The sequence below is a fragment of the Luteolibacter algae genome (genome assembly GCF_042683045.1).
In the GTDB taxonomy this organism is placed as follows: Bacteria; Verrucomicrobiota; Verrucomicrobiia; order Verrucomicrobiales; family Akkermansiaceae; genus Luteolibacter; species Luteolibacter algae.
The window spans coordinates 181,610-234,327 of sequence record NZ_JBHUIT010000008.1 but is presented as its reverse complement, the minus strand read 5'-3'; the positions used below and the strand labels follow the sequence as shown (position 1 = coordinate 234,327).

Below are 52,718 nucleotides of genomic sequence, written 5' to 3'. Positions count from 1 at the left end.
CGGGGCTTGAACATCGGCGGGGCCAGCCTGACAGGTTGGCAGGCGTTTTTCAACAGGCTGCTAGCGTTCGATTCCTGGATTTTCCACAAATTTGACTTCTTCCGTATCTTCGGAGATTGCTGCCCTAATTGGAAAATCGAAGCCTTCGAAACGATTGCCTTCGATCGTGATATCTTCGCAATAGTTCAAATCGATCGCAGGCAATTCCGACCATTTCGGATAGAGCGAATCCTTTGTTACTATATTTCCGGTAATTTCCAAACCTTCCACAGAAAGACCGTGGACGAGCAGTCCGTTGAAACTCTTGAGACGATTGTTTCTAAAGCGGATGTTCCGGTGATATTTTTCATCACCCAGTCTCTGTTCTTCCCGGAGCAGTGGGGATATATAGAGCGGATAGCCCGAGCCTTTTCCGTAACCGATGTTCTCGAAGACATTGTTCTGAATCGTGATGTCCCGGACGCCACCTGACTCATACCAGCTATTGTTGTCCCCTTCGATCAGGATGCCATGCATTTGTGAAGAGAAGACATTATCCTCCACCAAAACTTTGCCTTTGGTGGATATAAGCGCACTGCGGGCGCGGTTATCCCGTATGACATTGTTCTTGAACACAAGGTCAGGATACCAGCTGAGGTTTTCCATGGATAACAAGCCTGCCGGCAAATCGTCGGGCACCTCCGCAACCGTTATCGACAGAAGGCTCTCATCGTGGATTTCCACCTTCTCAACTGTCGTCTCATAGATTGGTAGCACGGTTTCGCGCGATGTGATCGCTACTTTATCACCAGCTTCCGCAAAAATTAGGCCTAGCTGCTGACGGTGGTTGATCTCACACAGAAATGTTCTATTTCCCTTGTATTCGTTGATTTTAATATAGACACCATGGACGTTGATCCCGTCATCCGCCATGTGCTCAAACCTACAATTCCGGACATCCACCAGTCCTTTGCACCTAAGAAAATGGGTTGCATCTGCCCGCGTTGCCAAAGTCCTCTCATCGGTGGAGGTGACGATGACTTTGTCCAATTCGATATTCTCGGAACGCTCCGCAATCAGCGCCATTCCACCGGCGGCGTAGACTGTGACGTTTTCTATTCTGGTGTTTTTGGTGCGGTCCAGATGAATTGCCTGGGCCAGCCGATTGGTAGGGGCATTGCCGTAGGTGCAGATCACGGCTCCCACCGGAGGCGGGACCTTTGTAGCATTTTTCAAGCTCACCGTATTCTCGCCAAGTTTGGTTGCTTTCGCTTGCTTTCCTCTGAGCTGATAAAGCTGTGTGTCCCACAAAGGAGCATTTGTTTTAGGATCAAACGCAACATTCTGCCCGATCTCATCCTGCCAATCATAGTGATTGAAGAACAATTTCTGATCTTTGATTTCAAAACCATATTTCATCGGGCTGATCTCGGCTACGAAACTGTTATCAGCTTCGTTGCGCTCCAACACTTTCAACTCATGGTGAAACGGGGTTTCCCAATCGATGGAAAAATTTTGCAAGATCACCCCGCTGGAGCCTTCCACTACGATCGGCGACATCCTGCCATGAAACATAAAGGTCGATCCACTTCCTTCCAATGTAAAATCTTCATACCCGAAAACCGGGAAGGCGATCCGTTTCGGCCCGTTGTCGTGATTGGTCACCGCGCGATAGATTTCGACCGCGTTTTCCGGATAGAATTCATAGGTTCCTTTCGGAAAAACCAAGGTGATATCTGCCTTTCCTTTCAGCGAAGCGAGAAGTTCATTAACTTTCTGGGAGACATCCGTTCCCGGCAATATGCCATGATCCGCTACGTTGATTGTCTCCGCTTGTGCGCTCTGAAACGCCAATATGAATGCTGTAAGGAAAAGTTTTTTCATAGATGTCCGTTCAGAATACGCTTGCCGGGCCCGAACTGGGACAATTCCACCGATGAAACCCATGTGGAAGAATGGCTCTCAGAACCTTTGTCCAATGATTATCGTAGCCACGATCAATGCCGTGGCGGAGGCGATCAGCACGGCACCTGCAGCCATATCTTTTGCCCGACGTATACGCTCCCGCCGCTCTTCCGATACCTCGTCCGCCAGTTCCTCCAATGCGGTATTCATCGCTTCTGCAGATAGCACCAGCCCAATACACAAGCTCACAGCCATCCACTCGCTGCTTGAAAATCGAAGCAACACTCCCGCGATCAAGACGATTGCAGCCGCAGCCAATTGCAGCTTTGCATTGGCTCCCAGCAACAGCATTTCCCTCACGCCGCGCAATGCATGGGAAACGGATCTGATACGGCCTTTCAAAATGGTAAAAATCATGCGACGGGGCTGATACGATCACCATTTATGGCACATTTTCCAACTCTTTCCAAAGTTGAAGAAAGGCATCCTTTACACGACGCTCTACTACTTTCCCGGTAGGAGGGAAATTTCCTGCAGATTTTTTGACAACATTCCTCAAAATCATCGGTATCATTCTTAAGCCACTGATAATCAAGGGCAACGCTCCATAGAAAATCAGTCTTTCACCCAGACAGAATCATCATGAACACACGAAGAACTTTCCTGCAACAGATGGGAATGGTAGGTGCATCACTCGCGGGCAGCACCAAATGGCTCAAAGCGGCTGAGGAAGCAGGCATCGAACTCCCTTTTGAAAACGGATCAAGGGTTCTAAAGGCTTTTCCGGGTAAGCGCCCGCTAATCGTTTTGACATCCCGCCCGCCCCAGCTCGAAACCCCATTCGAAGTTTTCAATGGTGATATCCTGACGCCGAATGACGCATTTTACGTGCGTTATCACCTCGCCGGCATCCCTCTCTCGGTGGATACGGAAAGCTTCCGGCTGAAGGTCAAAGGTTCTGTAAAAAACGAGTTGTCACTTTCCTTGAAGAATTTGAAAGAGGACTTCGAACAAGTGGAAACCGTAGCCGTGGCCCAATGCTCCGGCAACAGCCGTGGATTCATGCAGCCCAGGGTCGGGGGCGGCCAGCTTGCGAACGGCGCGATGGGAAATGCGCGATGGCAGGGAGTCCGTCTGAAAGACCTTTTGGAAAAAGCCGGAATTTCTCCAGAATCGCAGCAAGTGTCCTTCGATGGAATGGATCAGGCAATTATCGAGCAAACTCCGGATTTTGTTAAATCCCTTGGGATCGAGCAAATAATGGACGGCGAAGTGATGGTCGCTCACACCATGAACGGAGAAGATTTGCCGATGCTCAATGGTTTTCCTCTGCGCTTGGTCGTGCCCGGTTATTATGCGACGTATTGGATCAAACACCTCCATGAGATTACAGTCCTGGAAGATGAATTCGAAGGTTTTTGGATGAAATCCGCCTATCGCATCCCTGAAACTCCAAACGCCTGCCTGCCACCCGGCCAGAGTCCTGCCTCCACAGTCCCGATCAATCGGATGAATGTCCGTTCTTTCATTACCAGCCATCTCGACGGCGCCACGGTGAAAAAGGGAGAAAAGCTTACGATTCGCGGTATCGCATTTGATGGCGGTGAAGGAATCAAAGAAGTCCAGTTTTCCCCGGACGGGGGGAGAAGCTGGAGAACCACAATGCTGGGTGAGGATCTGGGAAGATACTCTTTCAGGGAATGGACTGTCTCCTATAGCCCGGAGATGAAAGGCGTGTCGGAATGGAAAGTCCGCGCCATCAACCGTGTGGGAGAAAGCCAACCCTTCGATCCATTGTATAATCCTTCCGGGTATATGCGGAACGTTGTGGAAACCACGAAAATCAAAACCGCTTGAGATGATGAAACGCTTTTTATCCCTTACGTTGCTCTTCCTTTGCTCGGCTCTTTCCCATGCCGGGGAAAAGTCCATCACCCTCCCTATGGAAACTGCAAAATTGAAGCCTGGAAAAGGAGCCGACCTCACCACGGCCTACTGCATGATCTGTCACTCGGTGGAATACATTACCACCCAGCCAAAGATGCCGCGCAAATTCTGGGAGGCCGAAGTGCTTAAGATGAAAGAAAAATTCGGAGCGCCAGTTCCGGAAGCCTCGGTGCGGGAACTCGTCGACTATCTCACCCAAGCTTACGGCAGCAAGTAGATCGGAGCGGTTTCAAGATTCCGGCAGGCGCTTCCCTTGGCCCGCTTTCGTTTTCATTTGTGCCAACTTGAAAAACGGGCATAACGTGGAGTCATTGCTTCATGAATTCACACCCAAACGATCCACTTCACGGTTACACATTGGAAACCATCGTTACCCGTTTGGCGGAGGAATATGGCTGGGACGAGCTTGCCGACAGGATCCGGATCCGTTGTTTTGCCAATGATCCCTCGGTAAAATCCACTCTGAAGTTTCTCCGCAAGACGCCATGGGCGCGCAAGAAAGTGGAAATTCTCTTTGCGGAAATGGTAGATCGCCAAGAGCGGGAACTGTGAATCCAGCGGCCCGCTTCGAATTACGGTGGGTTATCCATAAACCGCTTTCCATACCGGGCAGGAGGCATGATCCACCTCGCCTCCGTTACGGTATTTTTCCAGGCGCTTTCTTGATTCCCTTGCAAGCATTTGGCGCACCTCCCGCCGCTCGCCCTTGATTCTGGCAATGTGCATATTGTCGTATGCCGTGGTCTGATGCCTGAGCCAAGCGATCGTTGCCGCCTCGGCACGTTTTTCAATCGGGATTCGTTTCGTTCTTGCAACGGTGCCGCTGCCCACCGGAGTCGCATGAGCGGCAATAAGGCCGGAAAGCTTTTCTGCAATTTCATCAAAACAATAATGGAAATTGAGGAAATTCTTCACCGATCCCACGAAGTCTTCCACGTAAGCCTCCTCCGCCTTCGCTCTCCGTTTGCGGCCGGCCTCCAGCTTTTTTTCATAGGCGGGATCTTGCCGCTCTTTCTCCAGCTCTGTCCGGAGTGCCGCCAACCTCGCTGCCGGTGCCCAAATGCCGCGCGAAGTGAGCCGTTTTTTATACATCTCCTTCACCGTCCAGCTCGGCCCGTCCTTCTTTATTCTACGGCTCATCGCTGCATCCCCCGGCGGCAAAAGCGCCCAGTCCGCAGGAATCTTCAGCTCTCTGCCCGATTGGGACAATACGTATCCAGGCTTCTTGCATGGGCGAACTTCTAGGGTCTCGTGCGACATGCCGGAACCCTACGCCCCCCTAGATTTCCCGGAAAAGCCTAGAAAGTCTTAAATATAAAAATTCCCCTCTTCGAAGCTGTAAGTGACTGATTTCCTGAACTTGGCATTGCTTCTCACAAAACCGGCGCCAATCCAATTGAATGTTCAGGAAAATTTTTACCCTTTCAAGATTGACAACGCTCTCTTGTTGTTGAGACTCAGTCGCAACAGCGGCTTCGATGAATTTCGCCGCTTTCAATTTTCCAAAAATGAAAATGCAACATTCTTCACCTGACACCGACGCAAAGCCGAGCACTGCTCCAAAAAATTTGAGAAACGATCACGGCAAAGATTTCTTTGTCATGACAGGCACCCTTCTCGCGCTGAGTCAACTGGGAGCCAATGCCGCGCCCGCTGCCCCGGAAGGCGAAGCCAACTCCGCCGAGGACAATGCTGAGGTTCTTCCAGAGCTGGTGATCCAGGCGGATGGTAGCAAGACCCTCTATAAACCTGAGAAACTCACCACCGGGAAATACACGGTGCCTCTTGTCGATGTTCCGCAGACGGTCAACGTCGTTTCAAAGGAAGTCATCAAGGAACAGGGAGCAACCAGTCTCCGCGAAGTCCTCAAAAACGTCCCCAGCATCAGTATCCAGGCGGGCGAAGGCGGCGTCCCACCGGGTGACAACCTTTCCATCCGCGGATTCAACGCCCGGACCGATCTTTTTGTCGATGGAGTGCGTGACTTCGGGGGTTACAGCCGCGATCCGTTCAACATTGAGCAGGTCGAGGTCGCAAAGGGTCCATCTTCCACCAATGCGGGACGTGGATCAACAGGCGGTTCTGTAAACCTTTCGTCGAAGACTCCGCACCTCGGCAACGCCTACGGCCTGCTGCTTGGCGGTGGATCCGATAGCTACGGCCGGGCCACTCTCGATGTGAACCAGGAAATCAAGGGGCTGGACAACGCGGCCTTCCGTCTGAATGCGATGTTACACAGCCAGGACACACCGGATCGCGACCATGTTTCGCAAGAGCGCTGGGGTATCGCTCCTTCGATCAGCTTCGGCCTGGAAACAGATACCAGACTGACACTCAGCTACTTCCATTTGGAACAAAACAACGTCCCTGACTATGGTTTGCCGTGGGTAAGCTCATCCGTCCCCGGTCTTTCCCCGGGCTTGGCTCCGGTCCGCGACAGCAATTGGTATGGATTGGTGGATCGTGACTTCGAGGACACAAAGACAGATATCTTCACCGCCATTTTCGAGCATGATTTCAATGAAAATCTGAGACTTAGCAACGTATCGCGTTACGGTCGCAATGAAATCGATCTCAGCGTCACCGCGCCACGCTTTGTCAGCGGCTCCACCGATATCCGCCGCAGTGACTGGAAAAACCGCGACCAGACTGATACGATCCTCTCCAATCAGACTGATCTCCGTTACGATTTCCAAACGGGAACGGTGAAGCACGAGCTCATCGCCTCTATGGAATTTTCCCACGAGGAATCGGAAAACCGGATCCGGGAGGATCTGAACTCCGCCTCACTTCCCGATGCGGATCTTTATAACCCGAACCCCTTTGGCTACACACCAAATCTGGCCTATACTGGTGAGATTCGCGACTCGGAGGCAGATACCATCGCTTTCTCCCTCTTCGATACGGTGAAATTGAATGAAAAATGGATTCTCTCCGGTGGCTTGCGCTGGGAATCATTCGATGTCGATTATGATCAGCGTGCGGCAAACAGCGCCGGCGGTGGCACAACCAGTCTGAGCCGCTCCGATGAGATGCTGAGCTACCGTGCTGCGGTCACTTATAAACCCCGTGAAAACGGCAGTGTCTATCTTGGCTACGGCACCTCATTCAACCCTTCCGCGGAAGGTCTCACTTTGAGTGATTCCGCCACATCCAGCGCAAATATCAATACCGATCCCGAAGAAAACCGCACCATTGAGCTCGGCACCAAATGGGACCTTCTCGATGAGCGCCTGCTCGTCAACGCGGCAGTCTTCCGCACAGATAAGACCAACGCCCGGACCCAGGACCCCGCCGATCCATCGGATTTCATCACACTCGACGGAGAGCAACGTGTGCAGGGCTTCGAGTTTGGCTTCACTGGCCTGATTACCGACGAGTGGCGTGTGCTCGGTGGATACACCTATCTTGATAGCGAAGTCAGATCTTCAGCCGACCCGAACGAGGTGGGTCTGGAACTCAGCAACACTCCAAGACATTCATTCAATCTCTGGAGCGTTTACGATCTACCGAAAGGCTTCCAGGTCGGGCTCGGTGCCAACTATGTGGATAGCCGGACGAACTCCACTACCCTGAGCCGCCTTCAAACCGCGCCTAGTTATGTGACCTTTGATGCGCTTGTCGGCTACCAGCTCAATGAGAACGTTAGCTTCCGCCTCAATGTCTACAACCTTGCGGACAAGGACTATGTCGATCGTGTGGGTGGCGGCCACTACATCCCGGGCGCCGGCCGTTCTGCGACTCTCACTGCGGAAATCTCCTTCTAATAGAATCGCCTTTATGCTCGTTAAAATTCCTAACGTTCTTACCCCTGAACAAGTCGCTGAGGCGCGCAAGACGCTTGATGAAGCGGACTGGGTGGACGGCAAAGTAACTGCCGGTCACCAATCGGCAAAAGCGAAGGATAACATGCAGCTGCCGGAAGGCTCGGATGCGGCGAAAAAGCTGGGAGCAATGATTCTTGCCGCCTTGGGCAAAAATCCACAGTTTCTCTCCGCGGCGCTTCCGCTGTATGTCTTCCCGCCGCTTTTCAATCGGTATGCCGGCGGTCAATCCTTCGGAACCCATGTCGATAATGCCATCCGGCAGAATATGACCACCGGTCAGCGCATCCGCACGGATCTCTCAGCCACTTTGTTTTTTGCAGAACCTGAAGAATACGATGGCGGCGTGCTTTGTATCGAGGATACCTACGGCACCCAGGAAGTGAAGCTCGCCGCCGGTGATATGGTTCTTTACCCATCCACCAGCCTGCACCATGTCACCCCGGTGACACGCGGGGCAAGGGTCAGCTCTTTTTTCTGGCTTCAAAGCATGATCCGTAGCGATGAGCAACGCACCCTGCTCTACGATTTGGATCTGGCGACGCAACGTCTGGCAGCTGAATGCGCCGGTATTGAGGCGGCGGAAAAGAGCACTGTCCAGCTCACTGGAGTCTACCACAATCTGCTCCGCCAATGGGCGGAAATGTAAGATGAAAATCATCCGCAAAAGTATCTTCTGGCTGCATCTTGTTGTTGGGCTGCTCGCTGGCGTGTTGGTGCTGGTCATGGCTGTGACCGGCATCACACTCGCCTACGAGCGGCAGCTCACCGTGCTCGCAGACAACTTCGGGATCGACGCACCGGAGGATGCACAGCAACTGGGCATCGAGGAAATACTGGCCTCCCACACGTCCAAACCACCGTCCTCGATCACCGTGGAGAGCGATCTCTCACAGCCGGTTGCCCTGCAATATGGACGGGAGAAAACAGAATTCATTCATCCTTACACCGGAGCATCTCTGGGTGAAGGGAACACAGTGGTCCGCTCTTTCTTCAAAACGATGCTGACATGGCATCGTTGGCTCGGCCGGGAGGGAGCGCAGCGCGATATGGGCAAGGCACTCATCGGCGCGGGGAATCTGATGTTCCTCTTTCTGGTCGTTTCCGGCATCTACCTTTGGTTTCCCAAAAAGTGGTCGGTTAAGGGATTGAAGGCCGTGACGCTTTTGCAGAAACGTCTCAAGGGACGGGCCCGGGACTGGAGTTGGCACAATGTTTTCGGCTTTTGGGCAGCTCTTCCACTGCTGATCGTTGTATCCTGCGGGACCGTCATTTCCTACCCGTGGGCCACGGCCCTGGTGTTCAGTATTGCCGGAGAAAAGATGCCCCAGCGGAAACGTCACGGTGGTGGCGATCATGGGGAAAACAAGCCTCTCAGCACCGCTGGACTCGATGCCGCCCTCGCGTCGGTCAAAAATGCAAATCCTGATTGGGAAACGATCCAGCTTCAGCTCCCGGCAGGGAAAGCAGCCAAGTTCACGGTGTCCGATTCCCATCGGGGCAGACCGGACAAACGCCGCGAAGTCATGGTCGAAATGCCTACCGCCGAAATTCTCAAGACCGAGGGTTTCGAGTCGTTCGGCACCGGCAGAAAGGCCCGCACCTGGATCCGCTGGATCCATACGGGAGAAGCCGGCGGCCTACCGGGGCAAACCATCGCGGGACTCGCCGCCGCCTCCAGCATCATTCTGGTCTGGACCGGTTTCGCCCTGGCGTGGCGCAGGTTCACCAAACGTAAGAGCAGGAAAACGGATACACCTGCGACCGCATGATCTCCATGGTAGATTCCAGTGAGCTTGTGCGTGCTGGTATTGCTCACCTTGAGGACGGGCAATGGCATGCTGCCATTCGTTGTTTCGATGAAGCGATCATTCTCCGCCAGGCAACCGATTGGAAGAGCAACCCTGCCGATGCCTGGGGACTGGCAGCCGCTTGGATCAACCGCAGCGATGCAATGCGCGCGATCGGTTACCTCCCGGACGCGATTGAGTCCCTGCTGAATGCGATTCGCGCGATGGATTTTGTGCCGCTTCCGGATCATCCAGCCTATCCGGAGCGGTTGATCCTTGCTTGGACGAACCTTGCCGCATGCCACGCGGACAGCCTACAGTTCCAACCGGCCTATCGTGCTTTTTCCCATGCGGAAGAACTGCTGAACACATGGGGCAGGGATCTCACACCTACCCGGCGATTTCTCGGAGCGATGGTTCATACGAACCGCGCTAGACTCCTACTCAGCGAAGGTAACCATATTGCCGCATGGCAGGATGCCAGCCTAGCGGTCGAGACGCTCAGGGATCTGGAGACAGAGCCAGAAGCCATCCCGGCAGCGATCCAGGCCCGAGGGGTTCTCTGCACCGCCTTGGCACAGCTACTTGAGGACCCGCGCTCCGCGGAACTGGAGCAAGACTGGATCGCGCGTGCTACCGATTCCGCCGAGGAGGCCCTTATCCTGGCAAGATCCGTGGAGTATCAGGGAGAATGGCTCACCGGGTTAGTCCGCTACTGCGCAAAAATCTACCGGATCTGCCAGCCGCACTTTTTAGCTGAGTTCATTCTGGAAACTTGTGCGCCTCCGCTTTTTCCAGACATGTCCAGCTCCCTGAAAAATGATCTTCTCAGCGAGCTGGCACTGGCAAAGTCAGATCTGATCTTGCGTATTTCCGGAAGCTCCCACGAGACTGATTTTATGCAAACCCAGCTCAAAATCCTACGTTCGCTGCAATTTGCCGAAAGTGAACTTGCCAAGTGATCTGAGAACGCGAAGTTCGGGGGAAATGACACAGAAAGCATCATCCCCCACCCCGGCCATTGGCATCATCGGAGGCAGCGGACTCTATGAAATCGAATCTCTGGAATCGATCGTCCGCCACCGGATTGAAACTCCCTTTGGCGAGCCCTCGGATGAAATCATCGAAGGGCGGCTATCAGGTCGGCGGGTTTGTTTTCTACCCCGTCATGGCCGTGGCCATCGCTTGCTGGCGCATGAGATCAATCATCGTGCGAACATTTGGGCGCTGCGCTCACTTGATGTCCGTTGGGTGGTTTCCGTCACTGCCGTCGGCAGCCTTCGCGAAGAACTTGCGCCTCGCGATGTGGTGGTTCCGGATCAATTGATGGACCGCACGGGTAAAGGAGACCAGCACACTTTTTTCGGGAACGGAATCGCGGCCCACGTTGGCTTTGCGGATCCATATAGTGGGGAAATGAGGAAACAACTGCTCGCGGCCGCCGCCCAACACACAGGAAAACTCCATGACGGAGGCACCTATGTCTCGATGAACGGTCCTGCATTTTCCACCAGAGCAGAGTCCAACATGCATCGCGCGCTTGGCTTCGATCTTATCGGAATGACAAATGCCGGCGAAGCCCGGCTTTGCCGCGAAGCGGAGATCGCGATGGCTACGATGTGTCTGGTAACTGATTATGACTGTTGGAAAACCGATGAAGCGGCTGTGGATGTCTCCGCGGTGATTGCCAATCTTCATGCAAACTCGGCACTCGCGAAAGAAATTATCAGCAGCATTATCCCGTTGATTCCGGAGCAGGCGGATTGGCAGGAACATACCGCGCTCGATACCGCCATCCTCACACAGCCTGAAAATTGGCCCGCGGAAACAATCGGGAATCTCAGCCCGATCTTGCAACGTTTCCTCTAAGCGGGGCCTCGAAAAGTATTTCCGCCGGGAGATTTAATGGAATTAACCGGAATTGGAAATCTCTCAGACCTATGAAAAAGCTACTTCTCCTATTTTTCGCTATCACTTTGACGGGGCTCGGCGCGGCGTTCGACCATACGCACTCCGACTTCACAGCCGTCCTGAAAAAGAGGGTCAAAAACGAGGAGGTTGATTACCATGAGCTCAAAGCCTCGCCCGGCAAGCTTGGAGCCTACCTTGTTGCGCTTTCGGAGGTTACTGAAAAGGAATTCGAAAGCTGGAACGATGACCGCCAAAAAGCGTTTCTCATCAATTTGTATAATGCGGCAACGCTCAAACTGGTCATCGACCATTATCCGGTAAAAAGCATCAAGGATATCCGCAGCCCATGGAAACAGAAGCGTGTCAAAATTTTCGGCAGAGCCGTAAGCCTCGACCACGTGGAGCATGAGATGCTTCGCAAAAACTACGATGATCCACGTATCCACTTCGGCGTAAACTGTGCTTCCGGCGGGTGCCCTGCCCTGCGTGGAGAGGCCTTTCAGGCCGCCAAGCTAGACTCCCAGCTTGATGAACAAGCCCGGAAATTTCTGGCAGATGGCAATAAAAACCGTATCGATTCCGGAAAAGGTATTTTATATCTCTCCCCCATTTTTGATTGGTTTGAAGGCGACTTTGTCGGGAAATCAGGTTCGGTGGAAAAATTTATCGCTCCGTTTCTATCCAGTGCCGGTCGCAAATCCGTCGAAGCAGGGAGTTTGAAAATCAAATACACGGATTACGATTGGTCGCTCAACGGGCGGTAACCTTCAGTGAAAATCCCCCAATCTTGAAAGACAGAGCCGCTCACGTCCTGGTCATGACCCGCTTACCGCGTGAGGGTCGCAATAAAACGCGCCTGATTCCGGCTCTGGGATCTGCTGGTGCTTCAAGATTTCACGATCGGCTCGCCCGTCACTCGATTGCCCGCGCTTCTGCCTACTGCCAGATTGCAGGTGCTCACCTCACAGTTTTACTCGAAGGAGGAGGACCATTCGACGGGCGGGAATGGCTGGGCGATTGGGACTTGGACTGTCGCGGACAATGCGAGGGCGACCTTGGTCGGCGGATGCATACAGCCATTAGCAACGCATTTGCAGAAGGCGCCGGATGCGCGATTCTGATTGGCACGGATTGCCCTTCCATTGATGAGGAGATTTTCTCGGAAATCGCCCGATTGCTTACGAAGAACGATCTCGTCTACGTTCCAGCGGAAGATGGCGGATATTGCCTGATCGCGATGAATCAGCCATATTCCTGCGTTTTCCACGATATCCCGTGGGGAAGTGGAACCGTATTGGAAAATTCTCTCAGAGCAGCGAAAATCGCGGGTATCAAAACAGCGCTGAGTGATCCGCTTTCCGATGTGGACCTTCCGGAAGACCTTCTCCATGCGAGAACAAGCCTGGAAAGAGGCGCTAGCATCTCGGTGGTTATCCCGACTTTCAACGAGGCAGAAACCATCGCACCACTTATCAAATCGCTCGCGCATCCCCAAATCGACGAAATTATCGTCGCCGACGGTGGCAGCACCGATAACACACGGGCAATTGCCATTAGAGCGGGCGCAAAAGTGATTTCGACGGATAAATCCCGGGCGAAGCAAATGAACCAAGGTGCTATGTTGGCTCAAAGCGAGTTCGTTTGCTTTCTACATGCGGACAGCATCCCTCCAAAGGAGTTTGCTGCTGAAATTTTATCAATATTGAATACCCCGGGCGTAGCGGCCGGCGCGTTCCGTTTCCAATTAGGCGGAGAGAAAATCGCCATCGCAGCAATCATGGAACTATTTGTAGACTTGCGATGTCGTATCTTTCATACGCCATACGGAGACCAGGGAATATTCGTCCGGTGCTCCATATTCAATCACCTCGGAGGCTTTCCCGATCTACCGATTCTCGAGGATCTCTATCTGATCAAGAAACTATCAAAGATCGGAAAAATCCAGATTTCCAGAGCTTCCATGGTGACTTCTTCCCGGCGATGGGAAAACGGAGGGATTCTTCAGACATTTCTCCGCCATCAGCTCATCTTGCTGCTGGATCGGTTTGGCTTTTCTCCCGGAATCCTGGCAAAGCTCCGTTGATAAATGGTCATTGATCTTCCAGCGGCTGCAGACTCACAGATTCTACTTTCTCGATAACATCCACGGCCGTCTCTGTTGCCTCGCTCGGCCCGCCATCGCCAATTTCCAACGCTTCACCGTCTTGATTAAGAAATTTCTGTGAGCAATTCACGGTCAGAAGTAGATCAAACTCTTTTCCACCCTTCGCCTTTACCGCGATTTGATACGGAGCCACCCTGGCTCCACCCATTTCAGTCCAGTGCCTCCCGAGCCGGACTGCGGATCCCGCAGCATCGAAATCGAGCGTTGCGCTCAAATATTTCCATAAAGATTCATTCTTCTTCAAGAGCTCTATAATTTGCCCCCTGTCCACGGAGCCACCCGCAAACGCTGGAACGATCAGCATCCAACAAAGAAATCCAAGACAGAGTTTTTTCATAAATATGAAATATCCCTCTTTTCATCGGTCCGTCAATCCCGCTCAAAGCGCTCAAAATCACTTTTCTTCGTGACCCATCACCGCAGCCAGCTTAGAAGGCGTGCACAGCAATGGCAGGCAAGCTCACATATCAGCAGGCAGGAGTGGACACGCGTAAAGCCGCGGCACTCGTCGGAGACATCAAAAGTCACGTCAAACGCACTCAGACACAGCGCAAACTCCTAGGAGCTTTCGGCCTTTTCGCCGCATGCTACGATCTTAGCGAATACGACCAACCCGTGATCGTGACGGGTTGTGACGGCGTTGGGACCAAGCTTGAGCTCCTTTTGGAAAAAGACATGCTGGAGACTGCCGGCAAAGACCTCGTCGCAATGTCGGTAAATGATATTTTGACCACAGGCGGGGATCCTCTTCTCTTTCTGGACTACATCGGCATTGCCGCCCTTGATGAAGAAAAAATCACCCGTGTCATCGGTGGCATGGCAGATTACCTGGAGGCTTGTAACTGTATTCTCGCAGGTGGCGAAACTGCGGAGATGCCGGGTATCGTCCCCACCGACGTTCTTGAGCTTTCCGGCTTTTGCATTGGCTGTGCTGAAAAGAAAGATCTGATTGATCCCACGACTTTGGAAATCGGCGATGTGCTCATCGGCTATGAGTCAAACAGCATCCATGCAAACGGATGGTCGCTTGTCCGTCGCGCACTTAAGGAAATGGGTCCGGGCGTTGTTACCGAGGAAGAGCTCGCCGCATGGCTGGAGCCAACCCGCCTCTACGATGATGTCGTTAATGATCTCAAGAAATCCGGTGTCAAACCGAAGGCAATGTCGCACATCACCGGCGGTGGACTCCCGGAGAACCTCGAGCGCCTCTTCGTTGGAATGGGTGCGGATCTTACCATCCCGAAATGGAACCTTCCCGGAATCGAAAAACTGCTCGATCAGGTCGATGCGGAAGATCGTTTCCACACTTTCAACATGGGGATTGGCTGGGTTGCAATCGTGGCGGAAGCGGACGTTGAAAAAGCACTCGCTGCCGGGCCCGGCGGACATGTTCTGGGCAAAATGAATGCCACCGAGGGCGTGCGGGTTACCGTCGCCTCCTGATCTCCGTTTGACCGTTTCAAGACCACCCCTTGCAGTTTCACGTTTTAGACTTAGTCTTCTGACAACCGAATGAGCGACTTCCTTACCCACGAATGCGGCATCGCCGCTGTCCGCCTCCGCAAGCCTCTCGCTTACTATTATGACCGCTATGGCACCTGCCTATGGGGTATGAACAAGCTTTTCCTCCTCATGGAGAAACAGCACAACCGCGGCCAGGACGGCACCGGGATTGGCTGTGTGAAGCTTAACATGCCGATCGGTAAGCCATACGTCCACCGCCGTCGTGGAATCGAATCCGACGCCTTGGCGCAGATTTTCCGGAAAGAGGTGAAATCCTTTTTTAAAATGGATCGCAAGGGCAAGCTGGATAAAACCAGCCCGGAAAGCGTAAAGGAGAACTTCGATTTCGGTGGTGAAATTTTGGTTGGGCACCTGCGTTATGGAACCAGTGGCGATTTTGATGAGGGTTCATGCCACCCCTATCTCCGCCGCAGTAACTGGCCTACGCGGACTCTGATGGTCATGGGTAATTTCAACATGACCAATACGGGGGATCTGAATCATGCCCTGATCAACCGCGGTCAGCACCCGGTCTTCGGCACTGATACACAGACGGTTCTTGAGGAGATTGGCTATCATCTGGATGAGGCCCACACAAATCTCTATCACGAGCTACGTGACAAAGGCGTCCCGGGTGCGGAAATCCCGGATCACATTTCCGAGGCTCTCGATGTCCCGGGCCTCATCGCCCAGTCGGCGGAGCCCTGGGATGGTGGCTATGCTATCTGCGGAGCTATCGGCAACGGAGATATGTTTGTCATGCGGGATCCCCGCGGAATCCGGCCTTGCCATATGCTCATCACCGATGAGGTCATCGCGTTCGCATCCGAGCGGGTGCCCCTGATGACGGTCTTCGAAGCAGAAGCGGATCAAGTCAGAGCGCTGGATCCCGGCTCTGTGATCACCATCAAGGCGGATGGCACTATCAGCGACACCCAGTTCCACACACCGCAGCAGTATACCCCTTGTTCGTTCGAAAAAATTTACTTCTCACGTGGTAATGATCCAACAATCTACCGTGAGCGTAAGGCAATGGGCTCGGCGCTTGTCGACCAAGTCATCGGATCCATCGGCGATAACTTCGATAAAACGGTATTCTCCTTCATCCCCAATACTGCGGAAACCGCCTACCACGGCATGATGGACGGATTGCGGCTCTATCGTCGCCAACAGGTCCGCATGCAGATCCTTGACGGAGCTAAAGACGGAACACTCAGCGCCGAAAAAGTCGATGACCTGATCCTCCGCAATTGGCCCCGTGGTGAAAAAATTGCCCACAAGGATATCAAGATGCGGACTTTCATCTCCCAGGAGAAAGGGCGCGATCAACTCGTATCCCACGTTTACGATATCACATACGGGGCGGTGAAACCGGGTGACAATCTGGTTGTTTTGGACGATTCCATTGTCCGCGGCACCACTCTCAAGAAATCGATTCTCAAGATCCTTGCCCGCACAAAACCCTCGAAGATCGTCATTTGCTCCACGGCGCCACAGATTCGCTATCCCGATTGCTATGGCATCGATATGTCGGAGCTTGGTAAATTCATCGCATTCAATGCCACGGTCGCTCTCCATCGCAGGGCGGGACGACAACATGTGCTGGATCGAGTTTACGAGGAATGCCGTGAAGAGCTCAAGAAGCCATCCAACGAGCGAAAAAACCGCGTTCAGCAAGTCTATGAAGCATTCAGCGCAGACGAGATTTCAGCCGAAATCAGCCGAATGGTTTACCCGGAAGACATCGATTGGAGCGGCGAGGTAGAGGTGATTTATCAAACCATTGAGAATCTTCATGCATCCATCAAAGGACCTTGTGGAGACTGGTATTTCACAGGAAATTATCCAACTCCCGGTGGTTACTCCATGGTCAACCAAGCTTACATCCGTTGGTATGAAGGCTTGGGCGGGCGCAGTTATGATCTGCTCTGACATGGAGATCCAATTCTGATTCCAAATGGGCTGTGCGGATATAGTAAGACTCGCACAGCCCTTTTTTTAAGTCTGATCCTATACTTTTGAGTTTCTGAGTCTCAATGCATTTCCAATCACTGAGACCGAACTCAAACTCATCGCGGCTCCCGCTATGATCGGGCTCAGTAACCATCCAAAGACCGGATACAACAATCCTGCGGCAAGAAGAATTTCCAATACATTGTAGAAAAATGAGAAAATAGGTTTTGCCGGATATTCTTCATTGTCGCGCGGCTTAATCTGATTGCTTTTACAATTCCCCGCAGATCACCTCGGACCAGAGTGATTCCAGAGCTCTCCATGGCGACATCTGTCCCCGTTCCCATCGCGATTCCTACATCTGCCTGACTCAGGGCGGGGAGCGTCATTAATGTCATCTCCTGCCATGGCCACGATCTCACCTCTCTCCTGGGCACTTCTGACATAGCGGGCTTTGTCCGATGGCTCCATCCCAGCCTCTACTGTATCGATTCTGAGCTCCTTTGCCACTACATCTGCAGTAAACTGGCTATCTCCTGTAAGCATGGTAATCGAAAGTCCGAGAGCGTGCAGCTGCCGGACTGCTTCCGCAGAAGTCGATTTGACCGGATCGGCAACAGCCAAGAGACCAGCTGGCGCTCCATTCACAGCTACTAAAACCACCGTATTACCACGACTCTGTAGGTTTTGCGCCTTTTCAAGCAGTGGTGACAAATTTTCAATTTTCTCATTCTGGAGAAAGGCAGCCTTCCCAATCAGAATCTTCCGCCCAGAGACCTCGCCGATCACCCCACCTGCTGTGACCGACCGGAAATTCTTGGGTTCTTGGAGATGTATTCGCCGCTCCATTGCCTCACGAACAATAGCCTCGGCAATAGGATGCTCGCTGTTCTGTTCCAGCGAGGCGGCAAGCCGGAGAAGCTCGGCCTTTTCAAAACCCTTCTCTGTCGCAACTTCAACAAGCTTTGCTTTTCCTTCAGTCAACGTTCCGGTTTTATCAACTACCAAGGTGGTAATTTTTTCCAATCGTTCGAGAGCCTCGGCATTCTTTATCAAGACCCCTTCTTGAGCTCCTCTACCGACTCCGACCATGATGGACATGGGAGTCGTCAGACCCAGTGCGCACGGGCATGCGATGGTCAATACTGCCACGGCATTGATCATCGCCCACACGCTCGGCAATCATCACAAAGCTGCCGTTCCCGTTTACCGTCCCACCACTGACCTTTGCGCCCTTGGTTTTCTCAACCGGTAAGGGTTCACCTGTCAGCATTGACTCCTCGACACTGGATCTTCCCTCAATCAACTCACCGTCCACGGGAATCTTTTCACCCGGAACTACACGTGATCTGTCCCCCACCACGATCTCATCCAATGGGACTTGTTCATCGCCTTCACCCGTAACACTGCGGGCACTCGCTGGAGCTAAATCAAGCAATGCCCGGATTGCGGCACCGGTCCGTTCCCGGGCACTGAGCTCCATCATTTGTCCTAGTAAAATCAATACGACGATCATCGCCGCCGCCTCGAAATAGATCGGTATCATTCCCCGCTCTCGCATGCTTTCGGGAAAAGTCCCCGGGGCAAGCATTGCAATTACGCTGAAGGCATAGGCGGCGCCGACGCCAATCGCGATGAGTGTGAACATATCAAAATGCCGGGAGACCAGCGATTTCCAGCCTTTCCGGAAAAACGGTAATGCCGCCCACAGCACTACCGGAGAACAGCAGTTCCCGGGTGGTGCCGAGCCTTTCTTCTCAAAATTTTTGTTCATATTCATTCACTTTCGGAATCTACCGTCGTCCCGTGAACAAAATCCGCGATCGGGCAGCCGATGGCTTTGCCCTTTCCATCGCACTGCCGCACCAATCTGGACAGTGTTGCTTCCATGTCGCTAAACGGTGGATCTCAGAGCTCGCTCAATGGCTTCTTCATATACTGCTCGTCCCGTAGTTTCCTCAGATATTCCAGGTATTTTCTCTGGGCTTCCAGGCTCTCGCCGTCTTTCACCGGCGCAGGATTGGGCCCATAGCTGGCAACCTGCGCAGGAGCAGTCGTGCCATATTTCTTCCAAGGGCCGTATGGGACCTGCCCGTCTTCGACAAAACGCCAGTGGACCTTTGTGCCGGATTTCACACCAAGATAGTCCCGGATCGAAGGCGAGAGATCGATCCCCGCAGCTCCGTTCTGGGTCGCCTTCGGCTTATTCTTTCCAAACACGTATTGCCAATCATCCGTCACCCACGGACCACAATCCTCCCATTGCGCATAGCAACTACGATTGTTGTAAAAAATCTGGACCCATCTTCCTTTCAAGACCGTTTTCCCCGGTGCTGGGCGCATCCGGTTAAACCACGGAATAACCTTGGAGGCTTCCGGCTTATGCTTGCTCCAGCCCTGCACATCATTGTATGGGAGAGCTATATAAAAAGGATTTAACTTGGGTATGAAATTCTTTGGGCGAAATTCACCCGTGGTATGATTTGCAATACGGTTTTTCGGATCGGGATCATCATATCCGCCGAAGTTCTCCGCCCATGCTGTATCCCAGGATGACTTGCAGTTCGGAGTGGGATTTCGCTCGGTGGGCTGCTCGCCGCACCAGAAAATTGTAGCGGTTACATAGGTTTTCCAAGGATAGAGAATCCGCGAAGACGGGGCAACCGGACGGGATGGAGAATAGGAGCGGCTGCCTGTGGGGATCACCACACGAGGTGCTCCACTGCCCTGGCTCTGGGCGGAAACAGGCAGTTGAATCGACATTCCAATAGCGAGGACAAGTATTAAATATTTTCTTGGAAAAACAGACATTTATTAAAATCAAGCTTCGCTCTTGGGGTGTTTTTATCCTATGAAACGCCGCGATTCAAGCGAAAGGCACTTCGCAGGCCTCTGCAAGCCCCACGATTTGAATAAGCTCTGGAAAATTCCGTCAAAATCACATCCTACAAAAATTTATGTTCCGTTCACTGACAATATTATCCCTAGGGCTTGTTATGACTCTGAATGCCGGTGTAACCCGCACTTGGAGCAATACCGACGGCACAAAAAGCTTTTCCGCAGAATTCATCAGCCGGCAGAACAATACCGTCACCCTCAAGCGCGAAGGTAGCAGCGAACCTCTGACCTTTGATATCTCCAAACTCAACGCGGAAGATCAACGTTGGTTGAATTTGAACTATCCCCTCGGGGAAAATGGGAAAGGTGAAGCGATGCCGGACGCCAGCGCCGTCTTTGATACTCTGAAATTTGGCGATACACGTGAGACTGTTACCAATAAGCTCATGGCCAGCAAGATGGTAGACAGCAAGGTCCAGGGGATTTTTGTGGGCCGGACAGGTTTGAATGGTATCTACCACACTCGCCAAAAAGTCGGAGGTCTATACTGCTTCTTGTTTTTTGATTGGACTACCGATGGAGAGCTAACCGAAATCACCCTCCAAACAGAGACTAAAAGCGATGCGGAGTATGACACAGTCCTGCAGCCGTGCTGGGAAGAGATGGCAGAGCTGATTGGCCAGATTCACGGGAAGCCGCACCAGCATATGAATATCCCCGGAGCTGACCTTTTGACAGAAGGCTCGATGTTAGCCAGTCACCTGTGGCCCTTGGAACAGGGAGGCACGGTCATGCTGGGAACCTCCAAGATCAACAACGGTTATCAAGTTGTGGTTCGCTTCACCAAGGAAGTGATCAATGCCAAGGTCATTCCCTGATGACACATCTACTTTCCGGAAATTCTGACTGTCTCGTCGACCAATTCGAGGAAGTCATAACGATCCGGGACCAGGCTGTCACCAGCCACCTCGCGGGCTAATCCAAGCATCAGCGACTCATCAAGCATTCCGCTCTTTTCGCCGCGCAACCAGAGTCCGTAGCTGCAGATCAATGCGGCAAATCTGGCGTCATCCGATGGCTCTTTGTCGGCATGGAAATCCAGTGGAATCTCTGGCGCGGGAGCATCATCTACTGTCCAGGTAAGTTTCCCCAATTCCGTGTCGTTCGTTTCCACGATGATGCCCAGATAAGTATCCGCGCCTGCGGACAAGCTCGACACCTTGGCTCCGGAGAAGGTAGCGGCTGAGCCATTTGCATAACCCAGCAGACGATATGCGGTTACCGATTTCTCATCCGGGATGTAATTCACGGAAATCTTCACTTCACGCTCGCGAGAGCCCTTTACGCTCACGAAGATCAGCTTGCTGGAAGGTTTCCAGGGGCACGGCATTATTTCCGCACCGAGTGAACAATGCTTCCACAAAGCTACAGCCTCTTTGGCACGAAGCGGAAACGCATTGAGCAATTCCTCGATTCTAACATCTTCCGGAGCCGGCATTTCCCGCTTCTCCCGGACCGTTTGCGTGATGAGAGATAGACTGCGTTTTCCCGCTTCCAAAGGGAGATTCATAATCGCCCCATCGTTTTCCGTTTGACGATAATTGACGCCATTTTCCCGGGATTCCAAGGAATCAACCGATCTAGTGGCCACCTGCCTGGTGCCCCGCCCGCCACCGGTGGAAGGAATCAACGTCAGAATAAAGATCCCTACAGCGATGATTGCCGCAGCTGCCAAAGGCATCATCCAATTTGTCTTTTTACTCTGATGGGATTTCAACGGAGTGATCTTTCCGTTTCGCGATGCTTCCCGAGCCGCCTTGAGGACCGCATTTTTTTGTCGCGGCAATAGCACCTCATTTTCGTTTCCAAAAAGCTCGAAAAGTTCCTTTTGGGTGCGTTCCGCTTCCTTGAGGACCAAGCCAAGCGCCGGCTCAGCTGCCACCGCATGCTCGACCGCCAGCGTTTCTTCCGGGCTCAATTCACCCAATAGATACGCAGTGATTCTAGGATCGTCCTGTTGCAGTTTCATGTTAAATTTTTACTTTTTCCGGCATCCACTCACGCATGCGTTTCAGGCCCGAGTGTATGAGAAACCCAATGTTTCCCTCGCTCAATCCGGTGATCTTGTGAATTTCCTTATAGCTCATGCCTTGTTGGAACTTCAGCAGAATGACCTCCCGCTGATTCTTGGGCAAACGCTCCATGTATTGTAAGACCTTCGAGAGAGTTTCCTCTTTCTCCGCTTGATCGTCGGGTGAGGATTCCACTCCAGCGACCTTCTTCCAGCGGATCTCATCGAGCGGCTCGATGCGTTTATCCTTGCGTAGAATATCGAGACAGCGGTTTCGACACACCGTGAAAAGCCAGGTTTTGAGGTATTCCTCCACCTTTTCCGGATCCTGTTTGCACAGCCGGATAAACGTGTCTTGCACCACATCCCGCGCGCGATCGAGATCGTATAAATAGGTTCTAGCATAGCCGATAAGTGCGGATTCGTGATCCGTCACTGCCTGCTCGATGAACGCCTCAAAGTCTTGTGGTTTCATCGTATCGGCGGCTTCTGATTCACTTCCACCAGCGACAACGTGTGAGGTTCCAATTTCCTTAGAATTTTTTTGCTCCCGTCCTGTCATCTAATGAAATAACCCAGATGTTCCAGCTCCAGCGCCAAATCGACATTGTTTACCGTCACGTCCGCGGGAACTTCCAGCATGATCGGAGAAAAGTTAAGAATCCCTTGGATCCCGGAGGCGACCAGACGGTTGACCACTTCCTGGGCGAAGCCAATCGGAACGCACAAGATCGCCAATTTCACATCATTATTGAAAATGAAATTTTCCAATTCCGTCACGTCATGCACCGGAATATTGAGTGTCCGGGCCCGGGCTTCATCTGGCCGTGCATCGAAGGCCGCAATCACTTCGAAACCTTCTTTCTGGAAGCCGTGATAGCGCAGAAGCGCGGAGCCAAGGTTACCCGCGCCAACGAGGATGACCGGTTGTAAGTGCTCGCGCCCAAGGGCCTCACGGATGGTGGCGATCAATCCATCCACAGGATAACCCAGACCCCGCGTGCCGAATTGACCGAAGTATCCGATATCCCGCCTGAGCTGTGCCGGTTTTACCCCGGCGGCTTTTGCAAGAGTCGTCGAGCTAACAGTATCCTGCCCGTTGTCTTTTAGTTTCTGGAGACAACGGTGATAAATCGAGAGACGGTAGATAGCCTTTTTGGGAATATCCAGCCTCTCTGGCTTTTCAGATTCCTCATCCACAATAGGTTTCACTAGAGACTCTCAGGCTGTTGCAGCAAGGCCGCAACTCGATTTAACAACATTCCCGCGCCTCCTCCATCGACGACCCGGTGATCAAAAGTCAAAATAAGTTCGGCTTCCGTGGCTGGAATAAACGTTTCCACTTGCTCGCTCCAAACCGGTTTTTTCTTTCCAGCTCCTATCCCGAGAATGAGCGTCTCGTTTGGCAGCGGAATCGGAGTGCCAGTGGTGAGACCAAAGGTCCCGAAATTTGTCACCGTAGCAATACCACCGCTGGAATCTTCCTCGGTGAGACGGCGGCGGCGAGCGCGATCTACCAGATCGTCATATTCGGCGATGAGATCGGAAATCGATTTCTGATCCACCTTTCTTACGGTGGGGACGACCACGCCGTCCTCGACCTGCACTGCCACCCCGATATCAAATGAACGTGGATGGACGACTTTTTCACCAATAAGGTATCCGGCGGTCATCGGCTGCTCCTTGAGAGCAACGGCAAGTGCACGCAGCAGATAGAGTGTTAGGCCCGGCTTGGGATCCTGCTGACGGCGGTGATCCAAGACGCGATCGAGCAACACAGGGAGCCCTACTGTCGCCAGCGGTCGTGTCCAACTACGTCTCATCGCATCCGCAACCGCCATACGCATCGGGGAAGCGGCCGCGCTTGGCCACGCATCCAGATAGTCAAGGAAACGCTCCAGATCCTCCACCGTGACACGCCCACCTGCTCCGGTGCCGACGATGGCTGAAATATCAGCTTCCCGCAGCCCCAGATCATCCATACGGGCACGCATTCTCGGAGAGATATAGTGGGCACCCATCACACCTGTCGGCACCGGCAGGCCCTTTACGCTGGGAATGATACTCGGGTCTTCCTCATAAGAGTCTCCGTCCAGGGCGAAATGCAAATTTTCTTCATCGTTGGAGCTAGGCTCCGGCTGTGTCTGATTCCTTGCCTCCAGACTCTCCACGGTATCAACTCCGGTGCGGGCGACTTCATCTTCCGTGACTTCCAAAAAGCCCAGCAGAGACCCCACGGAATAGGACACTCCTTCCACCGCGCGTAGCTCGGACACCACGCCATCGCAAAGGGTCGTGACTCCCATCACGGCTTTGTTTGTCTCTACTTCGATGATTTCCTGATCCGTTTTAACATTATCTCCCACGGACACATCAAGTCGTATCACCGTAGCCTCGGCGATGGATTCCCCAAGTTGCGGCATCAGAATAGGAACAGTAGGCATATGATTATTTCAAACTAGAATGATAACAGCTTTCGTAAAGCGTCGCAGATGGATTCAGGCGTCGGCCGATGAGCCGCCCAGAGCTTGGGATGATACGGGACGGGAGTATCTCTGGCATTCAGCCTTTGAGGAGGCGCATCCAGCAGGTGAAATCCCTCCTCGGTCACTTTTGCCACGATCTCCGCAGTAACACCACCCCAGGGGAAAGCTTCGCCGAGCGCCAGAAGCCGCCCCGTGCGGGCCACGGAAGCTAATACCGTATCGAGATCCAGCGGCTTCACCGAGCGTAGATCAACCACCTCGATCTCCCAGCCATCAGCCTGTAGGCGATCTGCGGCGCGCACCGCTTCATGAACCATTGCACTGTAGGTTACTACTGTCGCGTGCTTCCCGGGGCGGGCTATCCGCGCCTGGCCGATCGGAAGATGCTCACCTTTGATGGATTTCGCCTTCAGCCAACGATACAGAAATTTATGTTCACAATAGAGCACCGGATCGTCGAGTTTCACCGAGTCGATCAGCATGTGGTAAGCATCCGAGACAGTCGCCGGAGTCACCACCACCAAGCCGGGATACTGCGCATAGATCCCTTCCATGCTCTGGCTGTGGAAAGGACCGGATCCCGGAGTGCCGCCGGAAGGTAAACGCACGGTAATTGGGATCGGCATCCCTGTCCGGTAGAAGTGGGTCGCCGCCTGATTGACTATCTGGTTGAAAGCAATCGAAGAAAAATCCGCAAACTGCATTTCCACAATCGGTCTCATCCCTTCAATTGCCGAGCCAACCGCCAGGCCTATCATCGCATCCTCCGAGATCGGGCAGTCAAATACCCGGTTCGGAAAAGCTTCTGCCAAGCCCTTGGTGGCCTTGAATGCACCGCCAAAGCTCGCAATATCCTGGCCATATAAAAACACGCGTTCGTCCTCACGGAGTAGTTTCTCCTGAGCTTCTCTGATGGCATCAATATAAGTTACGCTCACAATGGGTTGGTAGGAAATTTGGTTGAAAGCGCAGTCCAGTCCTCCCGATACGGATCCGGCACGGCTTCTTGTTGTGCCTGAGCGACAGCCCGTTGCACCTCCTCGGCGGTTTCATCCTGCCACGCTAGAATATCATCGACAGTCGCATGGCCACCATCAATCAGCTGACGGATTCCAACTTCGATACAGTCTCTACCATAGTGGCCGTTTTTCGCAGCTTCCGGCACATAGGAGCCATCATCATGCTCGCCGTGCCCGCCAAGCCGTAACAAATGCGCTACGATCATCTGTGGTCCGCCGCCGGAGCGCGCGAGCTTCACCGCCTCATTCACCACCGAAGCACACGCAAGGAGATCCGTTCCATCCACGGAAAAACCGCCGATCCCATAGCCGCGCGCTCTTTCCACGAGGTCCGCACAAGCGAATTGGCGCGTATTCGGCGTTGAGTAGGCAAACTGATTGTTCGCAACTACCACAACCATAGGAAGTTTTTCCACGGCGGCAAGGTTCAGGCCTTCATGGAATGCTCCGGTAGAAGTCGCGCCATCTCCCACTGATGTCGCGCCAACACAACCGTCCAAAGTTCCTTTCAAGCGTTTGGCAAAGAGCATCCCCGCAATCAGAGGAACCTGAGCCCCAAGGTGCGAAATCATTGCCGGCATCCCCATCTCGGGCCGACCCCGGTGGATATTGCCATCCCGGCCTTTCATAGGTCCTTCCACGGAGCCAAGGTAAGTTCTTGTGCAATCGATCAACGGCTCTCCAAATGCGGTTCTTCCCGCCTGATCCCTGATCAGAGGCGCAAAGCAGTCCTTCCCCTGAACCAGAGCAGTGCCAAGCGTTCCACTGATCGCTTCCTGCCCCCTTCCAAGGTAGACTCCACCTACAATTTTCCCCGCCTTATAAAGACTGGAGAGTTTGTTTTCCAAGATTCTGGCTCTCAACATAGAGCGAAAAGCCGAACGCAAAAAATCACCGTCTACAGACATATTCATTCCAAAGGGTTTCTCTTCCGCACCAAGCACGTGCGAAGCTAAAACATTGCCGCCCCCCCCTGCAACCGGATTCCTCAGAAGTGTGGAAAATGACCGGACACGCTAGTCGGCGCTCTAGCGCTCTAAAATCGCATACGCTCCAGCGACATTTTTCGCTGGAAAATACCAGCCTGTTAGGGGCGTATGGAATTCAGATAGCCAGCCCAACCACCAAATTCGCTCAAATCCCGTGCTCCGATGGTAGCTCTGGGCTCCGCGATGAAGCCACATTTCTCTCTTCCATCGGCAAGAAGCACCTTGCCGACTCCCAATGGCGCCGGAATTTTGCTCACAAAATCCCCGAATTGCTTGATGCCCAATGACCAGACTTCAACAGCTATCTGCACGCCGTCCTCATTTACCCGGATCAATGCCGGTCTTTCGGGGAGCCTATTACCTTCCGGAATGAGATACATCCTATAGCAATCCGCAGTTCTGCCTTTCGAGACAAGGCGTCCGCCGCGTTCGGTCAATTGCCAGTTGAGAGACATCCCTTCCAAATGGGCTCCGCAAACCACGATTTCTATTGCGTCGAAATTCACATCCGAAATTTCAGGAACCTCCCGCCCTATGCGGCGTTCATACCTTGCGCCTAGTTCCAGTAGCGCCCTATCTGCGGCAGGTTCGGCAAATAATGTGACGCCCCATGGCAATTTTTGCTGATATCTTCCCGCAGGCAAAGCCAATGCAGAATAGTCCAACAAATTCATAAAATTCGTATAAGTTCCAAGAACCGAATTCAGCTTCACCGGCTCTTCCGAAACCTCCTCAAGCGTGAAATTCCGCGGAACGGTCGGCAGCATTACGAAATCCAAACCAGCCATCTCCCGATCCGCCAACCGTTTGCACTCGGCAAGCTTGTATTTTGCCTCGAAAAGCTCGCTAGCCTTGGGAAATTCTCCTTTTTCGATAATTTCACGCGTCACCGGAAAAACGGAATCCGGATTTGTTGCCAGAAAATCTTTGATTCCCACATACCGCTCGGCAACCCAGGGACCTTCATAGAGGAGACGCGCCGCGGCGAGAAATGGCTGGATATCAACCTCAACCGCTTCTCCGCCAAGTTCCACAAACGCTTGTTTGGCGGCTTCGAAAAGTTTCCCGGCATCGTCCCATCCGAAGTATTGCAGATCCTTTGGGCGCGGGATTCCAAATCTGAAGCCCTCTCCGAAGCGTTTCCATTGATGCGGTGGCGTGCGGCTCCATGCCTCTTCGCAATCCAGCTTCGCGGTAACCCCGAGCACCGCATCGGCGTCCGCGCACGAATTGGCGAAGACCGATATACAATCCAGCGATTTGCAGGCATCTACGACACCTCTCGTAGAAACAAACCCACGGGTTGGCTTCAGCCCAATCAGCTCATTGAAGGCTGCCGGAACCCTGCCCGACCCTGCGGTATCCGTGCCCAGTGAAAATGGCACCAGCTCTTTTGCCACGGCGATAGCAGAACCACAGCTGGAGCCGCCGGGTAGATACTTCTCATCAAAAGCATTTTTCGGCACCGGATACGGCGTCCGGACTCCCACCAATCCTGTGGCAAATTGATCCAAATTGGTTTTCCCAAAACAAATCGCTCCAGCAGCTTGCAATAGCTTCACCGCTGTCGCGGATTCTTCCGGCAGATAAGAATAATCCGGACAGGCAGCAGTCGTCGGCATTCCGGCAACATCGATGTTATCCTTCACTGCATAAGGGATCCCGAAAAGTTTTCCATCTACAGGAGCTTCACGTAGTTGTTTCAGAATATCATCCCAGCCAGCTTTCGTGATGAAGATCCCCTTGTCCGGCTCGTCCCGGATAGTTTCCCAAACCCTTCGAAGGATCTCCTGAGTGTCGCCGCCGGCCGCATAGGCTTGTTGGAATTCCGCTAGAGTTTTCATATTAACTTTCGACTTTCAGAATGAGCAACGGATCGCCAGCCTTCACCATCGCACCCGGTGTGGAAAGCACTTTCACGATGGTTCCCGCTTTCAATATTGGCACCACCATCTCCATCTTCATCGCTTCCAGAATAAGGCCCGTCTGGCCTTCGGTGACTGTGTCACCTTCGCCAACTTCGACTTTCCAGACACTGCCCATCATCGGAGAATCCACGAATTCGCAGCCCTCTGGTAGCTCGATCGCGGAGCTCTCGACTTTCTCTTCGCCGACGTCTACCAGATTCAAACCCGCCTCTTCCCACCGCTGGCGCTCCTCGGCAAATGCTTGACGCTGATGAACACGGAACTTTTCAATTCCTTCTGCCTCGGTATCCAGGAACGACAGATATTCACCCAGTTTAAAGCGCTCGATCTCGATACGTGGTTTGAACTCACCGGTGAGAATTTCACGGCGTAGCTCAAGCAACTTTTCCGGTGAAACCTCCTCCCACTTCAGGCGATCGAAGAAGCGAAGCAACCACCGTTCATTGAACACTTCCGTCTCACGATATTTATTCCAAATCGGCGTGGTTCGTCCGACGAACTGGTAGCCACCAGGACCTTCCATGCCATAGATGCAAAGATACGCACCGCCAATTCCCACGGCATTCTCCGGCGTCCATGTCCGTGCCGGATTGTATTTGGTAGTGACCAGACGGTGACGTGGATCAAGCGGCGTTGCCACTGGAGCGCCAAGGTAGACATCTCCCAAACCCATTACCAGATACTCCGCCGAATATACGATGTCTTTGACTTCGTCTACCGATTGCAGTCCGTTGATGCGGCGGATGAACTCGATATTACTCGGGCACCATGGCGCATCCGCGCTGACGCCCTTCATGTAGCGGTCGATAGCTACCTGTGTGCTCGGGTCATCCCAGGCCAGCGGCAGACGAACAACGCGGCTTTCCACTTCCGCCTCCTCTAGTGCAGGTAACTCCTGTAAACCCAGTAATAATAGGTCGACCACTTCCTTCTCAGTGGTCACCCACGGATCGTAATGCACCTGAAGTGAGCGGATACCCGGCGTCATATCGACAAAACCGTTCCGTTCTTCTCCGCGTAGCCACTCGTAAAGCAGGTGGACCAGGAATCTTAATCGCAGATCCAAAATCAGATCCCCGATCTCCAGGAGGACATACTCATCACCGGCACGTCGCATTACCACTTCCTCTCCCTGCACTTCGCTGCGGGCTACGATCATGCTTTCCTTCTCTCCTGCCGATAGCCGTGGATACACCCCACCTTCTGCTATCCATTCTTCCACTCGCTGCGCCTGCTCCCGGGCAGCTTCCAGACCGACAGGAATGAACTTCACACGATCACCCGGCTTCAGCTGCCCCATCTTCCAGAGCTCGGCCTCGATGATTGTAACCGGACAGACAAAACCGCCCAGACTCGGCCCATCCGGCCCCAGAATAACGGGCATATCCCCCGTAAAATCAACGGCACCGACAGCATAGGCATTGTCATGGATATTCGAGGGATGGAGGCCGGCTTCACCGCCATCCGCACGCGCCCACTTCGGCTTTGGTCCGATCAAGCGGACACCTGTTCTGGCGGAGTTAAAATGCACTTCCCATTCCGTCTCGAAAAACATCTGGATGTCTTCCTCTGTGAAAAAGTCCGGTGCCCCGTGCGGCCCGTAAAGCACACCGATCTCCCATTTCCCATCGTAACAAACTCCCGATCTATCGATGAGAAGCGGAGCATCTTCTTCACAAGTCCCGATTTCCAGAACGTCTCCCGCGACCAGTGCCCGACCTCCATGCCCGCCGAATTTACCGAGGGTAAAAGTCGACTTGCTGCCTAAATATTCTGGCACGTTGATTCCGCCGGCAATTGCCAGATAAGAGCGGCAGCCATTTTCCGCCTTGCCCATTTCGAGCAATTGGCCGGATTTTATTTGGACAGCCCTCCCGCACTCGATTGGCTCTGCGTCGATCGTGGCAGACATCCCGGAGCCAGTGATCGCAATCACGGCATCGAATCCGAAACGCATGGATGGCCCCATCATCGTGCATTCCAAAGCTGCCGCATCGCTAGTATTTCCTACCAATTGATTCGCCAAACGGAATGCCAGGGAATCCATCGGGCCGGATGGCGGGACTCCCACATCCCAGTAGCCGAGACGCCCGGGCCAGTCTTGCACCGTGGTCATAGTGCCACCTTTTTGCACCTCGATAATTCGTGCTTTATAAGCCAAGCTTTCCAGCCATTTGGTGCTCACGCCGCCTGCTCGGAAATCTTCACTGGTAACGATCTGGTGCAGATAATCCAGGTTAGTCCGGATGCCACCAATACGGGTCGCTTCCAAAGCATCGCTCATCTTTGAAAGAGCCTCGTCACGATTTCCCGCCTTTACCTGGATTTTCACCAATAGCGGATCATAAAAGGTGCTTACCTCTGTGCCGGCGGCAATCCATCCATCACAGCGAACCCCCTCAGGGAATTTCACTTCAGTGATCAGTCCCGCGCTCGGAAGGAAGTTTTTCGCAGCATCTTCCGCGTATACCCTGACTTCCATTGCCGCACCTGTGGCATCGATTTTCTCGATTCCATCGATCGGATTATCTCCTGCTCCCAGCCTTACCATCCATTCCACCAGATCCACCCCAGTCGCAAGTTCTGTAACGCCGTGCTCAACCTGTAGACGGGTATTTACCTCCAGGAAATAGAACTCTTCACGAACTTTATCAAAAAGGAATTCCACAGTGCCAGCCGAGCGATACTTAAGGGATTCCCCGAGACGGACTGCTGCCGAAAACAGCTCTTCCCGCATCTTGTCTGTCAGGCCTGGTGCCGGAGTCTCCTCTACCACCTTTTGGTTTCTACGCTGTGCCGAGCAATCGCGCTCGCCAAGCGCCAGCACACGACCCTCCCCGTCACCGAAAATTTGCACTTCGATATGGCGTGCCGATTCCACGAAACGTTCGAGGAAGACTCCGGCTTCACCGAAATTTGCCTTCGCCAGTCGCACTACTTTTTCGAAAGCTTCCCGTAATTCCTGTTCGTCGGCGCAAACCTGCATACCAATCCCGCCACCACCCGCTGTGCTTTTCAGCATGAGCGGAAAACCAATTTCCTTTGATTCATCAATCGCTTCTTCCAGCGAGGCCACGAGTCCAGTGCCCGGACAAAGGGGAACTTCAGCTGCAACCGCTATCTCCCGCGCGGTATGTTTCAGGCCAAATTTCCGCATGGATTCCGGTGCAGGTCCCAGCCAGCGGCAGCCGAGCTCTTCACATTTCTCCGCGAAATCCGCGTTTTCACTGAGCAACCCATATCCAGGGTGAACAGCCTCCGCACCGCTTTGCCGGATGATCTCCAGGAGCCTTTCGACATTCAGATAACTTTGATCCACCGGGCTCGCGCCGAGCAGATATTTCTCATCGGCCTCCAGAACGTGCTGAGCCTCTATGTCCGCCTCCGAATAAACCGCGACAACCTCGACGCCCAGATCGCGCAACGTCCGGCTTACCCGCACCGCGATTTCACCACGGTTCGCTATTAAAACCTTTTTAAACATATATAGTATTTCCGCTAAGTTTCAGACCGTTTGCTTATGGTTCCCAGATCAAGACTTCCACCGGTGTCGGATTCCATCCGTTGCATGGATTATTTAACTGCGGGCAGTTGGAAATGAGTGCCACCACATCCATCATCGCCCGCATTTCCACGTATCTTCCTGGTGCGGAAATCCCGTCTTCAAACTTCAAACCACCTTCGGGAGTTACAGGGACATTCATGAAGAAATTGATATTACAGGTGATGTCCGCCTTGCCGCCTCCCATCTCTTGCACCCCTCGGATGAAACTATCCCTGCAGGCATGCATCGGCTCCTTTTCCAGAGCATACCGCATCGTGTTACTCTCCCGTGAACATGCTCCGCCCAATGTGTCATGGCGGCCGCAGGTATCTGCTAGGATTTCCAGAAGAACATTTCCCCGGTTGGAAATCAATTGGGAGCCATCGCCGAGATACAACCCACCCTGCTTTTTGATGGTATCGCTCGCGCTGTATTTCTCAGAAAGATCGCCAGCTTTGTAAAACAGTGTGTCCGCCGCTTGGTTCCCCTCCAGATCATGAATCCGGAAAATCTCTCCCGCACGAATGGTCTTCCACCAATAATCTCCCGCACCGATCACGGATCTATAACCTGCGGCACTTACAATTTGTTCGCTCTCTCTCATACTAAATCCCAAGTTTGTAATAGTTTTCCGTATTGATAAATGCCCGACCATTTTCCGGATGCGAGCACCTGCACTCATCGTCTTCAGCTACGGGATCTACCGTTTCAAAGACCTCCATCAGCACAGGCTTCGGCTGATATTGCGGACTAGGATCAAGCGGATGCTGACAAATATTCATCACCACGAGCGCATCCATTTCCATGCGCAGGCAGACAAAATCCCCGACCTTGGAATTTCCTTCCGTAAAGCTGAGTTTGCCGTCTTCGTCACTGGTCACCTTGCTGAAAAAATTCACATTTGGCTGCCAATCCTTCTCGCCGAGCCCATGCTTTGCCAACTCGATGAGAAAGCATTCCGCGCCGTTGCGATACCAGTGATTGTGAGCTTCCTGATAGGTTTTTTCACCGTATTTGGCTTTCACTTCAGCCGCATCCGTCGTGCCGCAAACGGTATCGTGCCAGCCAACGGTATCCTTGATGATTGATGCGATTATCCGCCCCATATCTGTATGCAAGCATATCCCCTGCGTGAGATAAAACACCTGCTGCCCTTTCAGGGTATCCGGCATGTTGTAGCGTTCCGTGCGCTCGTGATGATTATATAACATCATTCCCAGATTTGCTCCGCCTTCCAGATCGGTCAGCTTTAATACTTTCCCCCGGCGTATCACACCGGACCACATCCCCGCTCCCTGCAGGTTCTTTTCATATATCTTGTTCATGTCGGAAAAAGTCATTGGGGGTTGGCAACCTTGGCATGAAGCGGTGGCATCAGGTGCGGACTCAGCGTCAGATTCGCACTCTTCACCCCTTTGCAGGTGATAAGTTTGTTGGTGATTTCCCGTAATCTCCGCGCAGGTCCCTGCATCAGGATCACCTCGAGAACATGCTCCTCCTCCAGCAATACATGCTGTGATGATATTACCTCGTGGACATGCTCCCGGCAGATGCGCGAGAGGTCTCTCAAGAGACTGCTCTTGGATTCGTCATAAACCAGGCTCAGCGTCCCAGCCATGATCTCGGTGCCAATTTTCCCCAGATGCTCAGCCGCATGGGCATGAATCATCTCGGAGATCGCTTGGGAGCGGCTATCGAAGCCACGCTCAGTCACCACACGATCCAGCGCCCTGAACGTGTCTTCCGCCATGGAGACGGTTACCCGTTTTAAACCTTCACTTGATTCGTTAGCCACATCGACGGAAAAGCAATCCGTAGGCCAATATGAAGTTTTTTTAATTAGTTCATACCGAACCAATTCCGATCCGGTTATTTCAGGTGCTTATCAAGGAACTCCATCGCTGCCGCGAGCGCTTTGCCTTGAGAGAGAAATGCGCCAATGTGTCCTTTCCCGTGTATCCAGAAAACCTCATGCGGGACACCGTTTTCGACCAATTTGTCTTCCATCTCCAGCAAGTGGTCAGGGCTGACCAGTGTATCCTTTTCCCCATGATAAAGAAAAACTGGCGGGCTGCCTGCTCCCACATCGTTCACTGGAGAAGCCTCCCAATATTTCTCCGGAATATCTTCCACTCTACCGCCGAGAAAATTCCTGATAAGATCTCCTCCCGCGTAGTAGGTCAGATTGGAAGGCGCTCCCCCCGCGACCACGGCCTTTACATCCGCTTCCCCCTTCATCGCGGTCAACATCCCGACATAGCCACCGGCCGAATAGCCGAAAACTCCGATTCTATTGGGATCAATACCGTTTTCATCCGCATGGTCTCTCATCCACCGCAGCGCAGCGCGAGCGTCAACAAGAGGTGCCGGATAGGTCCAATCCGGCGCCATCCGGTAGGTGGCATTGAAAACGACGTATCCCCGCTGTGCCAAGCGTCGGGCGATCCCCGCCATCTGCCAGCGGCCGTCATCGCCAATTCTACCATCCCCGTGAAGCAGCAGGATGGCAGGTTTCCGACCGGAAGTTTTCGGTTGATACAGATCACCTTCGTTCAATTGCATCCAATCGCTCTGGGCATAGGCCACATTTCTGCGAACCTTATACCCCGTAGCAACGCATGAAGGTAACAAGGATAATCCTACCGTCATGAGAATAATCTTACCCAGCGCATGTATCCGAAACATTACTTCCGATACAGCGCATATCCGCTTCGGTCAAAGCACGGATGGATTTATCCCAATTTCGCCGCCTTGATCTTCTCAGCCATGTATTTCTGGAAATGCCAGATCGGCTCTTCCAGGTGGCTCAAGCGACCTTGCTTGTATGAGACCGACCGCATTCCACGCTGAGTCGCGGCACAGACCTCCATATCTTCCATGTGGAAAGCGATACCACCCTTCACTTCCTTGCTACGTATCTCATCGTAATTCTCCATGTTCTTCGCCTCCTTCGAGACGATCATGGTCGTCATCAATGTGCAGGTCTCCGGTCCCGTAGGCAGCAGTCGATACCAGTAAATACGATCCGGTGCAGTAAATAGCAGGAAGTTCGGGAAACCAAGATAGACACCCCATTCCAGCAAATCCTTTTCTTCCAATCCAGGGAAAACAGGAAACGGCGTGCCTGCATCACCAGTCGCTTTGATATTCTCCTGCATCTCAGCTTTAAGAGGCAAATGCATTGCTGAAAACTCGGGATCGAAAGGTTCGGTCCAGCAGCCTTTTGCAGGCAGGAATGGTTCCAGAGTTTTCATATGAGCACCTAGATGATGGTAGGCTTCCATGAAATTTTCCAACAGGATCTTCCAGTTGAAATCACACTCCCAATGCTGCGACCACACCAGCTCCGCATCCGACATATTCCATTTACCGACGAATTCGTCTTTGAAACGCGCATATTTTTCCGCGATCGGCGGCACATCCTCCGATAACGTTACGAACACAAATCCTTCCCAGATCTCGCTCCGATAATTGTGCAGACAGACCTCGCTGCGATCAAAGCCTTCCGCTTTCTGCATCTCTGGTGCTCCGATCATTTCTCCGGCCAAGTCGTAACTCCAGAGATGATATGGGCAGAGAATCACGCGCTTGTTACCCTCATCAGGATGGCCAAAGCCACTCGGCATCACATCCATTCCACGATGCCTGCAAACTCTGGAAACCACACGAATTTCCATATCCTTTCCACGCACTACCAGCATCGGTTCCCCGCCGACATCAGCCCTGACAAAGTCTCCTGCTTTAGAAAGCTGCGATACATGGCAGAGGGAAATCCAATCCTTCTGAAAAATCTCTTTCTTCTCAAAATCCATGAAATCCGGATTTGTATATAGATCCGGCGGCATTGACTCCGCCCGCTCACGTGGTTTCGCAGCTGTCTCCAGCACCTTTGCATAGAGTTCTTGATTCATCGTATTTTCTCCCGCCAAGTCCATTACTGTATTCATAGTATTTTTTTATTATCGATTGTATTTTATTTCAAACCGCTCTCTCAGCCTGTTGCCGATCCAGCGGTTCACATCCCAAAGATTTGCAACCGGCACACAGGTGAAAGGTGCGGCCTGCAAGTATCCATCCGGCCCGAACTCGGGGGTCATTGTCACTTCCTCAAACCCACGTTTCTCCATTGAGCTCCAGACGACATCCCACCACGCTTCGTGCGCGCTAAGTGCATAATGATACTCCGGTGCCCGGGGGTCCGGGACTTGCGGCCCTTGTGAATACCCGACGCGCGGCTGTATGTGATATGCATGTTGCGCAGCCAGCTTCAGAATCTCTGGCTCCTCGTTCAGAATAAGCCGCTCAGTAACCACACACCAGTGGCTGAAATCACAAGTCAGCTTCAACTTTGGTAACTCCAGTAGGATCTCCCGCATCAACCACGGATTATGGCTGTATCGTCCCCGATGAGTTTCCACTGAAATTCCGATTTCATACTGCTCCTCCAGCGTCAAAACCCCTTCGTGGAACTTCATCGCTTCGCGGAAACTCCAGGCATCATAGCCGCCCATGGTGTTCACAAACCGTGGTTTCCCCTCCACACTACGGAGAATTCCCTCCTCCAAGGAGGCAAGGTGCTCCTCCGCGGTCTTTCCAGGGACAGGAACGAATACTCCGGATGCCGTGCAGGTGCTCACTTCAGCAATCCAATCCATCCCTCCATTTGAAAGCTCGGAAAAGAACTCCGCTCGCTCGACTTTATCGACAGGTGCCGGTGCTTCGATTCCTTGGAAATCTGCCTCTATGGCTAATCCCACTGCCTCTGGAAACATACCATCGTGACCCCAAACTGTTTTGAATAATTTTGCTTTCATTAAATTTCACCTTAAAAATCTTTTACCACTCGCAGTCCGAGATTGTCCCACCGCGCATTCTCTGGCGCCCAATCACGCCACGAAGCCCGGAGAACCCGCGGCAAATGATCCCAGCCACCGCCTCGGACCACACGGCATCCTTTTTTACCTCCTACTATCCATGCAGTAGTATCGGCTGGCGCCGTGGCGAATCCCGGGTGCCACAAATCCATCACCCACTCACAGACATTCCCGATCATATCGGACAATCCGAAAGCATTTCTCCCGTAGGATCTCACTCGACACGGCGTCCCTTTTCCCACCTGGAATCCGAACTCATCATAGAGATAATTCGCATCGCCGGTGGAGATATTGGAGCATCCGGGAAAGATCGTGGAACTGCCTGACCGACAAGCGTATTCCCACTCCGCCTCAGTCGGTAAACGGTAACCCGCCCCCAACTCCCGGCAAAAAGCCAAAGCATCATGGAAACTCACGCACACGACAGGCGCGGCATCATCTAGATACGGGATATTTCCCGCAGGTAAACTCCCCATCACCTCTAGCCAGAGAGACCTCGTGACCGGTGTTTCCGACATCAGGAAACTCTCCCGCACTTCCACGTAGTGTAGCGGTAACTCGATTTCTGTGACGAATTTGTCTTGCTCCACGCCACCCATGACGAAGCTCCCGGCTGGGATTTCGATCATTCTTGGCTCCCGGGATGACTCCCCCGCGTCATTTGGCTGACATGGACTCATCATTGAATGATTGAATTAAGTGTTAGTTGACCCCGGCCACGACAGCTTCCAGAGGAGCTAGATCGATACCGGCCTCCATCGGATGGGCCTTTTTGACCTGTCCGAATTTCAGCCACCATTCTGTGGTAAGATTCCAGTGGTTGGTGATTTCATTGTTGGATCCAAATGGAGGCTCGCCATCCATCACACCCATAAAACGCGCGCTTTCTTCGAGATTGAACGGATAGATCCCACCATCAATCGAGCTACCATCAGCACCAATAACCGTCACGACATCTTCCACAGTGAAACCGAGACCTTTCGCCATAATCTCATTCGCTTCATCAGGATTTTCCTTCCAGTATTTCACTCCTGCGAAATAAGCCTTCATCACCAGGGCCGCAGCCTTCGGCCTGTCTTCCAGAAAGGAACCACTCATATACATCCCATCCCCCAATAGTGCGGTTTTCTTGAAATACGGATCGTGGGAAGTAGCCATCACTTTGGATCCTTTCAGCGTGGAAAGCACTTTTCCGCCAAACGGTTCCCAAAATTCACCAGCTGCGACCGAGCCGCTAACCATTGCAGCTACGGCATCGTCCATAATGACATTCGTGTATTCTACTTCATCGAATTTCACACCATTTTCCTCCAACCAGATTCCCATATAAATCTGTGTCAGTCCGCCTTCGAGAACGGCAACTCGCTTGCCTTTCAGATCCGCCGCGGTCTGCACCGATGGGCCGAAAATGATCTTATCCGTGCCGTAGGATGGATTCGTGTATGCGACCATTTTCACAGGAACACCTTGATCCGCGGCGATAGGACCGTATTCCACAGTCGATGATGTCACGTCCAACTGGCCGGCGGCCATTTGCGCGAAGCTCTCGTATGGATCTTCAATAATGGAAATATTCATTTCCAGCTCCGGCACGAGATTCTTCTCTTTTGCCACGAACCAGAACGCATATCCCGGCCAGGAAAAAAGGGATACATTGACGATTTCCTTACCGTCATCCGTTTGATTACCTGCTGTTTTATCCTTACAGCCTACGGAGAGAATCGCCGCACCAGCCATCATTGCTAATAATTTCAGTTTCATATTATTTTATATTTTTGAACGTTTATTCATGTAGATGCTTGAAAACTTTTTTGTGGATCAGACGGATCAATAAATCGGAAATCAAACCGAGCAGGCCGATCGTCAGAATCCCTGCCATGATGCTGTCGACCTGCACGAATCGCTTCGCTCTCATCATCATCGCGCCGATGCCATCTGTGGCGGCCACGATCTCCGCGATGACCAGATAGGTCCAACTGACTGCCAGCATTTGCCTCGCGGTATCCACATAAAGTGGCATCGCCGCAGGTAGTAAAACTTTCCGCACAACAGTCAACTTACCCGCTCCCAATGTCCGTGAGCATTCCACCAGTTCCACTGGCACGGACTTGGTATTATCCATGAAAAGCGTGATTAAAAAAAACACCACGCCGATCACCAACAGCGCAATTTTCTGAGAGTCTCCGGTCCCCAACCACATAAGCAGAAGCGGCACGAAAGATGGTGCCGGCAAATAGCGAAATGGGGAAATCAGCGCGTTGAGAAAGCTTTCCACCGGAGTGAACGCCCCCATGAAAATACCGAGTGGCAAAGCGATTGCCACAGCGATCCCGAAACTAAGAAAAATCCGTCGGACACTCTGGATGACATCCGCTCCGAATTCCCGCTCGGTGAACAAATTTACCCAAGCCTCAAGCACCCGCCCTGGTGATGGGAACAAAGTTGGATCCGCAATACCACTGACAGAAACGACCTGCCACACAGCAAGAAAAACAAACCAGGCTCCTACTCCCAAACCCACGCGACCGCCCAATCCTATCTTTCTTTTGAACTCGAAAAAGGAAGGCCGCTTCATCGATTTCTTCCCGCGTTCTCCCATCCTTGCGGACATGTCCACGAGCGAGGCCATACTGGCTAATATAGGTGAAATTTTCATAGATGAGACCCAGTCAAACTACGATCAAATCCAGCAATGGCCGTGCCAATCGATCATTTATTTGCACTCGCAAATAAATTATTCTGTAGTCGTTCCACAATTCTTCCTAGTTAAAGGAACAAAGTCCCATCTATCATAACTCCATGTCTATAGTCCGCTCGCACCCCACTACGACCCAGACAGATCCGCGCCAAGTTGCCTGGCGTATGCTGCTCACTGTCCACGCCCATGCTTACCGGCAAATCGATACGGAGCTCATATCGGCGGGGGCACTCTCATTTGATGACTACGATGTTCTCCTCACCCTGAACGAAGCGGAAAACGAGACGCTACGCATGAGCGAACTCGCGGAAGCTGTCCTTCTCAGCAATAGCGGTATGTCGAGAAGAGTCACGCAGCTCGTAGCCTGTGGTCTGGTAACGCGAAAGCAATCGGAACATGACGGTCGCGTTTTTCGCGTGAAACTTACCGTAAAAGGACGGAAGGCTCTCGATCGAACCTGGGCAGTCTACAAGCCCCTGATCGACAATATTTTTGCGAAGCATTTTAGTGAGGAAGAAGCCTTTCAGCTGGCGAGCCTTCTACAGAAAGTTCTCAATGCCACAGGTTTGGACCATCACCGGAATCTCCTGGAAAACGGCATGACAGACGCTCCAAAGCCCAATGCTTAATCCGGAATCGGTGCAAACTCCGTGTAGCGGAGTAGATGTGGGATAGCTGAATTCCATTTCACCTCATCCCCAATCCTACATGGATCTTTCGGCGCAAAATCATCCGGTGAGTCAAGACCACATGTGCTGACCTCAAACAAGTGCGGTATAGCCGGATCAAAAAACATCAGCGATGTCCCACAATCTCCGCAGAAACTACGTTCCCGCCCTGCAAACCATATCAATTTCGGTTTCCCCTTGCTTCAGTCCAATGAATTGGAACGGAAAATGTCCACGCCACGGCAGGTGCTCCACTGGCTCTACGACAGTCCTCGCACTGGCAAAGACTTGTCTGCAAAGCTAGCGGGGAAATCGAAAATCTCACAGATCCACAAAGACACCCACCGTTAAGCGTTTTCATCGTTCAACTATATTTCACTTGCGGCAAGCCGGTCCACTCACTTTCCGGCAATGGTGGATTCTCGGTTCGTGCTTTCACTAATAAATCAGATAGACCATCGACCATTTTTTCAAAAAGTTCGGAGCCCTCCTCCGCCGTCGCGGCAGAAGGCTTACCGGTGACGCCGTTCAAGCTTGTCTGCGCGACTGGATAGGAAAATACGGTATTCCTTGTGCGGTCTTCGTCATCGCTCCCGGCCAATCGATCCATTCTTACCAAATCCGGATAGAGATATAACATCAGCGATGTTTCTGCCCGATTCGCATGAAGATCGTCCGCATCACTGGTGTAGGCATCCCAAACTCCGGATCCAGTCTCAAACACATGCACCAGCCCGATCTGAAGTCTCCCCAAAAATTCCAGCCGTATTTGATCGACCGCCACCCGTGCGGCCGCATCATTTCCAAAATGTGAGTTAACAAGGAGCAAGCGCTTCCAACCCGTGGCAGCCGCCCACGATGCAAGCTCGTGCAGAGCTGTGATGAAGGTCCCATGGGTTAGGGAAAACGTTCCCGGCCACTTCGGTGTATGTCCCTGCGAGACGGTATACCGGAGGGCAGACATTACCGGCGCGCCTGTCCTGCCGGAGGCTGCGGCACAAACTTTCTCCACAAGAAGCGTATCCATCCCAACGGGTAGATGCGGTCCGTGCTGCTCGGTGGCACCCATCGGCAGCATCAACAAGCCGCCGTTCTCATCACGCAGCTTCTCGATCTCCGGCCATGCGAAATTTTCAATTATTACGGCATCCATGGTAAATTCTTTTTAATACATCTTTGCATAGGTATCGATCTCCCATTGGCTGACACTTTGATGATATTGTCTCCATTCCTCGCTTTTATACTTGATGAATTCATCGCGTAATTCCTGGCCGAGAACTTCGGTCACGAATGGATCTGCCGCAAAGGCTGTAACAGCTTCATCCAATGTTCTTGGAAGTTCGGAAATGCCCTTCTCAGCAAGCTGCTCGGGAGTAAATTCGTAGAGATTCGCCTCGATGGCAGGTCCGGGATCGAGATTTTCACGAATTCCCTCAAGGCCAGCCGCCAGAGCCAATGTCGCAGCCAGGTATGGATTGCAGGCGGCATCTGCATTCCGGCTTTCGAATCGACCGCCACCCATCGGCACCCGCACGGAATTTGTGCGATTGTTCTTCCCGAAGCTATTGAAAACGGGAGCCCACGAGTAGTAGGACATCAGCCCTTTTCTAACGAGACGTTTGTAGCTGTTCACCGTAGGGGCAAATGTCGCACAGAGTGCCGGTCCGTGCTTCAGGATACCGGCGATAAACTGATAGCCCAGCTCCGTCATTCCTAGATCACGCGGGTCGTCTTCGACCGGACATTTGAACAGGTTCTCGCCCGTATCCTTGTCAAAGAGTGACATATTGAAATGTGCCCCGCTCCCTGTTTTATCCGCAAATGGCTTGGGCATGAAAGTAGCCAGAAGCCCTTCCTCGGCTGCATATTGTTTGGCCATCAAACGGAAGAAAATATACCTGTCACACATCGTGAGCGCATCGGAGTAATTGAAATCGAATTCAAATTGGGAATTGGCATCCTCGTGATCCAAAGAATAAAGATCCCAGCCGAGATCGTTGATCGTGGTGGATACCTTATCGATCCATTTGTAACGATCCAGAAAGCGTTTCACATCATAGCAGGACTTCTTCTGGTTATCATCCTCGTTGGGGATTTCCAGCGTCCCATCTTCGTTGTGCTTCAGAATAAATAGCTCGCACTCGATACCGAGATTCATCCCGAAGCCCATCTCCCGTGCCTTTGCGAGCTGCTTCTTGAGAGCCACCCGGGTATTGATCTCATACGGCTCCCCGTGAAAGGTATTGTCCGCTGGGAACCATGCCACCTCTTTGTTCCATGGTAGAATGATCAAACCGTCAAGATCCGGCACGGATGCGATTTCATCGTCGTTTGGCCTCTGCCCCAATCCATCGAGTGCGTATCCGGTATAGAGTTCGCTGCCTGCGGCAAAATGCTCAAAGTGATCGATCGGGACAAATTTTCCCTTTGGCACCCCGTGGATGTCCACATATGCGCCAACGCAGTATTTCACTCCTTTTGCCTTCAATTCCTCTTTGAGAGATTTTGCCTCAGCCATTTTTTCTTCAGTCATTTTCATAAGTTTCGTTGTAAAAGTATGATTCGATTATGCAGCAATTCTCCCTGCTACGGGGGAAATCGTAGTTTAGAAATGTGTGTAATTCTCCCGCTGGAGATCTATTCCGTTTTGGCAGGGCTCAGATCACATCAGGATCCGGCTTCGCCAAACGTAATACCGGTGCTTCCTTCTGCTCGCGTCCCGGCGGATGAATAAGGTGCTCAATGTGTTTTCTGGTAGCTACAAAGGTCGGATCGAAGACCTGTTGATTCGAACGAGGGCGCGGCACGGGCACTTCCACAACCTCCCGGACACGTCCGGGATTTGCGTCGAGGACCAGGATCCTATCAGAGAGGAAAACCGCCTCATCCAGATCGTGGGTGATGAAGACAACTGTGATATCCACGTTCTTCCAGATCTCCAGAAGGTATGCCTGCATCTCCGCGCGGGTCTGCGCGTCAAGAGCGCCAAAGGGCTCATCCATGAAAAGCACGCGCGGTTGGTTTGCCAGGGCACGGGCGATTGCCACCCGTTGTTTCATCCCACCGGAAAGCTGATGCGGATATGCATTCTCAAATTTACTCAATCCGACGAGTTCGATCCATTGTCGCGCCTCCCGCTCCGCAGCCACCGAGGAAGTTCCGGAAACTGTCGGACCGAACATCACGTTCTCCTTCACCGAAAGCCAGGGAAACAACGTATAGCCCTGGAAAACCATTCCCCGGTCCGGACCAGGTCCTGAAACAGGCTTACCTTCCACCAGCACCTCGCCGGAAGTCGGAGTCTCCAGACCTGCAAGGATTCTCACCAGAGTGGACTTTCCACAGCCTGACGGCCCGATCACACAAGTGAATTCACGCTTGTGAACAGAGAATGAAACATCATCCAGCGCGGTGACGATTCCCCGGGTGGACTCGAAACGTTTGGTCAGACCTTTGACTTCCAGAGCGACAGGACGCTCCACAAGCCTCCCAAAACGAGCCGCAACTTCCGGGGACTGATCGAGATACGAGGGTATGGTTGTTATGTTGCTCATGGTTTTGTCGTTGGATTTTCCGTGTTAAAATTTATGTATCTTGCTTCCCGCTCGAGCTCGTCTGCCAGGACTCTTTCCCGGGCACCTTGGGCAACCGTCCGCACCGGCCATGTGACGAAACTTGCCACTGCCCTGGAAATTCTGCCGGAGGTGCCTGCCCATGGGAAAAGAATGCCGTGCAGCCATGCGAGGATCTGATCTGTGACAAATCCTGTGATCCCGATGAGAATAATGACTGGAAAAACCTGATCGAAATTCCGGAAGCGCCCTTGTGTCTCAATGACCTCGGTCAGACCGCTTTTCACGCCGATTAGCTCTGCGATCACCAGCCACGTCCATGCCCACCCGAGAAGTATCCGCAGATCGTTGTAAAGATTGGGCATAATCCCGGGGAGAACCACCCGCCCAATCATCTGGCCGGGCTTTGCCCCCAGTGTCTGTGCGGCCTCCAACAACGATGGATCTAGTAATCGTGTGGTTTTGGAGATCATCAGAATCATGTGCGGAAGCGTGCCGATGAACACCAGGGCAATTTTTGGAGCATCGTCCGCCAATAGAACCGCTACAAGCAATGTGCTGAAAGTCGGAGCCGGCATGTAGCGGAAAAAGTCAGTGAATGGCTCGAACAGATTGGAGAAAAAACTGTAGGTCCCACATAAAATCCCAACCGGAACGCCGACTAGACAGGCCCATAGAAAGCCGCGGAAAATGATACTCAGGGAACTCCTATATCGCTCACCCATCGTTGCACCTTCATTGCGCGGCGGCGTGGTGAAGCTCTTCCAGCCGGTTTTTAAAACCTCGTCAGGAGCCGGGAGGTAGGAGGGATTCGCTGGCTTTCCCTGTGGGATAAGTTTTAGCAACGGCTCATCCGGCAGGGCCTTATAGGAAAACGTCGGAGAAGTTGCCGAAAGTTTCGCCCAGTTTGCGCGGATGATTTCGAGATTTTCTTCGTTGAGAGCTGGAAGTTTCCGTTTCCCGGTGGCCAGATCCTGCCATAGCAGGTAGATTTTTTCATCATTCTGTGCCTCATCGGCAGCAATCCATCCAGCCTCGATCGCCAAGGGTGAAAGTTGGCGAAGGAGCTTCTGATTCTTCCGTTTCGAACCTTCCTTCAACTCCGCATTCTCGGTCCGGATGTCTTCCACATATTTGGGAAAGTATTCCTTGCTGACATGATCTCCGGCAGTGAAGACCGTCGCAACGTCATCCCGCGATGCAGCTACCGTAATTTTCATATCCGGGTGCCAAATCCATGGCACGTAGGAAACCACGCACCATAGAATCGCAGGAAAACAGAATGAAATGATCGTCAGTATCATTCGTTTCCCTTGCGGAAGTTCACGCCGGATGCGGAACCACTCGGAGAAAATACGTTTCGAAGGCATAGAGGTGTTGATTCGGGATGAATGCGGAGAGGGAAAGGCGGGAGAGAGTCCAGGTGCTCTCCCGCCCTGTTTCAGGGGATCACTCGGACTTTTGGGAAGCGGCGAAGGCTTTCGTCAGCGATGGATCGAGGTATTTTGCTGCATCCTGGGATTTGTCGTATACCTCGAACTTGAGGTTGAACTCATTGGCAATCCTCGTGGAACCATAGATCGAGCCAAGACCCTCTTTGTCTTCCCAGCGCTCGAGTGCTTCTTCAAGACTGAGAATATAAGTGCCTTTGAGGAAGTGCTCGTATTCCTCCGGTTTCACACCCACCCGGCCGGACAGAATTTCCAGGGTCTCGTCCAGATTCTCCTCATCCCTGATGAAGTCGGAAATTTTATACCACACTGTCACGACTTTTGCCCAATCCGCCTTTCTGGTATCGAGGCTTTCGGGAGAGACCGCCAGGACATCGTAGATGATCCCCGGAACATCAGCTGAGGAGAAGATCGGTTTGGAGCCCGGCAGAGCTTTCAGAGCTTGTCCGGAATTCGGCTGCCATGCACCGATCGCGTCCACGGCTTTTGCCTGCAGCACTTGAGGAGTCTCATTGGTGGGTGTGTTCACGATGGTGACATCATCCGGACTCATCCCAAGCTTCTCCAAACCTTTCAATAGCAACAAATGCTCTACGAAACCTTCCTCAAGACCGATTTTTTTCCCTTTGAGATCCTTCAATGAATCGATCCCGGGCGCGCCGACAATCATATCGTTTCCATTGGAATAATCATTGATGATGATTGCCACAGATGGCTTTCCCGTCCCGCCGGTGACCAGTGCGTCTCCGTTGGTCATGGTGACGGCATCAACTTTACCGGCCACATAGGCATCCATGGATTCCACGTAATCCATCCAGGCAAATTCCACATCCACGCCGGCCTCCTTGAACCACCCCTTCTGGATGCCGATTTCCCAGGCAATCCAGCCTGGCCAATCCGAGTAAGCGATTTTCAGAGGCTCCGCCCCCACCTGTGCTTTCACCATGATTCCTGATATGAGAGCTGTGAACAGACCTCGCATAAGATTTTTCGTCGTGTATTTCATAAGTCTTGAGTCGTATTTTTCAGGCTCCAGTCTCCCGCTCAGTGTGAACAAAATTAAAAACCTTCATACGAATCTAAGCATCAGTCGTGCCACATCCATACTCTTGGAAAAACCAGGCCCGACAACGCAGGCTGGAGCGACTTTTCCGCACAATCTATTGATTTTCAGCCATACACGTAGCCACGGATTCACGGCTTTTTTTGGCCATCCACTCTTCCCATCCGGAAAACAGCGTTCCAACTGGATGAATTACCCGTTGCAGGAACTTTTCCTCCAGAGAGTAAGCCGGAGTCATGCCGGCAGCAGATTGGAACCTCGAATCCACACTGAAAAGGCACTGATTCGCATGAATCAGTGCCTTTCCGGAAGGAGTGCCGTTTGAGCTTATTTCCCAGCCTTTTTTAGCAGATGAACAAACTTCCGCGGCTTGCGCTTGATCGGTTTGTGCACTGTCAGCCGGAGTTCTTTTAAAAGAGCCCGGTGCTTGTCAGCGGCTATCCGTGCGATAACGCGCTCTGTCTGTTTCCCGAGGGAGCGAACAGTATGCTGCTGGACGACACCATCCGTGGTCCATTCCATACCATCGGAAGAGCCTTCGATTACGAACCAGTAGTCCGGTCCGAGCTCTTTCAGACGTTCAAACTCTAGGGCCAGGTATTCTCCTTGGGCGTCCGCGATTTCAATAACATGCGGCAACTGCTGTTCACCGGGCAGTTCTGGATCCGAAGGATCCCCGCCATGAATATACTCCAGGTAATTGCTAACACCGTCCCCATCGTCATCAGCGTCAGGATCCATCCTGCCAAATTTTTCCTCGAACCAATCCGCGATTCCATCACCGTCCGCATCCGCTGGCGGCAAGGGAGCTTCCGAATCCACATCGTAGAGATTGTATTTGGCTAGCTCGGGCTCGAGCTTCGCCTTTTCCGCCAATAGAACGTTTTTGTATTCGCCTTCCGGAAGAGAGTCCAAGGTCGCAAAGCTGTTATAGTCTCCCGCACGTTTATTGACGTCATACCACGTGCCATAGCCATCGCGCATGACTTTGTTATTCCGTATCATCTGTGCTTCCAGACGCATCGAATAGATGTAGTCGCGGTGTTGATCAGTCTTTCCCGTGAGGTAGGGCCAGAGGCTTTTTCCGTCCAGCTTTTCATAATCTGCCGGGAACTCGAAGTGCATGATCTCTGCAAGCGTGGGAAGAATATCAGTGAAATCCGAGCAGATCGCCTGGCGCCCTTTTACGAAGCCGTTGACCCCGGGTGCATAGATAAGCAATGGCACATGCTGCCCCTGCTGACTGATCACTTTTCCTTTGCCATATCTTCCAGCGTTATCCTGGGTGCCGTTATCAGCGCTGAAAATGATCACGGTATTCTCCAATTCGCCCAGCTCTTCGAGCCTCGTGACATACTGCCAAATCTGGTAATCGAGATACTCGATATGGTATGCCAGCCCATTGGGTGTGATATTGACTTTGTCATAACCGCCGTCCGCACGCTTGATGAATTTTGGCTCCTTGCGGACATAGCCACCATCTTTCCACTCAATAACCGGTGTCCCGGGCCATACAGTCTTGAACTCGGGATCGGAAGAGTCCTTTGCCAAATGACCGAGATGCGGGGTGTGCAGCACAAAGAATGGTTTTTCCGCAGTTCTGGAGCGATCGATAAAATTGAAAACGTGCTGCATTTCCAAATCCGGCGCGTAATCGTTGATTTTGGTTTTCTCGAACTTGAATGGCTCCGAAGGATGATCCGGATGATTGATCAACTGCATTTCCGGCCAGAAAAAGAATGACTCATGATCCCAGTCCTTGGGATCCGATGTCCGGAAAAGAGGATACGGATTCTTATCTGGTGTGCCAAAAGGATTCCATGCCGGGTGGCGCGCAGGTTCGCCGGGATTAAAAACCGCTTCGTTGAAACCCATACTAAGGACATCCCCACCACTCGAAACGTGGTTCTTGGAAACCCAAAGATTCGCGTATCCCGCGTCCCTACTCATGTTGCCAAGTGTGATCGGCGCACTCTCGTAGGCACTGTAGGTTGTCCTGCAATCGACACCGATATGTCCGTTGTCCCAGTATTTATTCTGATGCGCATAAGTTCCGGTTAGTAGACTCACCCGGCTTGGTTTACAGATCGTAGCCGCCCACATTGTCTCCACAAAGCAACCTTCCTTCGCCAACCGATCCATCATCGGTGTTCTCGCACGCCGCCCGTCAGACCATTTACTGGAGCCATAGAAAGGAAATTCCCGGGCGCTAATGTCATCGGCAACGATCAGGATAACATTCGGGCGCTCGCTCATCGCCCGCGAGTGCATGGCTCCAAGGCCCAGGATCAACGGGAACAGGGCAGACAATGCTACAGAAGGAATCTTCATTTCTATTAATGGGTAAAGGTGTCTCAGGTATCGGACATATCAGCCCGGGCCACCAGGCTGGGAGCTACTAGAACGCGGATATTGTCAGACATTTTACAATTTTTTTGGAATATACAGGATCAATCAGTGGCTGCGGGCCAGGATCCACATAAGATCTGACAGACGATTCAGAAAAATGCGGACCACCGATGGGACTTCGCCTCCATCCTCATGCAAAGCGAGAACATAACGCTCTGCGCGGCGCGTTACAGTGCGGGCGAAATCGAGATGGGCTCGCGCCAGCGATCCTTCGGCACCCGGCACCGCCCAATGAGTGTATTTCACTCCGTTTTCCTCCAGATGATGTGCGGTTTCTGTCAGCCACAAGAGATCTGCTTCAGTAACGCTCGAGTATCCTTTCTCCAGATATTTCTGCTGATCCCCGGGCAGACATGCCAGCTGACCCATGAGTGCGAAAAGCAGGTTCTGCACCCGATCCAGGATCTCCGTATGTTTGCCCTCACCATCTGAAGCCCTTGCCAGGCCGATGGCCGCGTTCAGTTCATCGATAGTGCCCAGTGCAATGAATCGCAGAGAAGTTTTGGCAATCCTATGGCCAAACATCAGATCGGTTTGGCCGTCATCTCCGCGTTGTGTGATAATACTCATACCCGCAGGATGAAAGCTGTGAAGTGCGGAGTAAATAGCGATTCAAAGTGCCTCGGGACTTTATTTCGCTGAAACGACATCTTTCGAAGATGTGCATTGAATCCACGGCAAATAAGGTGGAGTCTATCCCGATAAACATGAGAGAAACGGAATTGGCGAATCGGTTGGAACAGGCGGTATGTGCTGTGGTGCGTGGGCAGGAAGCAACGGTTAGAAAAGTGCTCTCATGTATGTTCGCAGGGGGTCATGTCCTTCTGGAAGATTATCCGGGAACGGGAAAAACCACTTTGGCGAAGGCGATTGCGAAATCCATTTCGGGAGCGGATTTCAAACGTGTCCAGTTCACTCCGGACTTGCTGCCATCCGATATTCTAGGCGTATCGGTTCTGGATCCCCGCACCCAGGAATTCCGGTTCCATCATGGTCCTGTTTTCACCGATATCTTGCTGGCGGATGAGATCAACCGCGCCTCTCCGCGCACCCAGAGCGCCTTGTTGGAGGCGATGGGCGAGCGGCAGGTAACGGTGGAAGGCGTTTGCTACGATTTGGACGGCTTATTTTTCGTCATTGCCACGCAGAATCCCGTCGAGTTCCGGGGCACCTACCCACTTCCAGAAGCCCAGATGGATCGTTTCGCGATGCAATGCGGCCTGGGCTATGTAAGTGCGGAGCAAGAGGCCGGAATCCTCGCCGATCAAGCGGAGAGCCATCCGGTGCATTCACTTCGTCCCGTCCTATCAAGGGAGGAAATATTGGAAATCTCCGCCGCATCCCGGAAGATTCGCTTCAGCGCGGAGCTTCGCCAATACGCGGTCGCGTTGGTCGCAGGGACGCGGGGAATTCCAGAGGTTCAGCTCGCGGCAAGTCCCCGCGCATCGCTCTCACTGATGAAAATTTCGCAGGTGATTTCTCTCTTTGAAGGTAGGGAATTCGTGACTCCGGAGGTAATCCAATCCGTTGCCGTCGATGTCATTGCCCACCGGCTGGTGCTGGCTCCCGAGTCAAAATACTCCGGGCTCAACGCGAGAATGATCGTTGAAGACATTCTCGAGAAGACCACTGTTCCGGTTTAACCAGCACTCCGGACATCTTGAAAATATCACGACTTATCTGATGAAAAGGATGGAAACCAGATTCCGTTATCTGCACTGGACGTATTACCGTGGCGATGCAGTGCAGCACTGGTTTTCCCGTCGAATACGGCCGGCCGGGATAGCAATCATCCTCACAGTGATCTTTGCCGCCTTTATGAGTATCGGCCAGCACCGCAATGCCATCTATCAGATGTTCTGCTTTTCCTTTGGGCTCGCCTTCATCAGCCTACTGTGGGTGATTTTCCGGAATGCGAAATTAAGTGCGATGTATGAGCTGCCCAGGCATGCGACAGTCGGCGAGGCCTTACGTTATACCGTCACATTGAAAAACCTGAGAAGCCGCCGGTTGAAGGGCGCAAGACTCCTGCAGACCCAGCCGGACGCCCGCCCTTCGCTGGAGGAATTCGCCCAAATCCCCGAACCGGAGGAACATTCCCGCAACGCCTTCGATCGCACAATGGCTTATTATCGATGGCAGTGGCTGATGTCCCGGAAACACGGTTTCATCAGCTACGAAAGCAAAGATCTCATCGATCTCCGCCGTGGCGAAACACAACGCCTGGCGCTATCTCTCCTGCCCCAGCAGCGCGGTGTCTTTCCCATGCACGATCTGCGCGTGCTTTTGCCGGATCCCCTGGGCTTTTTTCAAAAATGCAGGAAGGTCCCCACCTCCCCCGCCCGTCTCGTCGTCCTGCCGAAACGCTATCGTCTTCCGCCACTGCGGATGCCTGGATCTGCGGCGTTTCGCATTGGTGGGGAAGAAACCAGTAACGCGATTGGAAACTCCGGAGAATTCGTCGGACTGCGCGAATATCGACCCGGCGATTCCTTACGCCTGATCCATTGGAAAAGCTGGGCACACACCGGAAAGCCAATGGTAAAGGAGCTCGAGGACAATTTTTACCCCCGGTATGCATTGGTTCTGGACACGTTTGCGGGATCTCCGGACAGCACGGTCTTTGAGGAAATGGTTTCTGTGGCATCTTCTTTTATCGTTGGCCTGGATCACAGCGAATCGCTTCTGGATCTGATGTTCATCGCGGAAAAGGCTCACACCGTCACCGCAGGGCGTGGAATGGAACGGGCGGAAAAACTCCTCGAAGTGCTCGCCGGAGTGAAGATCGAAACAATCACGCGATTCGAAATTTTATCTGAAACGATCATTCGCCACCGCGAACAGATGACATCCTGCCTTTTGGTCCTCAATGGATGGGACGAGCAGCGGGCGGACTTTGTGAAAAAGCTTCTGAAGTCAGGTGTCGTATCCGTGCCGCTGGTGATAGGGACAGGTCCCGCGCCGGAGGGCTTGATCGGGTATTGGTTGGAGTCCGGCGAAGTTGAGCGGGATCTCTTACGCTTGCCCGGCGAACTATCTGCTGCGATATAATTGCTACCAGGGATCTTCTATGGAAAAAGTCATTCTACCTCCGCCGAGACTATTGCTCGGTGCCACTTTGCTTTTCTGGGGAGCAATGACGGATCATGGCTTCCTGGGATTGATCATCGCTCTATTCATCGAAGGAGCGAATTGGGTGGGTTTCCGCTGGAATTTCGGTGAACGGGGATGCTCCAGAGCCTGGAAAATCACCATGCTTCTGACGATCGTTACCGGTGCTCTGATCTGGCTGGACGGAGATCGCTACACGGCGTTGCCAAAACTGATGGTTTGGTTCCCGGTTCTTCTTCTGCCGCTCCAGTTTGTCCAGAGCTATGGATTGAACAATTCCATGGCGCTCAATAGCTTTTCCTTTTTCTCGGATCTGCACCGCCGCAGAAACCAGCAGCTAGGTTTGGAAAATTCCGTGATCCAGTTCAACTTCGGAAACCTCTACTTTCTCTGCACAATCACGGCATCGGCCCTAGGGGTTTTCGCTGGCCGGAAGTTCTTTTTCCCTGCCCTGGTCATCCTGGTGGGTTGGCTAATTTTCTCGCGGGTAAAGGTCCGTATTTTCGCACTGGTCGTGATCGTTTTTACAGCAAGCCTGATCGGTATCTCAGGGCAGATCGGCCTCAATAAGCTCTATAAATGGATGACTAATCGATCCATCGAAAACGGAGCCTATCCCAGCGCCAACCCTACGGTGAACAAGACTGCCATCGGTTCCCTCGGCCAGCTGAAGCAATCCAATGAAATGCATTGGCGGATCATTCCTGCCGAAGGCCAGTCTCCCCCTCGATTATTACGTCTCACGACCTATAACCGATACAAGGGAACAATCTGGAAAAATGAAATTCCCGAGGCCGAAATCAGCGGTGAAGACGATTTCAGGGAACTTTCCGCGCTAGCGCTTGAAGAGGGAGAGCCATTTTTCATGCTCCGCAGGGAGATGCTTCAAAGCAACCTCCGGTCCGCTCTGCCCAGTTTCCAGATCCGTGGCAGGGCCCAGACGGAAGACCCGCTCCCTCTTCCCGGTAATGCCTCGACATTACAGAACTTCGACATGGATACCCCGGAAATCAACCCCTTG

Annotated in this window: 47 protein-coding genes and 1 pseudogene (1 of these 48 cut by a window edge); 17 read left to right on the top strand and 31 right to left on the bottom strand. The window is 52.6% G+C overall.

Annotation, left to right across the window (positions count from 1 at the left end; translation table 11 throughout):
- Nucleotides 1–60: 60 nt before the first annotated feature.
- Nucleotides 61–1,863, bottom strand: a complete 1,803-nt coding sequence (locus ACFSSA_RS07825) for a right-handed parallel beta-helix repeat-containing protein (RefSeq protein WP_386819872.1) — start codon at nucleotides 1,861–1,863, stop codon at nucleotides 61–63.
- A gap of 78 nt (nucleotides 1,864–1,941) precedes the next feature.
- The gene (locus ACFSSA_RS07820) at nucleotides 1,942–2,301 is read right to left on the bottom strand and encodes a diacylglycerol kinase family protein (RefSeq protein ID WP_386819871.1); all 360 of its coding nucleotides are present in this window, start codon (nucleotides 2,299–2,301) and stop codon (nucleotides 1,942–1,944) included.
- 225 nt (nucleotides 2,302–2,526) lie between these two features.
- On the opposite strand from ACFSSA_RS07820, the gene sorA reads away from it, so the two are divergent.
- The 3 genes from sorA (at nucleotide 2,527) to ACFSSA_RS07805 (ending at nucleotide 4,383) form a co-directional block, all read left to right on the top strand.
- Nucleotides 2,527–3,741 (top strand): SorA family sulfite dehydrogenase catalytic subunit, encoded by a 1,215-nt coding sequence (gene sorA, locus ACFSSA_RS07815; RefSeq protein WP_386819870.1) that lies wholly within the window; start codon nucleotides 2,527–2,529, stop codon nucleotides 3,739–3,741.
- 1 nt (nucleotide 3,742) lies between these two features.
- Nucleotides 3,743–4,048 carry a SorB family sulfite dehydrogenase c-type cytochrome subunit gene (gene sorB / locus ACFSSA_RS07810; protein ID WP_386819869.1) on the top strand — a complete coding sequence of 102 codons (306 nt, stop codon included), beginning with the start codon at nucleotides 3,743–3,745 and terminating at the stop codon, nucleotides 4,046–4,048.
- A gap of 101 nt (nucleotides 4,049–4,149) precedes the next feature.
- Nucleotides 4,150–4,383, top strand: a complete 234-nt coding sequence (locus ACFSSA_RS07805) for a VF530 family protein (protein WP_386819868.1) — start codon at nucleotides 4,150–4,152, stop codon at nucleotides 4,381–4,383.
- Between the two features lie 30 nt (nucleotides 4,384–4,413).
- Here the strand turns inward: ACFSSA_RS07805 and ACFSSA_RS07800 are convergent, their stop codons facing one another.
- Nucleotides 4,414–5,091, bottom strand: coding sequence for a DUF2293 domain-containing protein (locus ACFSSA_RS07800; RefSeq protein ID WP_386819867.1), 678 nt, complete (start codon nucleotides 5,089–5,091; stop codon nucleotides 4,414–4,416).
- Between the two features lie 248 nt (nucleotides 5,092–5,339).
- Between ACFSSA_RS07800 and ACFSSA_RS07795 the strand changes: the two genes are divergently transcribed.
- The 7 genes from ACFSSA_RS07795 (at nucleotide 5,340) to ACFSSA_RS07765 (ending at nucleotide 13,439) form a co-directional block, all read left to right on the top strand.
- Nucleotides 5,340–7,598 carry a TonB-dependent receptor gene (locus tag ACFSSA_RS07795; protein ID WP_386819866.1) on the top strand — a complete coding sequence of 753 codons (2,259 nt, stop codon included), beginning with the start codon at nucleotides 5,340–5,342 and terminating at the stop codon, nucleotides 7,596–7,598.
- Nucleotides 7,599–7,611: 13 nt separating this feature from the next.
- Nucleotides 7,612–8,304 (top strand): Fe2+-dependent dioxygenase, encoded by a 693-nt coding sequence (locus tag ACFSSA_RS07790; RefSeq protein WP_386819865.1) that lies wholly within the window; start codon nucleotides 7,612–7,614, stop codon nucleotides 8,302–8,304.
- A 1-nt stretch (nucleotide 8,305) separates the two neighbouring features.
- A complete protein-coding gene (locus ACFSSA_RS07785) occupies nucleotides 8,306–9,427 on the top strand; it encodes a PepSY-associated TM helix domain-containing protein (protein ID WP_386819864.1) in 1,122 nt (373 codons plus the stop codon).
- Entirely contained in the window at nucleotides 9,424–10,407 is a 984-nt protein-coding gene (locus ACFSSA_RS07780; protein ID WP_386819863.1) for a tetratricopeptide repeat protein, read from the top strand. Before ACFSSA_RS07785 ends, ACFSSA_RS07780 begins: the two co-directional genes overlap by 4 nt.
- A gap of 25 nt (nucleotides 10,408–10,432) precedes the next feature.
- Entirely contained in the window at nucleotides 10,433–11,314 is an 882-nt protein-coding gene (mtnP, locus tag ACFSSA_RS07775; protein ID WP_386819862.1) for an S-methyl-5'-thioadenosine phosphorylase, read from the top strand.
- A gap of 71 nt (nucleotides 11,315–11,385) precedes the next feature.
- Entirely contained in the window at nucleotides 11,386–12,120 is a 735-nt protein-coding gene (locus tag ACFSSA_RS07770) for a DUF547 domain-containing protein (protein WP_386819861.1), read from the top strand.
- A gap of 23 nt (nucleotides 12,121–12,143) precedes the next feature.
- Nucleotides 12,144–13,439 (top strand): TIGR04283 family arsenosugar biosynthesis glycosyltransferase, encoded by a 1,296-nt coding sequence (locus ACFSSA_RS07765; protein ID WP_386819860.1) that lies wholly within the window; start codon nucleotides 12,144–12,146, stop codon nucleotides 13,437–13,439.
- Nucleotides 13,440–13,446: 7 nt separating this feature from the next.
- Here ACFSSA_RS07765 and ACFSSA_RS07760 read toward each other — a convergent pair whose 3' ends face one another.
- Nucleotides 13,447–13,857, bottom strand: coding sequence for a hypothetical protein (locus ACFSSA_RS07760; protein ID WP_386819859.1), 411 nt, complete (start codon nucleotides 13,855–13,857; stop codon nucleotides 13,447–13,449).
- A 110-nt stretch (nucleotides 13,858–13,967) separates the two neighbouring features.
- Between ACFSSA_RS07760 and purM the strand changes: the two genes are divergently transcribed.
- Nucleotides 13,968–14,963, top strand: a complete 996-nt coding sequence (gene purM, locus ACFSSA_RS07755) for a phosphoribosylformylglycinamidine cyclo-ligase (RefSeq protein WP_386819858.1) — start codon at nucleotides 13,968–13,970, stop codon at nucleotides 14,961–14,963.
- A gap of 69 nt (nucleotides 14,964–15,032) precedes the next feature.
- On the top strand, nucleotides 15,033–16,955 hold the full coding sequence (locus tag ACFSSA_RS07750) for an amidophosphoribosyltransferase (protein WP_386819857.1): 1,923 nt from the start codon (nucleotides 15,033–15,035) through the stop codon (nucleotides 16,953–16,955).
- Between the two features lie 78 nt (nucleotides 16,956–17,033).
- On the opposite strand, the pseudogene ACFSSA_RS07745 reads toward ACFSSA_RS07750, so the two are convergent.
- Nucleotides 17,034–18,699: pseudogene (locus ACFSSA_RS07745) on the bottom strand (copper-translocating P-type ATPase); the annotation flags it as partial.
- A gap of 185 nt (nucleotides 18,700–18,884) precedes the next feature.
- Nucleotides 18,885–19,739: a hypothetical protein gene (locus ACFSSA_RS07740; protein WP_386819856.1), complete on the bottom strand. Its 855-nt coding sequence runs from the start codon at nucleotides 19,737–19,739 to the stop codon at nucleotides 18,885–18,887.
- A gap of 194 nt (nucleotides 19,740–19,933) precedes the next feature.
- On the opposite strand from ACFSSA_RS07740, the gene ACFSSA_RS07735 reads away from it, so the two are divergent.
- Nucleotides 19,934–20,692 carry a hypothetical protein gene (locus ACFSSA_RS07735; protein WP_386819855.1) on the top strand — a complete coding sequence of 253 codons (759 nt, stop codon included), beginning with the start codon at nucleotides 19,934–19,936 and terminating at the stop codon, nucleotides 20,690–20,692.
- 8 nt (nucleotides 20,693–20,700) lie between these two features.
- Here the strand turns inward: ACFSSA_RS07735 and ACFSSA_RS07730 are convergent, their stop codons facing one another.
- The 17 genes from ACFSSA_RS07730 to ACFSSA_RS07650 all read right to left on the bottom strand — a co-directional run bounded on the left by ACFSSA_RS07730 (nucleotide 20,701) and on the right by ACFSSA_RS07650 (nucleotide 39,381).
- A complete protein-coding gene (locus ACFSSA_RS07730) occupies nucleotides 20,701–21,843 on the bottom strand; it encodes a VWA domain-containing protein (protein WP_386819854.1) in 1,143 nt (380 codons plus the stop codon).
- A gap of 1 nt (nucleotide 21,844) precedes the next feature.
- Nucleotides 21,845–22,360, bottom strand: a complete 516-nt coding sequence (locus tag ACFSSA_RS07725) for an RNA polymerase sigma factor (protein ID WP_386819853.1) — start codon at nucleotides 22,358–22,360, stop codon at nucleotides 21,845–21,847.
- Between the two features lie 83 nt (nucleotides 22,361–22,443).
- On the bottom strand, nucleotides 22,444–23,097 hold the full coding sequence (locus tag ACFSSA_RS07720) for a redox-sensing transcriptional repressor Rex (protein ID WP_386819852.1): 654 nt from the start codon (nucleotides 23,095–23,097) through the stop codon (nucleotides 22,444–22,446).
- Complete coding sequence (locus ACFSSA_RS07715) at nucleotides 23,097–24,329, bottom strand: dihydrolipoamide acetyltransferase family protein (protein WP_386819851.1); 1,233 nt, start codon at nucleotides 24,327–24,329, stop codon at nucleotides 23,097–23,099. The genes ACFSSA_RS07720 and ACFSSA_RS07715 overlap by 1 nt, the downstream gene beginning before the upstream one ends.
- A 14-nt stretch (nucleotides 24,330–24,343) precedes the next feature.
- On the bottom strand, nucleotides 24,344–25,309 hold the full coding sequence (locus tag ACFSSA_RS07710) for an alpha-ketoacid dehydrogenase subunit beta (RefSeq protein WP_386819850.1): 966 nt from the start codon (nucleotides 25,307–25,309) through the stop codon (nucleotides 24,344–24,346).
- Nucleotides 25,306–26,256 (bottom strand): thiamine pyrophosphate-dependent dehydrogenase E1 component subunit alpha, encoded by a 951-nt coding sequence (locus ACFSSA_RS07705; protein ID WP_386819849.1) that lies wholly within the window; start codon nucleotides 26,254–26,256, stop codon nucleotides 25,306–25,308. The genes ACFSSA_RS07710 and ACFSSA_RS07705 overlap by 4 nt, the downstream gene beginning before the upstream one ends.
- A gap of 221 nt (nucleotides 26,257–26,477) precedes the next feature.
- Nucleotides 26,478–28,223 (bottom strand): allophanate hydrolase, encoded by a 1,746-nt coding sequence (gene atzF / locus ACFSSA_RS07700; protein ID WP_386819848.1) that lies wholly within the window; start codon nucleotides 28,221–28,223, stop codon nucleotides 26,478–26,480.
- 1 nt (nucleotide 28,224) lies between these two features.
- Complete coding sequence (gene uca / locus ACFSSA_RS07695; RefSeq protein WP_386819847.1) at nucleotides 28,225–31,791, bottom strand: urea carboxylase; 3,567 nt, start codon at nucleotides 31,789–31,791, stop codon at nucleotides 28,225–28,227.
- A 34-nt stretch (nucleotides 31,792–31,825) separates the two neighbouring features.
- Nucleotides 31,826–32,455, bottom strand: a complete 630-nt coding sequence (locus ACFSSA_RS07690) for an urea amidolyase associated protein UAAP2 (protein ID WP_386819846.1) — start codon at nucleotides 32,453–32,455, stop codon at nucleotides 31,826–31,828.
- Between the two features lies 1 nt (nucleotide 32,456).
- Entirely contained in the window at nucleotides 32,457–33,176 is a 720-nt protein-coding gene (locus ACFSSA_RS07685) for an urea amidolyase associated protein UAAP1 (RefSeq protein ID WP_386819845.1), read from the bottom strand.
- An 11-nt stretch (nucleotides 33,177–33,187) separates the two neighbouring features.
- Nucleotides 33,188–33,646 carry a CopG family ribbon-helix-helix protein gene (locus ACFSSA_RS07680; RefSeq protein ID WP_386819844.1) on the bottom strand — a complete coding sequence of 153 codons (459 nt, stop codon included), beginning with the start codon at nucleotides 33,644–33,646 and terminating at the stop codon, nucleotides 33,188–33,190.
- Nucleotides 33,647–33,720: 74 nt separating this feature from the next.
- Nucleotides 33,721–34,500, bottom strand: a complete 780-nt coding sequence (locus ACFSSA_RS07675) for an alpha/beta hydrolase family protein (RefSeq protein WP_386819843.1) — start codon at nucleotides 34,498–34,500, stop codon at nucleotides 33,721–33,723.
- 83 nt (nucleotides 34,501–34,583) lie between these two features.
- The gene (locus tag ACFSSA_RS07670; RefSeq protein WP_386819842.1) at nucleotides 34,584–35,798 is read right to left on the bottom strand and encodes an aromatic ring-hydroxylating oxygenase subunit alpha; all 1,215 of its coding nucleotides are present in this window, start codon (nucleotides 35,796–35,798) and stop codon (nucleotides 34,584–34,586) included.
- Nucleotides 35,799–35,810: 12 nt separating this feature from the next.
- Nucleotides 35,811–36,665 carry a sugar phosphate isomerase/epimerase gene (locus ACFSSA_RS07665; protein WP_386819841.1) on the bottom strand — a complete coding sequence of 285 codons (855 nt, stop codon included), beginning with the start codon at nucleotides 36,663–36,665 and terminating at the stop codon, nucleotides 35,811–35,813.
- 11 nt (nucleotides 36,666–36,676) lie between these two features.
- Complete coding sequence (locus tag ACFSSA_RS07660; protein ID WP_386819840.1) at nucleotides 36,677–37,408, bottom strand: formylglycine-generating enzyme family protein; 732 nt, start codon at nucleotides 37,406–37,408, stop codon at nucleotides 36,677–36,679.
- A 19-nt stretch (nucleotides 37,409–37,427) separates the two neighbouring features.
- A complete protein-coding gene (locus ACFSSA_RS07655; RefSeq protein ID WP_386819839.1) occupies nucleotides 37,428–38,486 on the bottom strand; it encodes an ABC transporter substrate-binding protein in 1,059 nt (352 codons plus the stop codon).
- Nucleotides 38,487–38,508: 22 nt separating this feature from the next.
- A complete protein-coding gene (locus ACFSSA_RS07650; protein ID WP_386819838.1) occupies nucleotides 38,509–39,381 on the bottom strand; it encodes an ABC transporter permease in 873 nt (290 codons plus the stop codon).
- Nucleotides 39,382–39,524: 143 nt separating this feature from the next.
- Between ACFSSA_RS07650 and ACFSSA_RS07645 the strand changes: the two genes are divergently transcribed.
- On the top strand, nucleotides 39,525–40,052 hold the full coding sequence (locus ACFSSA_RS07645; protein WP_386819837.1) for a MarR family winged helix-turn-helix transcriptional regulator: 528 nt from the start codon (nucleotides 39,525–39,527) through the stop codon (nucleotides 40,050–40,052).
- Between the two features lie 220 nt (nucleotides 40,053–40,272).
- On the opposite strand, the gene ACFSSA_RS15805 is transcribed toward ACFSSA_RS07645, so the two are convergent.
- The 8 genes from ACFSSA_RS15805 to ACFSSA_RS07610 form a co-directional block, all read right to left on the bottom strand.
- Complete coding sequence (locus tag ACFSSA_RS15805; RefSeq protein WP_465262943.1) at nucleotides 40,273–40,452, bottom strand: GFA family protein; 180 nt, start codon at nucleotides 40,450–40,452, stop codon at nucleotides 40,273–40,275.
- A gap of 3 nt (nucleotides 40,453–40,455) precedes the next feature.
- On the bottom strand, nucleotides 40,456–41,244 hold the full coding sequence (locus tag ACFSSA_RS07640) for a creatininase family protein (RefSeq protein WP_386819836.1): 789 nt from the start codon (nucleotides 41,242–41,244) through the stop codon (nucleotides 40,456–40,458).
- Nucleotides 41,245–41,256: 12 nt separating this feature from the next.
- The gene (glnT, locus tag ACFSSA_RS07635) at nucleotides 41,257–42,624 is read right to left on the bottom strand and encodes a type III glutamate--ammonia ligase (protein WP_386819835.1); all 1,368 of its coding nucleotides are present in this window, start codon (nucleotides 42,622–42,624) and stop codon (nucleotides 41,257–41,259) included.
- 124 nt (nucleotides 42,625–42,748) lie between these two features.
- Nucleotides 42,749–43,645 (bottom strand): ABC transporter ATP-binding protein, encoded by an 897-nt coding sequence (locus ACFSSA_RS07630; RefSeq protein ID WP_386819834.1) that lies wholly within the window; start codon nucleotides 43,643–43,645, stop codon nucleotides 42,749–42,751.
- Complete coding sequence (locus ACFSSA_RS07625; RefSeq protein WP_386819833.1) at nucleotides 43,642–45,033, bottom strand: ABC transporter permease; 1,392 nt, start codon at nucleotides 45,031–45,033, stop codon at nucleotides 43,642–43,644. The genes ACFSSA_RS07630 and ACFSSA_RS07625 overlap by 4 nt, the downstream gene beginning before the upstream one ends.
- 79 nt (nucleotides 45,034–45,112) lie before the next feature.
- Nucleotides 45,113–46,120, bottom strand: coding sequence for an ABC transporter substrate-binding protein (locus ACFSSA_RS07620; RefSeq protein WP_386819832.1), 1,008 nt, complete (start codon nucleotides 46,118–46,120; stop codon nucleotides 45,113–45,115).
- Nucleotides 46,121–46,504: 384 nt separating this feature from the next.
- A complete protein-coding gene (locus ACFSSA_RS07615) occupies nucleotides 46,505–48,508 on the bottom strand; it encodes a sulfatase-like hydrolase/transferase (protein WP_386819831.1) in 2,004 nt (667 codons plus the stop codon).
- Between the two features lie 123 nt (nucleotides 48,509–48,631).
- On the bottom strand, nucleotides 48,632–49,156 hold the full coding sequence (locus ACFSSA_RS07610; protein WP_386819830.1) for a cob(I)yrinic acid a,c-diamide adenosyltransferase: 525 nt from the start codon (nucleotides 49,154–49,156) through the stop codon (nucleotides 48,632–48,634).
- Between the two features lie 137 nt (nucleotides 49,157–49,293).
- On the opposite strand from ACFSSA_RS07610, the gene ACFSSA_RS07605 reads away from it, so the two are divergent.
- The 3 genes in view from ACFSSA_RS07605 to ACFSSA_RS07595 are tightly spaced (at most 49 nt apart) and all read left to right on the top strand, a layout consistent with a single transcriptional unit that may run on beyond the window.
- Entirely contained in the window at nucleotides 49,294–50,229 is a 936-nt protein-coding gene (locus tag ACFSSA_RS07605; protein ID WP_386819829.1) for an AAA family ATPase, read from the top strand.
- A gap of 49 nt (nucleotides 50,230–50,278) precedes the next feature.
- Nucleotides 50,279–51,637, top strand: a complete 1,359-nt coding sequence (locus tag ACFSSA_RS07600; RefSeq protein ID WP_386819828.1) for a DUF58 domain-containing protein — start codon at nucleotides 50,279–50,281, stop codon at nucleotides 51,635–51,637.
- A 19-nt stretch (nucleotides 51,638–51,656) separates the two neighbouring features.
- Nucleotides 51,657–52,718, top strand: partial view of a transglutaminase-like domain-containing protein gene (locus ACFSSA_RS07595; RefSeq protein ID WP_386819827.1) — the 5' portion only. 1,014 nt of this gene lie beyond the right edge of the window; the window shows 1,062 of its 2,076 coding nt (coding positions 1–1,062); its start codon is at nucleotides 51,657–51,659; its stop codon lies beyond the right edge, outside the window.

Excerpts from the sequence above, each read along its gene's own strand:
- ACFSSA_RS07825 (WP_386819872.1), bottom strand. The coding sequence starts at position 1,863 with ATGAAAAAACTTTTCCTTACAGCATTCATATTGGCGTTTCAGAGCGCA.
- ACFSSA_RS07820 (WP_386819871.1), bottom strand. The coding sequence starts at position 2,301 with ATGATTTTTACCATTTTGAAAGGCCGTATCAGATCCGTTTCCCATGCA.
- sorA (WP_386819870.1), top strand. The coding sequence starts at position 2,527 with ATGAACACACGAAGAACTTTCCTGCAACAGATGGGAATGGTAGGTGCA.
- sorB (WP_386819869.1), top strand. The coding sequence starts at position 3,743 with ATGATGAAACGCTTTTTATCCCTTACGTTGCTCTTCCTTTGCTCGGCT.
- ACFSSA_RS07805 (WP_386819868.1), top strand. The coding sequence starts at position 4,150 with ATGAATTCACACCCAAACGATCCACTTCACGGTTACACATTGGAAACC.
- ACFSSA_RS07800 (WP_386819867.1), bottom strand. The coding sequence starts at position 5,091 with ATGTCGCACGAGACCCTAGAAGTTCGCCCATGCAAGAAGCCTGGATAC.
- ACFSSA_RS07795 (WP_386819866.1), top strand. The coding sequence starts at position 5,340 with ATGAAAATGCAACATTCTTCACCTGACACCGACGCAAAGCCGAGCACT.
- ACFSSA_RS07790 (WP_386819865.1), top strand. The coding sequence starts at position 7,612 with ATGCTCGTTAAAATTCCTAACGTTCTTACCCCTGAACAAGTCGCTGAG.
- ACFSSA_RS07785 (WP_386819864.1), top strand. The coding sequence starts at position 8,306 with ATGAAAATCATCCGCAAAAGTATCTTCTGGCTGCATCTTGTTGTTGGG.
- ACFSSA_RS07780 (WP_386819863.1), top strand. The coding sequence starts at position 9,424 with ATGATCTCCATGGTAGATTCCAGTGAGCTTGTGCGTGCTGGTATTGCT.
- mtnP (WP_386819862.1), top strand. The coding sequence starts at position 10,433 with ATGACACAGAAAGCATCATCCCCCACCCCGGCCATTGGCATCATCGGA.
- ACFSSA_RS07770 (WP_386819861.1), top strand. The coding sequence starts at position 11,386 with ATGAAAAAGCTACTTCTCCTATTTTTCGCTATCACTTTGACGGGGCTC.
- ACFSSA_RS07760 (WP_386819859.1), bottom strand. The coding sequence starts at position 13,857 with ATGAAAAAACTCTGTCTTGGATTTCTTTGTTGGATGCTGATCGTTCCA.
- purM (WP_386819858.1), top strand. The coding sequence starts at position 13,968 with ATGGCAGGCAAGCTCACATATCAGCAGGCAGGAGTGGACACGCGTAAA.
- ACFSSA_RS07750 (WP_386819857.1), top strand. The coding sequence starts at position 15,033 with ATGAGCGACTTCCTTACCCACGAATGCGGCATCGCCGCTGTCCGCCTC.
- ACFSSA_RS07740 (WP_386819856.1), bottom strand. The coding sequence starts at position 19,739 with ATGTCGATTCAACTGCCTGTTTCCGCCCAGAGCCAGGGCAGTGGAGCA.
- ACFSSA_RS07735 (WP_386819855.1), top strand. The coding sequence starts at position 19,934 with ATGTTCCGTTCACTGACAATATTATCCCTAGGGCTTGTTATGACTCTG.
- ACFSSA_RS07730 (WP_386819854.1), bottom strand. The coding sequence starts at position 21,843 with ATGAAACTGCAACAGGACGATCCTAGAATCACTGCGTATCTATTGGGT.
- ACFSSA_RS07725 (WP_386819853.1), bottom strand. The coding sequence starts at position 22,360 with ATGAAACCACAAGACTTTGAGGCGTTCATCGAGCAGGCAGTGACGGAT.
- ACFSSA_RS07715 (WP_386819851.1), bottom strand. The coding sequence starts at position 24,329 with ATGCCTACTGTTCCTATTCTGATGCCGCAACTTGGGGAATCCATCGCC.
- ACFSSA_RS07705 (WP_386819849.1), bottom strand. The coding sequence starts at position 26,256 with ATGTTGAGAGCCAGAATCTTGGAAAACAAACTCTCCAGTCTTTATAAG.
- atzF (WP_386819848.1), bottom strand. The coding sequence starts at position 28,223 with ATGAAAACTCTAGCGGAATTCCAACAAGCCTATGCGGCCGGCGGCGAC.
- uca (WP_386819847.1), bottom strand. The coding sequence starts at position 31,791 with ATGTTTAAAAAGGTTTTAATAGCGAACCGTGGTGAAATCGCGGTGCGG.
- ACFSSA_RS07690 (WP_386819846.1), bottom strand. The coding sequence starts at position 32,455 with ATGAGAGAGAGCGAACAAATTGTAAGTGCCGCAGGTTATAGATCCGTG.
- ACFSSA_RS07685 (WP_386819845.1), bottom strand. The coding sequence starts at position 33,176 with ATGAACAAGATATATGAAAAGAACCTGCAGGGAGCGGGGATGTGGTCC.
- ACFSSA_RS07675 (WP_386819843.1), bottom strand. The coding sequence starts at position 34,500 with ATGACGGTAGGATTATCCTTGTTACCTTCATGCGTTGCTACGGGGTAT.
- ACFSSA_RS07670 (WP_386819842.1), bottom strand. The coding sequence starts at position 35,798 with ATGAATACAGTAATGGACTTGGCGGGAGAAAATACGATGAATCAAGAA.
- ACFSSA_RS07665 (WP_386819841.1), bottom strand. The coding sequence starts at position 36,665 with ATGAAAGCAAAATTATTCAAAACAGTTTGGGGTCACGATGGTATGTTT.
- ACFSSA_RS07660 (WP_386819840.1), bottom strand. The coding sequence starts at position 37,408 with ATGATGAGTCCATGTCAGCCAAATGACGCGGGGGAGTCATCCCGGGAG.
- ACFSSA_RS07655 (WP_386819839.1), bottom strand. The coding sequence starts at position 38,486 with ATGAAACTGAAATTATTAGCAATGATGGCTGGTGCGGCGATTCTCTCC.
- ACFSSA_RS07650 (WP_386819838.1), bottom strand. The coding sequence starts at position 39,381 with ATGAAAATTTCACCTATATTAGCCAGTATGGCCTCGCTCGTGGACATG.
- ACFSSA_RS07645 (WP_386819837.1), top strand. The coding sequence starts at position 39,525 with ATGTCTATAGTCCGCTCGCACCCCACTACGACCCAGACAGATCCGCGC.
- ACFSSA_RS15805 (WP_465262943.1), bottom strand. The coding sequence starts at position 40,452 with ATGAAAACGCTTAACGGTGGGTGTCTTTGTGGATCTGTGAGATTTTCG.
- ACFSSA_RS07640 (WP_386819836.1), bottom strand. The coding sequence starts at position 41,244 with ATGGATGCCGTAATAATTGAAAATTTCGCATGGCCGGAGATCGAGAAG.
- glnT (WP_386819835.1), bottom strand. The coding sequence starts at position 42,624 with ATGACTGAAGAAAAAATGGCTGAGGCAAAATCTCTCAAAGAGGAATTG.
- ACFSSA_RS07630 (WP_386819834.1), bottom strand. The coding sequence starts at position 43,645 with ATGAGCAACATAACAACCATACCCTCGTATCTCGATCAGTCCCCGGAA.
- ACFSSA_RS07625 (WP_386819833.1), bottom strand. The coding sequence starts at position 45,033 with ATGCCTTCGAAACGTATTTTCTCCGAGTGGTTCCGCATCCGGCGTGAA.
- ACFSSA_RS07620 (WP_386819832.1), bottom strand. The coding sequence starts at position 46,120 with ATGAAATACACGACGAAAAATCTTATGCGAGGTCTGTTCACAGCTCTC.
- ACFSSA_RS07615 (WP_386819831.1), bottom strand. The coding sequence starts at position 48,508 with ATGAAGATTCCTTCTGTAGCATTGTCTGCCCTGTTCCCGTTGATCCTG.
- ACFSSA_RS07610 (WP_386819830.1), bottom strand. The coding sequence starts at position 49,156 with ATGAGTATTATCACACAACGCGGAGATGACGGCCAAACCGATCTGATG.
- ACFSSA_RS07605 (WP_386819829.1), top strand. The coding sequence starts at position 49,294 with ATGAGAGAAACGGAATTGGCGAATCGGTTGGAACAGGCGGTATGTGCT.
- ACFSSA_RS07600 (WP_386819828.1), top strand. The coding sequence starts at position 50,279 with ATGGAAACCAGATTCCGTTATCTGCACTGGACGTATTACCGTGGCGAT.